Source organism: Flavimaricola marinus, assembly GCF_900184895.1.
In the GTDB taxonomy this organism is placed as follows: domain Bacteria; phylum Pseudomonadota; class Alphaproteobacteria; order Rhodobacterales; family Rhodobacteraceae; genus Flavimaricola; species Flavimaricola marinus.
Genome location: NZ_FXZK01000002.1, coordinates 341723 through 398087 on the forward strand (window position 1 = coordinate 341723; position 56365 = coordinate 398087).

At 62.5% G+C, this 56365-nt stretch carries 57 protein-coding genes and 1 tRNA gene (2 of these 58 cut by a window edge); 33 read left to right on the plus strand and 25 right to left on the minus strand.

The window, feature by feature from the left end; translation table 11 throughout:
- The 3 genes from LOM8899_RS08475 to LOM8899_RS08485 form a co-directional block, all read left to right on the plus strand.
- Nucleotides 1–390 carry the final stretch of a glycoside hydrolase family 88/105 protein gene (locus LOM8899_RS08475; protein WP_093991763.1) on the plus strand. The gene continues 666 nt to the left of window position 1, outside the view, so the window shows 390 of its 1056 coding nt (coding positions 667–1056); its start codon lies off the left edge, out of view; it ends in the stop codon at nt 388–390.
- An 11-nt stretch (nt 391–401) separates the two neighbouring features.
- On the plus strand, nt 402–1709 hold the full coding sequence (locus LOM8899_RS08480) for a pectinesterase family protein (protein ID WP_168770500.1): 1308 nt from the start codon (nt 402–404) through the stop codon (nt 1707–1709).
- 551 nt (nt 1710–2260) lie between these two features.
- A complete protein-coding gene (locus LOM8899_RS08485; protein ID WP_133064995.1) occupies nt 2261–3118 on the plus strand; it encodes a hypothetical protein in 858 nt (285 codons plus the stop codon).
- A gap of 93 nt (nt 3119–3211) precedes the next feature.
- On the opposite strand, the gene LOM8899_RS08490 is transcribed toward LOM8899_RS08485, so the two are convergent.
- Both LOM8899_RS08490 and LOM8899_RS08495 read right to left on the minus strand, forming a co-directional pair.
- On the minus strand, nt 3212–4483 hold the full coding sequence (locus tag LOM8899_RS08490) for a GAF domain-containing sensor histidine kinase (RefSeq protein WP_245820477.1): 1272 nt from the start codon (nt 4481–4483) through the stop codon (nt 3212–3214).
- Between the two features lie 127 nt (nt 4484–4610).
- Nucleotides 4611–5123, minus strand: a complete 513-nt coding sequence (locus LOM8899_RS08495; RefSeq protein ID WP_093991766.1) for a hypothetical protein — start codon at nt 5121–5123, stop codon at nt 4611–4613.
- Nucleotides 5124–5464: 341 nt separating this feature from the next.
- Here LOM8899_RS08495 and LOM8899_RS08500 point away from each other — a divergent pair, with 341 nt between their 5' ends.
- The 5 genes from LOM8899_RS08500 (at nt 5465) to LOM8899_RS08520 (ending at nt 10928) form a co-directional block, all read left to right on the plus strand.
- On the plus strand, nt 5465–6412 hold the full coding sequence (locus LOM8899_RS08500) for a LysR substrate-binding domain-containing protein (RefSeq protein ID WP_211096177.1): 948 nt from the start codon (nt 5465–5467) through the stop codon (nt 6410–6412).
- A 116-nt stretch (nt 6413–6528) separates the two neighbouring features.
- Entirely contained in the window at nt 6529–8058 is a 1530-nt protein-coding gene (locus LOM8899_RS08505; protein WP_093991768.1) for an amidase, read from the plus strand.
- 3 nt (nt 8059–8061) lie between these two features.
- Nucleotides 8062–9345 (plus strand): TRAP transporter large permease, encoded by a 1284-nt coding sequence (locus LOM8899_RS08510; protein ID WP_093991769.1) that lies wholly within the window; start codon nt 8062–8064, stop codon nt 9343–9345.
- Nucleotides 9346–9369: 24 nt separating this feature from the next.
- Nucleotides 9370–10344, plus strand: a complete 975-nt coding sequence (locus tag LOM8899_RS08515) for a TRAP transporter substrate-binding protein (protein ID WP_093991770.1) — start codon at nt 9370–9372, stop codon at nt 10342–10344.
- A 56-nt stretch (nt 10345–10400) separates the two neighbouring features.
- On the plus strand, nt 10401–10928 hold the full coding sequence (locus LOM8899_RS08520) for a TRAP transporter small permease (protein WP_093991771.1): 528 nt from the start codon (nt 10401–10403) through the stop codon (nt 10926–10928).
- Nucleotides 10929–11031: 103 nt separating this feature from the next.
- Here LOM8899_RS08520 and LOM8899_RS08525 read toward each other — a convergent pair.
- From LOM8899_RS08525 to iscR, 10 genes are all read right to left on the minus strand, one after another.
- Nucleotides 11032–11108 (minus strand) — tRNA-Arg (locus LOM8899_RS08525).
- 285 nt (nt 11109–11393) lie between these two features.
- Nucleotides 11394–12614 carry a cysteine desulfurase gene (locus LOM8899_RS08530; RefSeq protein WP_093991772.1) on the minus strand — a complete coding sequence of 407 codons (1221 nt, stop codon included), beginning with the start codon at nt 12612–12614 and terminating at the stop codon, nt 11394–11396.
- Nucleotides 12615–12617: 3 nt separating this feature from the next.
- Nucleotides 12618–13217, minus strand: coding sequence for a YIP1 family protein (locus LOM8899_RS08535; RefSeq protein ID WP_093991773.1), 600 nt, complete (start codon nt 13215–13217; stop codon nt 12618–12620).
- Entirely contained in the window at nt 13210–13695 is a 486-nt protein-coding gene (locus LOM8899_RS08540; protein ID WP_093991774.1) for a hypothetical protein, read from the minus strand. Before LOM8899_RS08540 ends, LOM8899_RS08535 begins: the two co-directional genes overlap by 8 nt.
- The gene (locus LOM8899_RS08545; RefSeq protein WP_093991775.1) at nt 13696–14991 is read right to left on the minus strand and encodes a SufB/SufD family protein; all 1296 of its coding nucleotides are present in this window, start codon (nt 14989–14991) and stop codon (nt 13696–13698) included.
- A complete protein-coding gene (gene sufC, locus LOM8899_RS08550; RefSeq protein WP_093991776.1) occupies nt 14991–15746 on the minus strand; it encodes a Fe-S cluster assembly ATPase SufC in 756 nt (251 codons plus the stop codon). The genes LOM8899_RS08545 and sufC overlap by 1 nt, the downstream gene beginning before the upstream one ends.
- Nucleotides 15747–15774: 28 nt before the next feature.
- The gene (locus LOM8899_RS08555; protein ID WP_093991777.1) at nt 15775–16386 is read right to left on the minus strand and encodes a hypothetical protein; all 612 of its coding nucleotides are present in this window, start codon (nt 16384–16386) and stop codon (nt 15775–15777) included.
- 176 nt (nt 16387–16562) lie between these two features.
- Nucleotides 16563–18074 (minus strand): Fe-S cluster assembly protein SufB, encoded by a 1512-nt coding sequence (gene sufB / locus LOM8899_RS08560; RefSeq protein ID WP_093991883.1) that lies wholly within the window; start codon nt 18072–18074, stop codon nt 16563–16565.
- A gap of 13 nt (nt 18075–18087) precedes the next feature.
- A complete protein-coding gene (locus LOM8899_RS08565; protein WP_093991884.1) occupies nt 18088–19167 on the minus strand; it encodes a cysteine desulfurase family protein in 1080 nt (359 codons plus the stop codon).
- Nucleotides 19168–19245: 78 nt separating this feature from the next.
- The gene (gene iscR, locus LOM8899_RS08570) at nt 19246–19707 is read right to left on the minus strand and encodes a Fe-S cluster assembly transcriptional regulator IscR (protein ID WP_093991778.1); all 462 of its coding nucleotides are present in this window, start codon (nt 19705–19707) and stop codon (nt 19246–19248) included.
- Between the two features lie 215 nt (nt 19708–19922).
- On the opposite strand from iscR, the gene LOM8899_RS08575 reads away from it, so the two are divergent.
- The 9 genes from LOM8899_RS08575 (at nt 19923) to typA (ending at nt 27401) form a co-directional block, all read left to right on the plus strand.
- Nucleotides 19923–20576: an alpha/beta hydrolase gene (locus LOM8899_RS08575; RefSeq protein WP_093991779.1), complete on the plus strand. Its 654-nt coding sequence runs from the start codon at nt 19923–19925 to the stop codon at nt 20574–20576.
- Nucleotides 20577–20587: 11 nt separating this feature from the next.
- Nucleotides 20588–20875: a hypothetical protein gene (locus tag LOM8899_RS08580; RefSeq protein WP_245820479.1), complete on the plus strand. Its 288-nt coding sequence runs from the start codon at nt 20588–20590 to the stop codon at nt 20873–20875.
- 3 nt (nt 20876–20878) lie between these two features.
- Nucleotides 20879–21307: a hypothetical protein gene (locus LOM8899_RS08585; protein WP_093991780.1), complete on the plus strand. Its 429-nt coding sequence runs from the start codon at nt 20879–20881 to the stop codon at nt 21305–21307.
- 46 nt (nt 21308–21353) lie between these two features.
- Nucleotides 21354–21947, plus strand: a complete 594-nt coding sequence (locus tag LOM8899_RS08590) for an HD domain-containing protein (protein WP_093991781.1) — start codon at nt 21354–21356, stop codon at nt 21945–21947.
- Nucleotides 21940–22758 (plus strand): hypothetical protein, encoded by an 819-nt coding sequence (locus LOM8899_RS08595; RefSeq protein WP_093991782.1) that lies wholly within the window; start codon nt 21940–21942, stop codon nt 22756–22758. Before LOM8899_RS08590 ends, LOM8899_RS08595 begins: the two co-directional genes overlap by 8 nt.
- Before the next feature lie 273 nt (nt 22759–23031).
- Nucleotides 23032–24240, plus strand: a complete 1209-nt coding sequence (locus tag LOM8899_RS08600; RefSeq protein WP_093991783.1) for an NADP-dependent isocitrate dehydrogenase — start codon at nt 23032–23034, stop codon at nt 24238–24240.
- Nucleotides 24241–24342: 102 nt separating this feature from the next.
- Nucleotides 24343–24957, plus strand: a complete 615-nt coding sequence (locus LOM8899_RS08605) for a YitT family protein (RefSeq protein WP_093991784.1) — start codon at nt 24343–24345, stop codon at nt 24955–24957.
- A 224-nt stretch (nt 24958–25181) separates the two neighbouring features.
- Nucleotides 25182–25511 carry a DMT family transporter gene (locus LOM8899_RS08610; RefSeq protein ID WP_093991785.1) on the plus strand — a complete coding sequence of 110 codons (330 nt, stop codon included), beginning with the start codon at nt 25182–25184 and terminating at the stop codon, nt 25509–25511.
- Between the two features lie 69 nt (nt 25512–25580).
- Nucleotides 25581–27401 (plus strand): translational GTPase TypA, encoded by a 1821-nt coding sequence (gene typA / locus LOM8899_RS08615; protein ID WP_093991786.1) that lies wholly within the window; start codon nt 25581–25583, stop codon nt 27399–27401.
- Between the two features lie 91 nt (nt 27402–27492).
- On the opposite strand, the gene LOM8899_RS08620 is transcribed toward typA, so the two are convergent.
- The 3 genes from LOM8899_RS08620 to recA form a co-directional block, all read right to left on the minus strand.
- Nucleotides 27493–27783 (minus strand): DUF1330 domain-containing protein, encoded by a 291-nt coding sequence (locus tag LOM8899_RS08620; protein ID WP_093991787.1) that lies wholly within the window; start codon nt 27781–27783, stop codon nt 27493–27495.
- Between the two features lies 1 nt (nt 27784).
- Nucleotides 27785–30442, minus strand: coding sequence for an alanine--tRNA ligase (gene alaS / locus LOM8899_RS08625; protein ID WP_093991788.1), 2658 nt, complete (start codon nt 30440–30442; stop codon nt 27785–27787).
- Nucleotides 30443–30578: 136 nt separating this feature from the next.
- Entirely contained in the window at nt 30579–31661 is a 1083-nt protein-coding gene (gene recA, locus LOM8899_RS08630) for a recombinase RecA (protein WP_093991789.1), read from the minus strand.
- Between the two features lie 195 nt (nt 31662–31856).
- Here recA and LOM8899_RS08635 point away from each other — a divergent pair, with 195 nt between their 5' ends.
- Complete coding sequence (locus LOM8899_RS08635; RefSeq protein WP_093991790.1) at nt 31857–32453, plus strand: sulfotransferase family protein; 597 nt, start codon at nt 31857–31859, stop codon at nt 32451–32453.
- Nucleotides 32454–32554: 101 nt separating this feature from the next.
- Here LOM8899_RS08635 and LOM8899_RS08640 read toward each other — a convergent pair whose 3' ends face one another.
- Nucleotides 32555–32800: a hypothetical protein gene (locus tag LOM8899_RS08640; protein ID WP_133064996.1), complete on the minus strand. Its 246-nt coding sequence runs from the start codon at nt 32798–32800 to the stop codon at nt 32555–32557.
- Nucleotides 32801–33207: 407 nt separating this feature from the next.
- On the opposite strand from LOM8899_RS08640, the gene LOM8899_RS08645 reads away from it, so the two are divergent.
- Nucleotides 33208–34203, plus strand: coding sequence for a LacI family DNA-binding transcriptional regulator (locus tag LOM8899_RS08645; protein ID WP_093991792.1), 996 nt, complete (start codon nt 33208–33210; stop codon nt 34201–34203).
- On the opposite strand, the gene LOM8899_RS08650 is transcribed toward LOM8899_RS08645, so the two are convergent.
- Genes LOM8899_RS08650 through LOM8899_RS08660 form a run of 3 tightly spaced genes read right to left on the minus strand, consistent with a single transcriptional unit; the run spans nt 34204 to nt 37401 of the window.
- A complete protein-coding gene (locus tag LOM8899_RS08650) occupies nt 34204–35361 on the minus strand; it encodes a Gfo/Idh/MocA family protein (RefSeq protein ID WP_093991793.1) in 1158 nt (385 codons plus the stop codon).
- 12 nt (nt 35362–35373) lie between these two features.
- Nucleotides 35374–36264 carry a sugar phosphate isomerase/epimerase family protein gene (locus tag LOM8899_RS08655; RefSeq protein ID WP_093991794.1) on the minus strand — a complete coding sequence of 297 codons (891 nt, stop codon included), beginning with the start codon at nt 36262–36264 and terminating at the stop codon, nt 35374–35376.
- Nucleotides 36265–36273: 9 nt separating this feature from the next.
- The gene (locus tag LOM8899_RS08660) at nt 36274–37401 is read right to left on the minus strand and encodes a Gfo/Idh/MocA family protein (RefSeq protein WP_093991795.1); all 1128 of its coding nucleotides are present in this window, start codon (nt 37399–37401) and stop codon (nt 36274–36276) included.
- An 85-nt stretch (nt 37402–37486) separates the two neighbouring features.
- Between LOM8899_RS08660 and iolC the strand changes: the two genes are divergently transcribed.
- Genes iolC through LOM8899_RS08675 form a run of 3 tightly spaced genes read left to right on the plus strand, consistent with a single transcriptional unit; the run spans nt 37487 to nt 40178 of the window.
- The gene (gene iolC, locus LOM8899_RS08665) at nt 37487–38458 is read left to right on the plus strand and encodes a 5-dehydro-2-deoxygluconokinase (protein WP_093991796.1); all 972 of its coding nucleotides are present in this window, start codon (nt 37487–37489) and stop codon (nt 38456–38458) included.
- A gap of 21 nt (nt 38459–38479) precedes the next feature.
- Entirely contained in the window at nt 38480–39322 is an 843-nt protein-coding gene (locus LOM8899_RS08670) for a 5-deoxy-glucuronate isomerase (RefSeq protein WP_093991797.1), read from the plus strand.
- A gap of 10 nt (nt 39323–39332) precedes the next feature.
- The gene (locus tag LOM8899_RS08675) at nt 39333–40178 is read left to right on the plus strand and encodes a class II fructose-bisphosphate aldolase (RefSeq protein ID WP_093991798.1); all 846 of its coding nucleotides are present in this window, start codon (nt 39333–39335) and stop codon (nt 40176–40178) included.
- 32 nt (nt 40179–40210) lie between these two features.
- Here the strand turns inward: LOM8899_RS08675 and LOM8899_RS08680 are convergent, their stop codons facing one another.
- On the minus strand, nt 40211–41107 hold the full coding sequence (locus LOM8899_RS08680) for a GNAT family N-acetyltransferase (RefSeq protein ID WP_093991799.1): 897 nt from the start codon (nt 41105–41107) through the stop codon (nt 40211–40213).
- Nucleotides 41108–41215: 108 nt separating this feature from the next.
- Nucleotides 41216–41599, minus strand: a complete 384-nt coding sequence (locus LOM8899_RS08685) for a VOC family protein (protein ID WP_093991800.1) — start codon at nt 41597–41599, stop codon at nt 41216–41218.
- 86 nt (nt 41600–41685) lie between these two features.
- Here LOM8899_RS08685 and soxR point away from each other — a divergent pair, with 86 nt between their 5' ends.
- The 3 genes from soxR to LOM8899_RS08700 all read left to right on the plus strand — a co-directional run bounded on the left by soxR (nt 41686) and on the right by LOM8899_RS08700 (nt 44306).
- The gene (gene soxR / locus LOM8899_RS08690; protein WP_093991801.1) at nt 41686–42147 is read left to right on the plus strand and encodes a redox-sensitive transcriptional activator SoxR; all 462 of its coding nucleotides are present in this window, start codon (nt 41686–41688) and stop codon (nt 42145–42147) included.
- A 31-nt stretch (nt 42148–42178) separates the two neighbouring features.
- Nucleotides 42179–43375, plus strand: a complete 1197-nt coding sequence (locus LOM8899_RS08695; protein WP_093991802.1) for a pyridoxal phosphate-dependent aminotransferase — start codon at nt 42179–42181, stop codon at nt 43373–43375.
- A 64-nt stretch (nt 43376–43439) separates the two neighbouring features.
- The gene (locus tag LOM8899_RS08700; RefSeq protein WP_093991803.1) at nt 43440–44306 is read left to right on the plus strand and encodes a TPM domain-containing protein; all 867 of its coding nucleotides are present in this window, start codon (nt 43440–43442) and stop codon (nt 44304–44306) included.
- Nucleotides 44307–44331: 25 nt separating this feature from the next.
- Here the strand turns inward: LOM8899_RS08700 and LOM8899_RS08705 are convergent, their stop codons facing one another.
- Complete coding sequence (locus tag LOM8899_RS08705; protein ID WP_093991804.1) at nt 44332–44958, minus strand: outer membrane protein; 627 nt, start codon at nt 44956–44958, stop codon at nt 44332–44334.
- 422 nt (nt 44959–45380) lie between these two features.
- On the opposite strand from LOM8899_RS08705, the gene LOM8899_RS08715 reads away from it, so the two are divergent.
- A complete protein-coding gene (locus tag LOM8899_RS08715; protein WP_093991806.1) occupies nt 45381–46946 on the plus strand; it encodes a trimethylamine methyltransferase family protein in 1566 nt (521 codons plus the stop codon).
- Between the two features lie 51 nt (nt 46947–46997).
- On the opposite strand, the gene LOM8899_RS08720 is transcribed toward LOM8899_RS08715, so the two are convergent.
- A complete protein-coding gene (locus LOM8899_RS08720) occupies nt 46998–48134 on the minus strand; it encodes an anhydro-N-acetylmuramic acid kinase (RefSeq protein ID WP_093991807.1) in 1137 nt (378 codons plus the stop codon).
- Between the two features lie 82 nt (nt 48135–48216).
- Between LOM8899_RS08720 and tyrS the strand changes: the two genes are divergently transcribed.
- Complete coding sequence (gene tyrS, locus LOM8899_RS08725; RefSeq protein WP_093991808.1) at nt 48217–49467, plus strand: tyrosine--tRNA ligase; 1251 nt, start codon at nt 48217–48219, stop codon at nt 49465–49467.
- Here tyrS and LOM8899_RS23380 read toward each other — a convergent pair.
- Nucleotides 49464–49607, minus strand: a complete 144-nt coding sequence (locus LOM8899_RS23380) for a hypothetical protein (RefSeq protein ID WP_168770501.1) — start codon at nt 49605–49607, stop codon at nt 49464–49466. The genes tyrS and LOM8899_RS23380 overlap by 4 nt on opposite strands.
- Before the next feature lie 46 nt (nt 49608–49653).
- Between LOM8899_RS23380 and LOM8899_RS08730 the strand changes: the two genes are divergently transcribed.
- The 6 genes from LOM8899_RS08730 to LOM8899_RS08755 all read left to right on the plus strand — a co-directional run bounded on the left by LOM8899_RS08730 (nt 49654) and on the right by LOM8899_RS08755 (nt 54409).
- Complete coding sequence (locus tag LOM8899_RS08730) at nt 49654–50712, plus strand: GNAT family N-acetyltransferase (RefSeq protein WP_168770502.1); 1059 nt, start codon at nt 49654–49656, stop codon at nt 50710–50712.
- Entirely contained in the window at nt 50630–51043 is a 414-nt protein-coding gene (locus LOM8899_RS08735; RefSeq protein ID WP_093991810.1) for a Fur family transcriptional regulator, read from the plus strand. Before LOM8899_RS08730 ends, LOM8899_RS08735 begins: the two co-directional genes overlap by 83 nt.
- Nucleotides 51044–51387: 344 nt before the next feature.
- Nucleotides 51388–52281, plus strand: coding sequence for a DMT family transporter (locus tag LOM8899_RS08740; RefSeq protein WP_093991811.1), 894 nt, complete (start codon nt 51388–51390; stop codon nt 52279–52281).
- Nucleotides 52282–52321: 40 nt separating this feature from the next.
- On the plus strand, nt 52322–53596 hold the full coding sequence (eno, locus tag LOM8899_RS08745; RefSeq protein ID WP_093991812.1) for a phosphopyruvate hydratase: 1275 nt from the start codon (nt 52322–52324) through the stop codon (nt 53594–53596).
- Between the two features lie 162 nt (nt 53597–53758).
- Nucleotides 53759–54181 carry a cupin domain-containing protein gene (locus LOM8899_RS08750; protein WP_093991813.1) on the plus strand — a complete coding sequence of 141 codons (423 nt, stop codon included), beginning with the start codon at nt 53759–53761 and terminating at the stop codon, nt 54179–54181.
- 3 nt (nt 54182–54184) lie between these two features.
- The gene (locus LOM8899_RS08755; protein WP_093991814.1) at nt 54185–54409 is read left to right on the plus strand and encodes a sulfurtransferase TusA family protein; all 225 of its coding nucleotides are present in this window, start codon (nt 54185–54187) and stop codon (nt 54407–54409) included.
- A gap of 76 nt (nt 54410–54485) precedes the next feature.
- On the opposite strand, the gene LOM8899_RS08760 is transcribed toward LOM8899_RS08755, so the two are convergent.
- Nucleotides 54486–56365, minus strand: the 3' portion of a protein-coding gene (locus LOM8899_RS08760; protein WP_093991885.1) for an Rne/Rng family ribonuclease. Its footprint extends 958 nt past the window's final position; only the last 1880 of its 2838 coding nucleotides appear in the window; the start codon falls outside the window, past its right edge; its stop codon occupies nt 54486–54488.

The window sequence follows — 56365 nt, forward strand, 5'->3', positions numbered from 1 at the left end:
GCCCGGACGACCGCGATGCTGGAAACGATTGCCGCCCTGCGGATCAGGGACGGCCTGTGGCTGCAGGTCATCGACCAGCCCGGCCTTGCAGGCAACTACCAGGAGACCTCGGCCTCCGCGATGTTTGCCTATGCCTTCGAACGCGGCGCCCGTCTGGGGCTGGTCAGCCCCTTGCCCGGCCTGACGGACCTGCTCGTGGCGCAATCGGTCAAGCCGCGCTGCAATGGCGGCTTTGAGATGGTCGAGATGTGCGAAGTCGCCGGACTCGGGTGGTATGAGGGGCGGTTCCGGGACGGCAGCCCCGAATACTACGTCTCCGAGGCGCTCGCCTCCGACGATCCCAAAGGCGTGGGACCGTTGATGATGGCCACGGCGCTCTCCGGGCTCTGATGCGGCCGCAGTTGACGCCCGCCCAGGCCGAGGCGTTCAGCCGCGACGCGGTGCTGCGGCACACCGGCCGGGCCGGCGCGGACCGGGCCGACCCTTGGGTGCCGGAGCGGCTGTCGCTGCCCTTCTCGCCGGACTACGTCGTGGGACGCGGGCATCACCGAACCGTGCAGGCGGCCGTCAACAGCGCGATCCGGGATGGCAGGACGGGCCGCGTTGTGATCGGGGTGGAGCCGGGCGTGCACGAGGGGCTGATCCACGTGCCGCCGCTGCCGTTTCCCATCACCCTTGCGGGGCTGGGGCGCCGACCGGAGCAAACGGTGCTCAAGGCGTCGATCGACGCCGAAATGCCCGGGGCGGAATTTGCTACCCGTTTCGAAGCACACGTCTCCGATGCGCCCGAGGCGGTCCTGTCGATCGTCCGGCGGATCGCTGCGCAAGACAAGATCACGACGGCAAACGCCTCCGTGCTGCGGATCGAATGCGACGGGTTTCAGCTTCACAACCTGACGGTGCGCAACGGCTATCAGGCCGACCGGGCGCAGGACGGCGCGCATCGGCGCAACGCCGCAGGTCAATTCACCACCGGCCAGCATCAAGCGGTGGCCGTCCTCGTGGACGGGGCCGACAGGGTCCAGCTACAGGACGTGCATCTGCGCAGCTTTCAGGACACGCTCTACCTGCAATCGCCCACCAAGGGCACGACCGTGCGAACCCATCTGTCGGGCTGCGATATCGAGGGCGATGTCGATTTCATCTTCGGACAGTCGACGGCGTGGTTCGACGGCTGCACGATCCGCTCGCTCGGGACGCGGGCGCCTGAATGCTGGGTCGCCGCGCCTGCCACCGACATCCGCACCCGCTACGGCTTCGTGTTCCACGACTGCGACTTCGTCCACGACGGGTCGGCGCTGGCGCAGCGGCGGCAGATGCGGCTTGGCCGGCAGTGGTTCGAAGGGGTCCGGGCGACGCCCTACGGGCACCCGACAGTCGCAGGCTATCGCTGCGATCTGGCAGAGACCTCGGCCTACACCCCGCCGCTGGGCACGATCAGCCGGGCGACGCTGGAGTCCGTCGGCAAATGCGTCATCCTGCGGTCGCGGATCGGGCGACACATCGATCTTACGACCCCGTGGGACAGCTGGAGCGGCCGAAACTGGGGTCCGCGCTACCGCCCTGCCCTCTACACGGCGGGCGACATGATGGCGCAATTGGGCGGCTGGCTGGCGCGTCAGCGTATCCGGTATGACGACATTGATCCCGATATGGTCTTTTTGTCCGAGTTCGAGAACCAATGGTCGGACCCCGGTCCATCCGGCTGATCCGGCTGATCGGGCCCCCAGCGGCGGCCACCGGCACTACCCGCCCGCACCGGGCAGAGGCCGGATGAAGAGCGGCCATGGAACAAAGCAGGCACCCCGCGCGTTGGAACTCCAGAACAGGTGAATGGGTTTTTGGGTCGGTTTTTCCCCATGAAATCGCGGCGCGGAACGTATTTATAGAGCATGTCAGCTCCGCCTGGATGGTGAATGGTGGGTGAAACGTAGAAGAGTGTGATATCGCCTGACGTGGCGTGATTTGGTTGCTTGTTGCATGTGGAGCTGACGCTCGGCCTCTTGTATTCGAAGGTTCACGATTTACCTTAAATGTAGGAAAATTGAGAATTTATTCATTTAGAGTGCTAGAATGAATGAAAGTCTCGACTCGGCCTCGAAGATATGCAAGAGGCGCCGATGCATGCGGCCAAGTGGCCGTCATTTCGGGAAATGAAGCACGTCTTCCGGGTCTGGTGTGGTTAGGACGATTTGGGTCGGTGAAAGTCCGGCAAGTTTGAGACGGGCAATCTCAATCGGTTTACGAAGGGTGTAGGGTTTTGAGACTGGTAAGGATCATCACGATAGCGCTGGCTCCGCTGCTGCTCTCGACGAGTGGTGTCTTTGCTGCGCCTGCTTCCGTCTGGGACGGGCCCGGTCCGCGCGCCTGCATGGGGCGCTGTTCGGTCGAATGGGCCATGTCGCATCTGAGCGAAGAGCGGCAGGCCGCCGTGGCCGCCGCCATGGAAGAAGCCCCGATGGGCTATTCCATCCCGATCACCGACGGCGCGACCTTCTCCATGATGAGCTACTACGATCAGGAACCCCGGGCCGACATGCGCTCGACGGTCGCCGCACTCGACGCACCCGAACCGGCCACCGGCTGGCAGTTCGACGGCTGGGCCTTCGTCAAGATCGCCGGCTGCCAGAACTGGGCCGTGCTGCTCGATGCCCCTCCGGTTCTGGACGCGCTCGGCCCGGCCACGGGCGAGACGCCGCTGCCCACGGCCTACAGCCCCTCCACTGGCCCCGGCCAGACCAGTTTCATCGTGCCGACATCCACGACGACGGTGCCCGGCACCTCCGGCACGCCCGTCGTGATCGACACATCGGAAACCGTCACTCCGACGGACGAGACCCCGACCCCGACCGATCCGACGACGCCCGTCGATACCGTCGATCCGGAAACGCCGCCCGTCGTGATCGACGTGGTCGACGTGGTCGATCCCGGTGACGAAATCGATCCGGTCGGGCCCTTCCCGCCGGTCGACCCGCCGACGCCGCCGATCATCCCGATCGTCGATCCGGACCCGCCGGTGACGCCGTCGCCGGTGCCGCTGCCGTCGAGCCTCTCCTTCCTGCTGCTCTCGCTGATGGCGCTGGCCGTCTGGGGAAGGTCCCGCAGGGGGCGCGGGTAGGAAGCCTCTCCCTGCCTCCAGCCCGGCCGCAATGGCCGGCAAGGCACCGCCAAGACGTTGCGCACTGGCAGCAGTCGCCAAGGCCAGATGGCGTCAGGCCACCCGCTTCGGCATTTCGAGGGTAAAGGTGGTCATCTCATCGGAAGACGTCACCGTCAGCGTGCCGTCATGCCCCTTGGCGATTTCCGACGCGATGAACAGGCCAAGCCCCAACCCCTGACGATTTGAACCGCGCTCGAACGGCAGGAAGAGCGTCTCCATACGATCCTGCGGAATCCGCTCGCCCTGATTGGAGATCGTCAAGACGAGCTTGTCACCGACGATCCGCACCGAAACGTCGATGGACTCGCTGGCCTTGCCGTGGGTGATCGCATTCGCCAGCAGGTTGGAGAACAACTGCCCGATCCGCGGCACGTCACAGTCGACAGGCTCATTCAGATCGATGTCGATATTCATCGGCTGATCCGGGGCCACGGTGCGGAATTCCCGCACGATCTGGGTCAGGGTCGGCCCCAAATCTTCGGTCGTCGTCCGCTCGATCAGGAAATCGGCACCGCTGCGCTTGCGGGCCTGATCCAGCAGGTTCTCGATGAGCAGGCCCATGCGATGGGCGGCCGATTTCATCAAGAGCACCAGCTCGGTCGCCTTGGCGTCGATCTCGCGGCGCTCGAGCATCCGAAGTCCGGCCGAAAGGGCGTGGATCGGATTGCGCAGATCATGGGCAAGAACCGCGATGAATTGCTCCTGAACCTGCGCCATCTCCCGCTCGTGGGTCAGCTCGGTCCGGCTCCTGATCAGCTCTTCGTCGGCATCCAGCCCCTCGCCGATCAGCTTGGCGAACAGGCGAAACATCGACAGCACGCGATCGTTCTTCAAATCGTTGGGGTTCGGATCGATCGCGCACAGAGTGCCAAAAAATTCCCCGTTCGCCCGGCGGATCGGCACCGAGATATAGCTTCGGAACCCGTAGCGGGCCGGACAGTGATGATAGACATAGAGCGGATCGGTCAGGACATCGTTGATCACGATCTCTTGGTCGAACTGCCGGACCTCGTGGCAAAGGGTGGATTCAATCTGCAACTCGTCCCCGGGCTTCAACCCGAAAGCGATCCTGTCGACGACCTGACAGGTCACCCAGCGCGCGTCCGTGACGCGGGCCACGGCGGAAAATCCCATGCCGGTCGCAAGCAAAGCCGTTTCCAACAGCGTCGGAACCGACCTGTTCCGACTGATCGCCTCGATGTCCTCCTGGAAATCGTGGCCGGTAACCGAAACATCCATGGGTTTGCCCTGTTCTGGCGCGGTGACGCCCTGCCCCGATACTACCGTTATAGTGGTGTCATCATCGTCCTTGATGTCAAGCATAACCCATAGTCAGGCGGCGGCCCGGGCTTTGCGTCAATCGCGCTCACGAGGCGACGGTCGTGCACGGGGCGCGGGCCGCGTGGAATCGTCCGAGGGATGTGGCACCGGCCACCCCGATGACAGGCGGTCAAATCGTTGGAACAACGGGCTTTTTGTCGGAATCCTCTGTCGGCGCGACAGTCCCGGCCTCGGTGCCGCGAGCCTTGGAGGCCGACTTGTTCAGGGCAACATTGGAAGGGCTGGATCCATCGGCGGCAAATTGCATGGTGCTGATCTTCCAACGGTCGCCACGATGCCTGAGAATGACAAACCCAAGGTAGGACTCGTCGGCCAGAATGGCCCGATCCCGCACATAGCGGGTCTCGTAGCTCACCCATAGGGTCTCGTCGTCCCTGAATTTCGCATCCAGACAACGGCGGATCATATAGGTCAGGCGCTTGGTCCTGAGCGTTTCGATAAAGGCCGCGCAGACCGCGCGCATATGCGCCTCGGTGGTCACGACGACCCGCTGCTCCACGGTTTCGAGGGTGCACGGCAGGTCACACCATTCGAGCGTGGCATCGACATCGCCATTCATCGTCACCTCGCCCTGTCGGTCGAGAAAATCCTGAGCGATACGCCTGGCGTCGTCTGTTGTCATTGCTTCACCTGTTTGTCAGGGAGAGTGCGCCACGAAATGACCATGCAAACCTGTGCCCTCCGAATACGCTCGGACCGGGGGCGGCTGCAAATGAAAAGTCGGACAAAACGAACATAACCCGGCGTCCGCATCGGCCGCGCCCAGCCAACAGGCAGCGCGCGGGCCGGTGCCCGTGTCGCAGGCGAACCGAGGCCGCTCCCGGGGGGCGGGGATCGACCGGCGGCACACATGTCGGCGCGAGATCGGCGCCCGAACCGACGACCGCTCCGGCCGATCGTCTGGTTTGCAGCGCCGGCATTCTATGACATCCTGCCACCAAGAGCCTTGCGGGAGACAATCACATTTCGGGAAGTGACTTTCAGAAGTCGATCACGCTCCGGCATCTGCGGGTCATCGCGGCACTTGCTGATCTGAAGCTGGTGGCACGTGTGGCGGAGGCGTTGAACGTCACCCAACCGGCCGTGTCGAAACAGATTTCCGAGCTGGAGCGCATCGTCGGCGAACCGATCGTCACGCGGGATCGCAACCGGCTGTATCTGACCCCGATCGGCAGCCGGCTGGCGGATTACGCCAAACAGGCGCTCAATCAGCTCGACCGCGCGGCCTTCGACATCGAGGCGATGGCCAGCGGCGTGTCCGGCTCCGTCTCCATCGGCGTCGTAAGCTCGGTTGCGCCGACGCTGCTGCCGGGCAGCATCGCCCTGTTCAAGCGCAGCACGCCGCAGGCCAACGTCTCGGTCCTCGAAGGCCATTTCGTAGAGCTGTTTCCACAGCTCGAAGCGGGCACGCTCGATCTGCTGATCGCCCGGATCTGGCAGCCGCAGGAATTGCCCGGCATAGACCAGATGCCGCTGTTTTCCGAACCGGTCGTCGTCGTCGCCGGACGCAACCACCCGCTGGCCCAGACCGACGGGTTGGCCTGGCGCGATGTCACCGGTTTTCCGTGGATCCTGCCGCAGGCCAATTCGGTCGCGCGCCGGGCCGTTGATGCGCTCTTCGCCGCAAACGGGCTGACGGCCCCGAGCAACACCATCGCCTCGCTCTCCCTCGCGCTGAACCTCGAATTGCTGCGCAGCATGCCTGCCCTTGGGCTGATGCCGCAACGGCTTGCCCAATCACAGGCCGCACGGGGTGAAATGGTGATCCTGCCGCTGGATACGCGCGGGCTGCTCTCCGAGGCCCGCTGTTTCTGGCGTGCCGACCAGATGGCGCAGAACAGCACCTTGGATCTGTTTCTGAAATGCCTGACCCAGACAACCACCGAGCTGCACACCATTCCATTTGGTTAATGTTCTGACCTCATTTTTCACTATTTACCCGGCGACGCTTGGAATACCTTAACCCGGCACAAGGTTTGGGAGGACTTGGTGGCATCTGTCTCGATCATTAACCGGCGGGTCGCATCGTGAGCCGGGCCGAATTCGCGGCGCTCAGCGCCGTCGAGGTGCTCGCCCGGTTCCAGAACCGCAGCCTCACGCCCAGCAGCTACCTCGCAGCCTGTCTGGAGCAGATCTCGCGCTTCAATCCCAAGATCAACGCGCTCACCGCGATGGATGTGGAAAGCGCCGTCTCGCAGGCGTCGCAGGCAACCCAACGCTGGAAAACCGGCACGCCGAAGGGGCCGCTCGACGGGCTGCCGATCGGCGTCAAGGATCTGCAGGACACCAAGGATCTGCTGACGACACACGGCAGCCCGCGGGCGCGCGCCAACCTGCCCGACCAGGACATGCCCATGGTGGCCCGGCTGCGTAGCGCCGGGGCGATCATCCTCGCCAAGACCAACGTGCCCGAGCTGGGCGCCGGCGGAAACAGCCGCAATCCCGTGTGGGGCGCGACGGGCAATCCGTTCAATCCCAATCTGATCGCGGGCGGCTCGTCCGGCGGATCGGCTGCGGCACTGGCCGCCGACCTCCTGCCGCTCTGCACCGGGTCCGACACCGGCGGCTCGCTGCGGCTGCCCGCCGCGCTGTGCGGCATTGTCGGCTACCGGCCGTCGGTCGATGTCATCGCACATCCCACACGGCCTCTGGGCTGGTCCGGGATCTCGGTGCTGGGGCCGATGGCCCGCACGACGGAGGATCTGCTCCTGATGCTCGAGGTCTGTCAAGGGTACGACCCGGACGATCCGCTGTCGGCGCCCGGCACGCCGGGTCGGTTCAGCTCCCTGCCGTCCTGCACCCTCGCAGAGCTGCGTGTCGGCTACAGCGAGGATTTCGGCGGCGCGCCGGTGGATCAGGAGATCCGCGCGACCTTCCGCGCCCGGATCGAGGCGCTGCGGCCGCATGTGGCCGACTGCCGTCCGGCAGACCTGCGTCTGGGCGCGATGGACCGGGTCTTCGACATCCTGCGCGCCGAGAGCTTCGTGTCGGCCTTCGGCGAGGCGATAGAGACGGCCCCCGAGGATTTCGGCGACCACATCATCGGCAACGTCGCGATGGGGCGCGACATGACGCTCGCCGACAGGGCATGGGCCCATGCCGAACAAACCCGGATCCTGCGCAACTTCAACAAGGTGATGCGCGATTTCGACGTGATCCTGTTACCCACGTCGCCGGTCTCGCCGTTCCCGTGGAGCCAATCCCACGCAAAGGTCATCGACGGCGAGGCGATGGACGTCTACTACCGCTGGCTGGCGCTGGCCTATCGCGGGTCGCTCGCGGGGGGACCGGCGATCACCCTGCCCTGCGGTCTCGATCCGCAGGGTATGCCGTTCGGCTTGCAGATGCTGGGGCCGCTGCGGGGCGATGCCGGGCTTCTGGCGGCGGCCAGAGCGATGGAGACGTTGTTCGCCGCCGCGCCCGAAACCGCAAGGCCGCGCCCCGATCTCGACAAGACGGCCGCATCCGAACAGGATCTGCGGTCGATCGTGACACATCCTCCGATCCTCGGAAACGCCGAGAGTTCGGCCTCCTCCACTATCCGGACAGCAGTATAGATCATGTGGGTCATCCCGATTGTCTTCATCATCTTTCTGATCAGCGGGACGGCCTTTGCCTACCTGATGGGGGCGGTGTCGGTGCTGACCTTCGTCGCGGTGGACAAGACGCAATTCCTGTCGATCCTGCCACAGCGGATCTTTGCACAGCTCGACGTCTTTGCCTTCATGGCGATGCCGCTGTTCATCCTGACCGCCGAAATCATGAGCCGGGCCGGCGTCACCCGCAGCCTGATCGACTTTGCCATGTCGGTCGTGGGCCGGTTTCGCGGCGGGCTCGGTCACGTCAATATCCTGACAAGCGTGTTCTTTGCCGGGATCTCGGGCTCGGCCATCGCCGACAGCGCGGCCCTGTCGCGGACATTCGTGCCGGAAATGAAGGCGCGCGGCTACGATCCCTACTACGCCGGCGCCATCACTGCGGCCTCGTCGATGATCGGCCCGATCATTCCGCCGTCGATCATCATGATCATCTACGGCGGGCTCACCGGGGCGTCGGTGGCGGCGCTTTTTATCGCGGGCGTCGTTCCGGGGCTGTTGCTGGCGGCCTCTCTGATGGCGCTCAACGCGGTCATGGCCGTGGTCAAGGGGCATCCTGGCGGACGGTCGGACGATCTGCCCAAGTTCATCCCGAGCCTGCTGCACGCCGCCCCGGCGCTGTGCCTGCCGGTGGTGATCCTCGGCTCGCTGGTCTTCGGGCTGGCCACGCCGACCGAAGGATCGGCCATCGCAGTCCTCTTTGCCCTGCTCGCGGGACAGTTCTACCAAGGGCTGAACCGGCGGATGATCTTCGACGCCATCGAAGCCACGGCCAAGATGACCGGAACGATCTTCATCATCCTCGCGGCGATCTCAGTGCTGGGCTATCTGGCCGGGCAACTGGGCTGGTCGCAGGCCTTGGCCAACTGGGTCGAATCCTTCGGGCTGACCGGGACGAAGTACCTGTTCTTCCTCGTCGGGATCTTTCTGATCGCGGGGATGTTCATGGACACGCCGGTGGCGCTGACGCTGCTGATCCCGCTGTTCGCACCGCAAGCGATGGAGCAAGGGATCAGCCCGATCCAGCTCGGCATCGTGCTGTGCTTCAACCTGTGCATCGGGCTGATCACGCCGCCGCTCGGCAAATGCCTTGTCGTCGTCTCGGCGCTGACCAACCTCAACTACTGGCGGCTGGCCTATGCCGCGCTGCCATTCATCGTCGTTCAGGTCCTGCTGTTGCTGGCGCTGGTCTATTGGCCTGCGATCAGCCTGACATTGCCGCGCCTGTTCGGCTTTTCCGTCGATTAGACGTTCACGAAAGGGAGGATATTCATGAAACTCAAGGCACTCTCGCTGGCAACCATGCTCGCGATGGCCACGGCCGCATCCGCCGAGGTCAAGATCGCTCTGGACAGCGCCGCCGATCTCGACACGAGCGGCTCGTATAACTGGGCCTATGCCTTTGGTCAGGCGCTGACCGATGCAGGGATGGAGGTGCGCGAAATGCCGCGCGGGTCCGTCGGGAACGAGGCCGAGAAATTCGATCAAGTCTCGACCGGGCTGCTCGAAGTCTCGCTGTCCGATGTGCGGGCCGTCGCACAGGTCGATCCGTTCATCTACGGGGTCCGCCTGCCCTATATCTTCGACGACATCGACCACATGGACCGCGCTCTCGCAGCCGGAAACGTCTTTGAGCGGGTCAACGAGAACCTCGCCGCACAGGATGCGATCCTTCTGGCGCTGGCGCCGCTCGGGCCGTCGTCCGGGGTGATCACCACCGACGCCGTCGTCCGGTCGCCCGCCGACATGGCGGACCTTCGGATGCGTGCGCTCGATGACGCGCAGATCGCGATGTATCAGGCCTGGGGGTCCAGCGGCACCGTGGTGCCGTGGGGCGAAGTCCCCGCCGGTCTGCAAACCGGCGTGATCGACGGCTACCTGAACTCGCCCTTCGTGCCGGTGATGTTCGGCCAGACCGACTTCGTCAAGAACTTCTCCGACGCCGGCGTGATCATCCCGCTTCGGGCCGTGATCGTCTCGAAGCTGTGGTATGACGGCCTGTCGGACGAGGATCGTGCGGCCGTGGACGCGGCCGTCGAAACCGCCGATGCGGCGACCCGGACATGGCTCGCCGAGGCCTCCGTGCGCGGCCTGACCATGCTCGAGGAAAACGGCGTGACGGTTCAGCGGCTGACACCCGAAGAGCGGGCCGTGTTCCGCGAGGCCTCCAAAGCGGTCTATGATTCCGGCCTGATGCCGTCCGAAGATGTCCAGACCTGGACATCCCTCTCGGACGGAAGCCGCTAGAGCACAACCGTCGGGCCTCTTCGGAGGCCCGACAATCCGGGGGTCGAGAGAGAACCATGCGCAACGCCATCATCGCCACCAGCAACCGCATCCACGAGGTGACGCGACGCGTCGCCGTGCTGGCGGTGTGCCTGATGTTTCTGACCGTCATGTTGCAGATCGTCGCCCGGTATGTGTTTTCTTCACCGCCGGTCTGGACCGAGGACGTGGCCCGCTACGCGATGGTCTGGACGGGCCTTCTGGGCGCGACGCTATCGTTCAAGACCCGCTCCGACGCCGTCCTGATGCAAAGCGTGTTTCCGCAACGACAGGGCTTTCTGGCGTTTTTGGGCGAAGCCTTCCACAGCGCCGCCGTCCTGATCTTCGTCCTTCCGGTGATCTATTTCTGTTTCATCGGCCTGCGCGGCGGGTTCTCCAAGGGCTACCTCGCCCGGCAATCCGGGCTCACCGCCGACACGCTCGGCATCCCGATGGTCTGGATATCGGTGTCTGTGCCGCTGGCCATGATCATCATCCTGCTGCACCTCGCCGCCCGTTGGGCAGGCGACGACGTCGAAGACGGCGCAGGCACCTCCGTAGACTAGAACCGCCACGGCGTCGCGAAACGCCGACATCGGCGGCGCTACGGCAAGACCTACAGCAACGGTCCGCCCCGGAACCGCAATCGCATATATGTATGGGAAGAAGTGGCGCACCCGAGAGGATTCGAACCTCTGGCCTCTGCCTTCGGAGGGCAGCGCTCTATCCAGCTGAGCTACGGGTGCATTCTGCTTGCGCAGTGCTTACTTCAATTCTCCACGGGATGAAAGCACAGATCAGCAGCCCCGCAATCCACTGATCCAAAACGTCAAATCACTCGATCGTCTCACCGGCGCCACACGCTGTCAGCCGTCTCAGGGCAGCGCCCCGTCGAGCTGGACGAATGGTCCCGGCGAGGGTGCTATAGGACAAGGCTCTCGGCATCGCAATGGGCAATCTGCCGGATCCGGCGCGACGACCCCGTGATTTGCGATGCGGCGGCCCAAGGGGCGCCCGGCCAGCGGCAACGGCTAGCCGAACAATTCGTGGCACAGCTCCAGCGCGTCGATCAGCACGTCGACCTCGGCCTTGGTGTTGTAGACGCCGAAGGACGCGCGACAGGTGGCCCCTACCCCCATGTGCTCCATCAGGGGCATGGCGCAATGGGTGCCGGCGCGAACGGCCACGCCCTTCTTGTCGAGCACCGTCGAGATGTCATGGGCATGAGCGCCCCCGGTCAGGGTCAGCGAGAAAATCGCAGCCTTTGTCGCGGACTGGCCCTGCACATTGACCCAGTTGAGGCCGTTCAACCGGTCACGGGCATAGTCGCGCAAGGTGCGCTCGTGGGCGGCGATGTTCTCCATCCCGAGGCCCATCATGTAATCCAGCGCGACACCCAGACCGATGGTCTGCACGATGCCGGGGGTGCCGGCCTCGAACTTCATCGGCGGGTCGTTCCACGTCACCTCGTCGCGGGTGACTTCGCGGATCATGTCGCCGCCGCCCATGAAGGGGCGCATCTCGGCGAGGCGCTCCTTGCGGACAAAGATCGCACCGGAACCGGAGGGACCATAGAGCTTGTGGCCGGTGATCGCATAGAAATCGCAGCCGATGTCATCGACATCGACGGGCATGTGGACCGCGGCCTGAGAGCCGTCGACCAGCACCGGCACGCCCTTGGCATGAGCGCCCTCGGTGATCGCCTTCACATCGACGACCGTGCCGAGCACGTTCGAGACATGGGTGACGGCCACCAGCTTGGTCTTGGGACCGATGGCGTCGATCACCGCCTGCGGATCGAGATCGCCGTTGGCATCGCAATCGACCCACTTGATGACGACGCCCTGCCGTTCGCGCAGGAAATGCCATGGCACGATATTGGCGTGATGCTCCATGATGCTCAGGACGATCTCGTCACCGGCCTGCATCCGGGGCATGGCCCATGAATAGGCCACCATGTTGATGCCCTCGGTGGTGCCGGAGTTCAGGATGATCTGATCCTCGTCGGCGATATGAAGGAACTTGGCGATGGTGCCGCGCACGCTCTCGTATTTGTCGGTCGCCAGATTGGACAGGTAATGCAGGCCGCGGTGAACGTTGGAATACTCTTGGCTATAGGCCTGCGTGATCGCGTCGATCACCACCTGCGGCTTCTGGGCCGAGGCACCGTTGTCGAGATAGACGAGAGGTTTGCCATTCACTTCGCGGGACAGGATCGGGAAATCCGCCCGCACGGCATCGATGTCAAACATGGCTCAAACCCCTTCCAGACCGGTAAAGCCGCTGCCGGCGCCGATCAGCGACATGAACATGGTGATGCCCAGCGACAGGCCGATGACGGCCAGAACGATCATCCCCAAGGCTTTGAGCATGCTGCCGAACTCGTGCAATTCGTCGATATAGGACAGCGCGCAATAGAGCATCACCGGCAGCGACAGCAGGCTGATGATGCCCACGAGGGCGGGCAGAAACAGGCCCAGCAGCAACTGCAGCAGAACCAGCACCAGCGCCAGCCCCTCCAGCAGCAGCGCCACGACCAGCGATCCCTTGAAAGTGCCTTTGCCGCCCATCGCGCGGCCGGTGTAGTGGACAAGGAACACCATCACCACGAAACCCGAGATCAGCACCATTGTATAGGTGAACGGGCTGACCAGAACCGGCGTCGTGCCGAGCGGGATCAGATAGCGGCCGCCGTCGAACAGCCCGATCAACAAGACCCGGCCAAGGGTGAACAGCACGAGGATCTGCCACATCGAGGCGCGGTCGAGGCCAAGGCCCTGCACTTGATGAAACGCCCCCCGGGGGTCGGTGATCGCGCGGGCCACGAGCTGCGGTATGTTCAGTGGTTCAGCCATGAAGCCCCCTCGCCTCGCGCAGCCCCTGTGCCACGAACAGCACCAGTGCCCCGAGCCATATCGCCCCCACCAGTTGGGTGCCCGGCGACACGCCGATCAAGCCCGAGGCGAGCCCGTAAAGCAAGCCCACCGGGCTTGTCGCGAGGACCGACCAGAACAGGACGATCCGGGCCGACCACATCCGGCTGGGCTGGCGAAACAGAAGCATCAGCCCGTGCAGCAGCGCCGCGATGGCATAAAAGATCAACGGCCAGACGATCATCCAGCTGACGAACTCATAGGCCACCAGCCGGTCGAACTCGACACCGTCCAGAAAGGCGATCCGGCTCAGCCGGGGCCACTGCGCGACAAAGATCAGCAGACAGCCCACCAACAGGTAGGCGATCGCCCTGTCCTCACGCGGGCCCATGGCCAGCATGTCGCGCATCACGTCACGCGGCGCACGCCACGTGCGGGCTATGTCCAGTGTGACGGCCACCTACCGGCGCCGCACGAGCCATGCTTCCAGCCGGTCACGCAGATCATCCGCAAGGCGGCTGTCCTCGATCTCGTCCAGAGCTTCGGCAAGGAAGGCCAGCGTCAACAGGTCGGTCGCCTCGATATGCGGCACCCCTCGCGAGCGCAGGTAGAACAGCGCCGTCTCGTCGATCGCGCCCGAGGTCGAGCCATGCGAACAGGCCACGTCGTCGGCATAGATCTCCAGCTCCGGCTTGGCGAGGAACTGGCTGTCCTCGTCCAAGAGCAAGGCCTGGCTGATCTGATAGCCGTCGGTCTTCTGGGCGCCCTGCTTGACGAGGATCTTGCCCTGGAACACGCCCGTGGCCCCGTTGCGCAGCACCTTCTTGAACACCTGACGGCTTTCGCAGCGTTCGGCGTCGTGGGTGATGAACACCGTGTCGTCATGGTGGAAATCGGCACCGTCTCCGACGCAGGCACCGGCCACATGGGCCACTGCATCGTCCCCGGTCAGCTCGATGACGCAGTCGTTGCGGGTCATCCGGCCATTGGCGGTCAGGGTAAAACTTTTGAACGTGCTCTCCGCGCCCAACCGGGCAAAGGTATGGGTGACCGCGCGGCGCTCGTGGGCACGGCCCTGCGCACGCACGTGATGGAACGTCGCCCCATCGGCCACATCCACCTCGAGAACCTTGGACAGACGCGCCGCCGCCGGCCCGCTCTCGAGCAGGGTCATCTCGGCACCGGGCTCCACGCGGATCACATGATGCACCGTCACGTCGGACTGTTCGGCCTGCTGCAGATAGACAAAGGCCACCGGCTTGACTGGCTTGCCGACGACGCGGATCGCGACGCCGTCCGAAGCAAAGGCGGTGTTGAGCGCCGCCAGAGGGCGCGGCACCGGAGACTGGCCGTTCGCTTCGAGAACGCCCAGCAAGTCCTTGGCCCAATGGATATCCTTCGCCGTCGCCTCTGCGAGGGTCTCGATCTCCAGACCGGCCAGCTTCAGCGGATCGGACAGGCCGGCGTCGAAGACACCGTCGACAAAGACGATGCGCAGACGCTCGACCTCGCCGAAGACAGGAGCCTCGTCGCGCGGCATCACCGGCACCGTCGGGGCGGCGTCGGCGGTCAGGCTCGTCGGATCAGTATAGCGCCAGTATTCGTCGCGCTTCTGTGGCAGACCCATCGCGGTCACGCGGGTCAAGGCGGCCTGACGGGCCTCGGTCGCCCATGCGGCGCCCTCCGGCAGGGTCAGGCCGGCGATGCGGGCCTCCGTCTCATCGGCACGGCGTTTGGCAAGTGCATTCGAAGCCATCAGGCCGTCTCCGCCAGAATATCTGCATAGCCGTTGTTCTCGACCTCGAGAGCCAGCTCCGGGCCGCCCGACTTGACGATGCGGCCGTCCGACATGATGTGCACGACATCAGGTTTGATATGGTCGAGAAGCCGTTGATAATGCGTGATAACCAGAAATCCGCGATCCGGCGAGCGCAGGGCGTTCACACCCTCGGACACCAGCTTCATGGCGTCGACGTCAAGACCGGAGTCGGTCTCGTCGAGGATGCACATCTTCGGCTCCAGCATCGCCATCTGAAGGATCTCGTTGCGCTTCTTCTCACCGCCGGAAAAGCCGACGTTGACCGGACGCTTGAGCATATCGGCGTCGATCTTGAGCTCTTTCGCCTTGGCGCGAACGTGCTTGAGGAACTCGGCCGCCGACATCTCCTCCTCGCCGCGCGCCTTGCGCTGTGCGTTCACTGCGGTGCGCAGGAAGGTCATGTTGCCGACGCCTGGGATCTCGACCGGGTATTGAAACGCAAGGAACAGGCCCTCGGCCGCGCGCTCTTCCGGCTCTAGGTCCAGCAGGTCGACACCGCTCAGCGTCGCAGTGCCACCGGTCACTTCATAGCCACCACGACCCGACAACACGTAAGACAGCGTCGATTTGCCAGAGCCGTTCGGCCCCATGATCGCATGCACTTCACCGGGTCCGACATGCAGGTCCACGCCTTTGAGGATCTGCTTGTCCTCTTCTTCAAGTTTGACCTTCAGGCCTTTGATTTCCAACATGCTTTCTTCCTCTTCTCTGCAACGGGCGCTATTGCACCTGCGCGTATACGTCCATGATCCACGCCAGATCCTCTGGCTTTACTTGCTGCGGCGCGAGGTCGAACCGGGCCATCCGGCCGGCGGTCTCTACCGGTGCGCCAAACCGTTCCACCACGTGATAGGCGGGCCGGTTGGTATAATCGTCGAAATAGACCGTGACGGGACGGGTGACCCGGTAGGCCACGGTCAGGAAACAGCCCGCCCGAAACCGGCCGTCGATCAGCACGGTATCCGGTTCGGAAAAGCCATCTTCCTCCCATACATCAATGGGATAGTGGTGAAACCTCGCGTATTTCGACGTGCCTCTGGGGCGGCCCCATTTGCCCGTCGGGCCGATGTCGCCGTGGCGCAGATGCACCTCCGACTGCGGCGGGTTCTGGCTGAACCACGCCTCAAGGCCCTTCATCCAGTCGAGATCGCTCTCGACCGACCAGATCACCTTGCCGGGCATCTGTGCGGCCATCGCCGTCGACCCGCCCGACCCGTATTCGAGGATCGTCGTGGCCTTGGCATAGCCGTCGCGCAGAAACGCAGCCTCTGCCGGAGGCAGGGTCAGCGTCGGCTCTTGCGCGACGTTCGGCGCTGGGGCTTCGGCACGCATCAGCCCCTCCTGTTCAGCACAAAGCGGGCAAAGAGACTGCCGCAAAATCCTGAAATCGCAGCGATAATCGGAACCTCAAGCCCCATGACGGGCGGCAGCACAGCGTTCACCACCACAGCGAACACCGCGCAAAAGACCCCCGTCAGGGTTGCCGCAAGAAGGCCCGCCGCCATCGACTAGCCCACCGAGCCTTCGAGGCTGATCGCCACAAGCTGCTGCGCTTCCATCGCGAATTCCATCGGCAGAGCCTGCAAGACCTCCTTGCAGAATCCGTTGACGACCAGCGCCACGGCCTCTTCCTCGTCCATCCCGCGCGAGCGGCAATAGAACAACTGGTCGTCGTCCACCTTGGAGGTCGTCGCCTCGTGCTCGACGCGCGAGGAATTGTTGCGGACCTCGATATAAGGCACCGTATGGGCGCCGCAATTGCCGCCGATCAACAGGCTGTCGCACTGGGTATAATTGCGCGATTCCTTGGCCTTGGGGTGCATACTGACCAAACCGCGATAGGTGTTCTGCGCCTTGCCCGCGCTGATCCCCTTGGACACGATGCGCGACTTGGTGCGCTTGCCCAGATGGACCATCTTGGTGCCGGTATCGGCCTGCTGCATGTTGTTGGCGATGGCGATCGAATAGAATTCGCCCTGGCTGTCGTCGCCGCGCAGGATGCAGGACGGATATTTCCACGTGATCGCAGAGCCGGTCTCGACCTGCGTCCACATCACCTTGGACCGGTCACCCCGGCAATCGGCCCGCTTGGTCACGAAGTTATAAATGCCGCCCTTGCCGTTCTCGTCACCGGGATACCAGTTCTGAACGGTCGAATATTTCACCTCGGCGTCTTCCTCGATGATGATCTCGACCACGGCGGCATGCAGCTGAGCCGTGTCCCGCTTCGGCGCCGTGCAGCCCTCCAAGTAGCTGACGTAGCTGCCTTTGTCGGCAATGATGAGGGTCCGCTCGAACTGGCCGGTGTTCTCGGCATTGATCCGGAAATAAGTGCTCAGCTCCATCGGGCAGCGCACTCCGGGGGGCACGTAGACGAACGACCCGTCCGAGAACACGGCGGAATTCAGCGTGGCATAGTAGTTGTCCGACGCAGGGACGACCGTGCCCAAGTATTTCTTCACCAGTTCGGGATGCTCGCGGATCGCCTCCGAGATCGAGCAGAAGATCACGCCCGCCTTCTTGAGTTCCGACTGAAACGTCGTGCCCAGCGAAACGGAATCGAACACCGCGTCCACGGCCACCCGGCGCTCTTCTTCGGGCATCTCGACGCCCGCCAGAATAGCCTGTTCCTTCAACGGGATACCCAGCTTCTTGTAGGTTTCCAGCAGCTTGGGATCGACCTCGTCCAAGGACTTCGGCTTGACCTCCATGCTTTTGGGGCGGGCATAGTAATACTGGTCCTGAAAGTCGATCGGGGGATAGCTGACCATCGCCCAAGTCGGCTCTTCGAGGTTCTCCCAGCGGGCAAAGGCGCTCAGGCGCCACTCGGTCATCCACTCCGGCTCGTCGTTCTTGCCAGAGATCAGGCGGACGATATCGGGGTTCACGCCCTTGGGCGCGTAGTCCATCTCGATATCCGTGTTCCAGCCGTGTTTATAGGTGCCAGAGAGCTTGGATACCGCATCCACGGTGTCCTGATCGACACCCTCTTTCACGTCGATGTTTTCAAGAGCGGTCATGTCTCTCTCCTTCTCAGGCGGCACGGGTGCGCCGCTTTGCATATGCTGTCGTCCAGATGTCCGCGAACCGGAGCACCTCTTCTTCTGTCGTCCCGGTCCCAAGCGACACGCGGATCGCGGAACTCGCCTCTTCGGGGCCAAAGCCCATGGCGCGCAGGACCCGGCTTTCACGGACCTTGCCGCTCGAACAGGCAGAGCCCGCCGATATGGCAAATCCCGCAAGGTCCATCGCCATCACCTGCGTCTCGCCCTTCCAGCCGGGGGCAATGATGCAGGAGGTGTTCGGCAAACGGCTCTTGTCTTTCCCGACAAAAATAGTCTGATCTGCGCGCGCCTCAATGGCCTCTTCTAGAATATTTCTAAGTTTGGCAACCCGGTCCCACGCACCATCGGCCAATTCGGCCTGAGCGGCCTCGGCCGCAGCGCCCATCGCGGCGATGGCGATGATGTTCTCGGTGCCCGCGCGGCGACCCATTTCCTGCCCGCCACCATGGCTCAACGCATCGATGTCCAGCCCGTCGCGGACAATCAGGGCCCCCACGCCCTTGGGGGCGCCGAACTTGTGGCCAGACAGCACGGCGAAATCCGCCCCCGACCAGCCAAAGGAAAACGGAATGCGAGCCACGGCCTGGGTCACGTCCAGCAAAAGCCAGTCGGCACGAGCCTCGCCCACCGGCCACTGGCCGTCGACCTTCTCAGGCGGTTCGGTGATCACACCGGTCTCGCTGTTGGCGAGGCCCATGGCCAGCGTATGGCCCGGCCCGGCGGGGCGCGCCACCCAATCCACCATGCGGTTATGGGCCCAGAGGGCATCGTGGGCGGTCTCGTCGACCAGAACGTCATGCCCCGGACGAGGGCGGGCCAGAACGCTGGCCGCCTCGGTGGCCCCAGAGGTGAACACCACCTCCACCGGCTTGCAGCCCACGGCCTCGGCCACCTGCGCCCGGGCGCGTTCGACCAAGGCCTTGGCAGCCCGACCCTCGGCATGGACAGAGGACGGATTGCCCACCACGTCCATCGCCGCGATCATCGCCGCCCGCGCCTCGGCACGCAGCGGCGCCGTGGCATTGTAATCCAGATAGACCCGCGCCATCAGACGCCCCGCCTCACAACGGCCGGCTTCTTTTGGCACCAAATGCGGCGGGGGTTTGGGGGCAGCGCCCCCATGAGATCAGCCTTCATCGACCACCTCGAACAGATTGGGCACCGCCGGACAGGGGGCCAGGGTGTTGTCGATCACATCCGACAGGCGGGTCTGATGCAGAAACACATAGACATGGGCGCTCAGGCCCTCCCACAAACGGTTGGTCAGCGACTGGGCGCGCGAACCAGAGGCGGCACCAGAGGCACCGGCCCCCTTGTGCATCGCGCTCACGGTCTCGTCGACGGCGCCCAGAATATCGGACACCCGGATTTCGGCCGGCTGCCGGGCAAGGCGGTAGCCGCCGCCCGGCCCGCGGACGGATTCGACCAGCCCCGCGCGGCGAAGCTTCACGAAGAGTTGCTCCAGATAGGGCAAGGACACATCCTGCCGCTTCGAAATCTCGCCCAGCGACACCAAGGCATCGGCGGGCTGCAACGCCAGATCGGCCAAAGCGACCATGGCATAGCGCCCTTTGGTGGATAGTTTCATCCCAACCCCCCTCGAAGAGCCGTCAATTACAGGCCGCGAAGGGACCAACAGGCTCAATTTCATTGACGCCAGACAACCTCTTGACTAGGCACCTAACAGCCCCGCCGGACGTGTTCGGCCGAATTTAGAATTGTTCTAAGGTGCCTGAGAGTTTCTGTCAAGAAATCCCCGGCGCGGCGGAACGCGATGAACAGACGCAGCTGCAAGGAATATCCATGCCCGAAGTCATCTTCCCCGGTCCAGAAGGCCGGCTTGAAGGCCGCTACCACCCGCAAAAGGATCGTGACGCACCGATCGCGATCGTGCTGCACCCGCATCCGCAGTTTGGCGGCACGATGAACAATCGGGTCGTGTACAACCTGCACTACGCCTTCTACGAAATGGGCTTCACGGTGCTGCGGTTCAACTTCCGCGGCGTCGGGCGGAGCCAGGGCGAATACGATCAGGGGATCGGAGAGCTTTCGGACGCGGCCTCCGCGCTCGACTACCTGCAATCGATGAACAACAACTCCAAGCATTGTTGGGTTGCCGGCTTCTCCTTCGGGGCGTGGATCGGGATGCAACTGCTGATGCGGCGGCCCGAGATCACCGGGTTCATCTCGGTCTCGCCACCCGCGAACATGTATGATTTCAGCTTCCTCGCGCCCTGCCCGTCCTCAGGTCTGATCATCAACGGCTCGGCCGACCGGGTCGCGCCGCCGCAAGACACGGTCAACCTCGTCAACAAGCTGCACGAGCAGAAGGGGATCACGATCACCCACGACGAAGTCGAGGGCGCCGGCCACTTCTTCGAAGACCCCCACATGGATCCGATGATCGACACGGTGAAAACCTATGTCCGCCGCCGGATGACAGAAAACACGCGCTAAAGGGGCCAAGCATGGGGATCACCGAAGATCTGGCCGACGCACTGGCCCAGGACACGATCAAGGCGATGGCCGAACTGGGCGATGACAAGCTCATTGCCCAGGTTGCCGAAATCATCGGCGCGTCGTCGCAGACCACGCAAGAGGCGTTCCTCACCGCGGTGCGGGTGCGGCTGTCCGAACGGCGGGCGCGGGAATTTCTCGCCCAGAAACGGGCCGCAGGTCCGACGGATCCGTCCAAGGTCGGGCAATTGGGCACCGGGCGGGTGATGAACCCGACCGATGACGAGGGCGGGCACTGAGCCGTGCGTTACGACCAAGCGGATATCTTCCTCGTCCCCCTGTTCAACGGCCAGTACGGCGTCGGACAGGTGGTCACCACCGAAGCCACGCCCCTGTGCGCCTTCACCCTGCGGCAGCAACCCTTCGATGCCGTGGCGGCGCCGCTGACCCCGGCCGAGATCATCGCGCTGCACAAGGTCGATGCCGCGCATCTGGCCGACGGGACATGGCCGGTCATCGGGCTTGAGCAAATCCCGCAGATCAGCGCGCTCGACCGGCTCAACGCCCTCGAATCCGATCCGCTCGATCCGGCGATCATCGAGGCGCTACTCAACGCGTGGCACGGGCTCTATCCCTGGGACGGCTTCCCCGATCGGACCTTTTTCGACGGGCTGCTCTGCACCGGCGTGTCAAAGCCCGCCTCGGCCCGGACCAAAGGACAGCTCGCCTGACGTTTGCGGCTTGTTCCCTGCCGTCGCCACGTCCTACCCTGCGCCCATGACAGCAGATTCCCAGACCGCCCGGCTCAACGCGCAATTCGCCTTTCTCAACGAGGCCGACAAACTGAAATCCGTCCTGCGCGGGACGACGCTCTGCGACGGCTCCCGGCGCGAGAACTCGGGCGAGCATTCCTGGCACATCGCGCTCTACGCGCTGATCCTGTCCGAGCACGCGGTCAAACCGGTCAAGGTGGACCGGGTGATCAAGATGCTCCTGCTGCACGATCTGGTCGAGATCGACGCCGGCGACAACCCGATCCACGGCGACCACGACCCGGTCGAGATGGCGCGGGTCGAACAGCTCGCCGCCGACCGGATCTTCGGCCTCCTGCCCGCCGATCAGCGCGACGGGCTGCGCGCGCTCTGGGAGGAATTCGAAACCGCCGAGACCGACGACGCGATCTTCGCCAAGAGTATCGACCGGGTGCAGCCCGTCATGCACAACCTCGAATCCGGCGGCGGCACATGGCCCGAATACAACGTCACGCCCGAGCAGCTGGAAAGCCGCGTCGGCGTCAAGGTCAAGCGCGGCGCCCCTGCTCTCTGGGACGGGATCAAGGGCCGGATCGACGCGTGGTTCGCCAATGCCTGACGGGCCAAAGCCCTCGGAGCTGACCACCGCCGTGACCAACCAGTTGCGGGCCATGACCGGCGGCGAGCCCTCCGTCCGGACCCTGACCCAATCGCTGCGGCTTCTGGCCAAATGGCGGTCGCAGGTGATCGCCAACACCCTGCGCAAACGTGACGCGCCGATCGTCGGGCACGGGCCCTTTACCGGGATGATCTACGACACGCGCGCCTCCGAGGGGGGCTATGTGCCGCGCCGGCTCGGCTGCTACGAGGCGTCGCTCGCACCGGTGATCGAAGAGATCGTCGCACGAGACTATCCGCTGATCCTCGATATCGGGGCGGCCGAGGGATACTACGCCATCGGGCTGGCGCTGCGAATGCCCAAGGCGCGGATCATCGCGCGGGACAGCGACCCGAAAGCGCGTGCGCTCTGTGCCGATCTGGCCGCGGCCAACGGGGTCGCCGACCGGATCGAGATCGGGGCCGAGATCGACCACGGCGGGCTCTCGGTTCTGGGCACCGGGCGGAGCCTCGTGCTCTGCGACATCGAGGGCGGCGAAGACGCCCTGCTCGATCCCGCCGCCGCCCCGGATCTGGCCAGCGCCGACATTCTGGTCGAGGTGCACGATTCAATGGTGCCCAATTTGTCATCACGGCTGAGCGAACGGTTCGCAGCGACGCACCATGTCACCCGGATCGACCGGGCGCTGGACAGCGCCGCCCTGCCCGACTGGGCCGAGGAATTGTCCGACCTCGACCGGCTTCTGATGCTCTGGGAATGGCGGGCCGGGCCGACGCCATGGCTTTGGATGCAAAGCCTAAAACACCGCTAACGCCGCGCCCCTGGTGGTAACGGCAAGGCCCCGGCACAAATGCCGAAAACGACACCGACGCAATACCGACGGGAGACCGACGTCATACCGCAGCGCGATTTCGGTCAAATTGGGCCTGTTAACGGCGCAGTCTCTGTGATGAGCTAAAAGCCGACTAGCCACATCCGGGATCGGCTCGGGCAAATTGTATACGACTGTATACTGCCCTTCACAGTCCCGGATTTTTGCGCTATGCGACACGCAGATTTACCATCGCCAAGAGAGGCCGGACACATGACCAAGATCAAGGTTGAAAACCCCATCGTCGAACTCGACGGCGACGAAATGACCCGCATCATATGGGATTTCATCAAGCAGAAGCTGATCCTGCCCTATCTGGACATTGACCTGAAATATTACGATCTGGGCATCGAAACCCGCGACGAAACCGACGATCAGATCACCGTCGACGCCGCCCATGCGATCCAGAAATACGGTGTCGGCGTCAAATGCGCGACGATCACTCCCGATGAGGCGCGGGTCGAGGAATTCGGGCTCAAGCAGATGTGGCGCAGCCCCAACGGGACGATCCGCAACATCCTGGGTGGCGTCATCTTCCGCGAGCCGATCATCTGCAAGAACGTGCCCCGCCTCGTGCCCGGCTGGACCCAGCCGATCGTCGTCGGACGGCACGCTTTCGGTGATCAGTATCGCGCCACCGATTTCCGTTTTCCGGGCAAGGGCACGGTCACGATCAAGTTCGTCGGCGAAGATGGCGAAGTGATAGAACGCGAGGTATTTCAAGCACCTGGCGCCGGTGTGACGATGGCGATGTACAACCTCGACCAGTCGATCATCGACTTTGCCCGCGCCTCGATGAACTACGGTCTGGTCAAGGGCTGGCCGGTCTACCTCTCCACGAAAAACACCATCCTCAAGGCCTATGACGGCCGCTTCAAGGACCTGTTCCAGAAGGTCTACGAGGAAGAATTCGAAGAGCAGTTCAAGAAGGCCGGCATCTACTACGAACACCGGCTGATCGACGACATGGTGGCCTCTGCGATGAAATGGTCGGGCGGCTACGTCTGGGCCTGCAAGAACTACGACGGCGACGTGCAGTCCGACACGGTCGCGCAGGGCTTTGGCTCGCTCGGCCTGATGACCTCCGTGCTGATGTCGCCCGATGGCAAGATCGTCGAGGCCGAGGCCGCCCACGGCACCGTCACCCGGCACTATCGCCAGCACCAGAAGGGCGAAGCCACCTCGACCAACTCGATCGCCTCGATCTACGCATGGAGCGGCGGCCTCAAGCATCGCGCCAAGCTCGACGGCAACGAGCAGCTGGCCAAGTTCGCCGCCACCCTCGAAAAGGTCACCGTGCAGACCGTCGAGGACGGCTTCATGACCAAGGATCTGGCGCTGCTGGTCGGCCCGGATCAAAGCTGGCTGACCACGATGGGGTATCTCGAAAAGGTCGACGAATACCTCAACAAAGCCATGTAAGGCACTGCTTTGCCATCGTTCCTGAGCCGCCCTGACGGGGCGGCTCTTCGCTTTTCGCGCGGCGTGATTGATCTGCCTTCGCGACCAAGACAGTAATCAGCCATGCAAACGCCCTCTGCCCCCAAAATCAAACACTCGGTTCTCGAGGATGTCCAAGGGCTCGCCCTCGGCATCTTCCTTTGCGGGCTGGGGATGCACTTTCTGACGAATGCGGGCCTGATCACAGGACAAACCGCGGGGCTGGCGGTCATCGCCTCCTATCTCACCGGATGGTCCTTCGGCGTGATGTTCTTCGTCATCAACCTGCCGTTTTACATTCTGGCCTATGTGCGTCTGGGGCCGATATTCACGATCAAATCGCTGATCTCGGTGACCGGCCTGTCCCTGGTCACCGAATTGCTGCCTTATGGCTTTACCATCGACCATCTCGAACCGTGGATGGCGGCGCTGATCGCCGGAGCACTCATCGGCCCCGGCCTGCTGGCGATGTTTCGCCATAACGGTTCTCTTGGCGGTTTCGGGGTGCTCGCCCTCATCGTTCAGGACCGTTTCAGCTTCAAGGCAGGCTATGTGCAGCTCATCGCGGACGCTCTGATCTTCGCCGGATCTTTATTTTTGTTTCCGGCAAAAATAGTTGGCTGGTCGCTTTTGGGGGCCGTCATTCTGAATTTGATCATCACCGTCAATCACCGCCGCGACAGATACATCGCCACCTGATTCTCTCGCTCGGTCCCGCTTGGGAAATACGAAGCTTTTTCATGGTGTTAGAGCGCAATAGCCTGATAGCACCGTGAAATTGCCGCCAATCCGCCGAAAAACACGCGAAATGGCCCGGACCCGGGGCAAGACCCTCCTCCACCAACCGCCGAGATGCACCTTCTCCGCGCTTCGATTCTGGCCTACGGTCGCCGAGCCACCGGCACAATCACAGGTATTTCACAATGATCTACGTCACACTCATCTGCGCCGTCATCGCGGAAACCATCGGAACATCAGCACTTTACGCCAGCCAGCAATTCACAAAGCCGCTTCCGGCGGTGCTGACGGTGATCGCCTATGCCATCTCGTTCTACATGCTGTCGCTGACGCTCAAGACGCTGCCGGTCGGCATCATGTATGCGATGTGGTCAGGTCTCGGGATCGCGTTAATCGCGCTGATCGGCTATATCGTCTATGGTCAGAAACTCGATTGGCCGGCGATCCTCGGCATCACCCTGATCCTCGCCGGCATCATCGTGATAAACCTGTTTTCAACAACCGCACGGCATTAACGGGCTTTCCCCTAGCCTTTTCTGCAGATGCACGGTAAGGGCCGGACAACTCCGAAAAAGGCATCACCCATGGATATCCGCAATATCGCGATCATCGCGCACGTTGACCACGGCAAAACCACGCTCGTGGACGAACTTCTGAAACAGTCCGGCACCTACCGCGACAACCAAGCCACGACCGAACGGGCCATGGACAGCAACGATATCGAGCGTGAGCGCGGTATCACGATCCTGGCGAAATGCACGAGCGTCGAGCATGTCGGCATCCGCATCAACATCGTCGACACCCCCGGCCACGCCGATTTCGGCGGCGAGGTCGAGCGCATTCTCTCGATGGTCGATGGCGTCGTCTTGTTGGTCGACGCCGCCGAAGGCCCGATGCCACAAACCAAATTCGTCACGTCGAAAGCACTCGCCCTTGGTCTCAAGCCAATCGTTGTCCTGAACAAGGTCGACAAGGCCGATGCCGAGCCCGATCGCGCCCTCGACGAGTGTTTCGACCTGTTCGCCAACCTGGACGCCACCGATGAACAGCTTGATTTCCCTCATCTTTACGCATCGGGTCGCGCAGGTTGGGCGGATACCGAATTGGACGGACCGCGCAAGAATCTCGACGCGCTCTTCGATCTGATCATCGCCCATGTCGAGCCGCCCAAGCAGCAGGAACACAAGACCGAACCCTTCAGGATGCTCGCCACGACCCTGTCGTCCGACCCGTTCATGGGCCGCGTTCTGACCGGCCGCGTCGAATCCGGCACCCTGAAGGCGGGTGAGACGATCAAGGCTCTGTCCCGCAAGGGCGACAAGATCGAGCAATTCCGCGTCTCGAAAATTCTGGCGTTCCGCGGCCTGGGTCAGCAGGCAATCGATCTGGCCGAAGCCGGCGATATCGTGACCATCGCGGGCATGACCAAGGCGACCGTGGCCGATACGCTTTGCGACCTGTCGGTCGACGAGGCGATCCCCTCGCAGCCGATCGATCCGCCGACCATCACCGTCACCTTCGGCATCAACGATTCTCCCTTGGCGGGTCGCGACGGCAAGAAGGTGCAATCGCGCGTCATCCGCGAGCGGCTTCTCAAAGAAGCTGAATCCAACGTCGCCATAAAGATCGCCGACACCCCCGGTGGCGAGGCCTTCGAGGTTTCGGGCCGTGGCGAGCTTCAGATGGGCGTGTTGATCGAAAACATGCGCCGTGAAGGCTTCGAGCTGTCGATTTCGCGTCCGCAGGTCATCTTCAAAGACGAGGACGGCGTCCGCATGGAGCCGGTCGAGGAAGTCACCGTCGATGTCGATGACGAATATACCGGCGCGGTCGTCGAAAAGCTGACCGGGCCTCGCAAAGGCGACCTGGTCGAGATGAAGCCCGCCGGTGCCGGCAAGACCCGGATCATCGCGCATGTCCCGTCGCGCGGCCTCATCGGCTATCACGGCGAATTCCTGACCGACACGCGCGGTTCGGGCGTTTTGAACCGCATCTTCCACGGCTGGACAGCCCACCGAGGCCCGATTCAGGGTCGTCGTCAGGGCGTACTTGTTTCCATGGGCTCCGGGACTGCCGTCGCCTATTCCCTGTGGAAGCTCGAAGATCGCGGCAAGATGTTTGTCGTGCCCCAAGATGCCGTCTACGAGGGCATGATCATTGGTGAGCACAGCCGTGAGAACGACCTTGAAGTGAACCCGCTCAAGGGCAAGCAACTGACCAACGTTCGCGCCTCGGGCACCGACGAAGCCGTTCGCCTGACGACGCCCGTGATCATGTCGCTGGAGCAGGCCATCGCCTATATCGATGACGATGAGTTGGTGGAAGTGACGCCGAATTCGATCCGGCTGCGCAAACGCTATCTCGACCCGCACGAGCGCAAGCGCCAATCCCGTGCGGCCAGCTAGGGCCTTGGAATAATACAGAAACGCCGGGGCAAGACCCCGGCGTTTTTGGTTTTTATCCCAATGCCGGCGGCGCCGATCAGAGCGGCCGAACCTAGGGCTCGAACTCTTCTACGATGACAAGATCGCGCTCGGACGCGCCTTTGGCATAGCTGAGGGCATCTTGATACGCGTCGGAATAATAGCAGTCGTGTGCCGCCTGCAGGCTGGGGAAACGAGCCACGACATTGCGTGGTCGATCCCGGCCCTCAAGCTGCTCATAAGCGCCACCACGCGCGATGAAATAGCCGCCATGGTCGTTGATCGCGACCGTGGCCCGCTTGGCATATTCTCCATAGGCCGCCTCGTCGGTGACCAGCACGTTGGCAATCCACAATGCGCTCATGTTATCCTCCGATGACGGCTTCTGCCGCCTTGATCGCAGCCTCTGCATTATCGGCCGAGGCGCCGCCGCCTTGCGCCATGTCGGGCCGTCCGCCACCACCTTTGCCGCCAAGCTCCGCGACCGCGGCGCGCAAGATATCGACGGCAGAGAGAGAGCCGGTGAGGTCACTGGTCACGCCCGCCGCAATTGCCGCCTTGCCGCCGGTGTCCGCAATCAAGAGGACGGCTCCCGATCCGATCTGGGCTTTCATCTCGTCGACGAGGGCAGGCAGATCTTTGCCGGTCACGCCGCTCAGGACCTGAGACTTGAAGGCGATCCCATTGATCTGCTTGGCCGGTTCCTCGGCCTTGGCACCACCCGACATCGCCAGATCACGCCGAAGCTGCGCCACCTCGTTGGCCAATGCCTTACGTTCTTCCATCAGGCTCCGCACACGTTCCACGACCTCGCCGCCCTGCGCCTTGAGCAGGCTCGCCACTTCCGCCAGGCGCTTGTCCTGACCGGAGAGGTAGTCCAGCGCCGCCTGCCCCGTTAGAGCCTCGATCCGACGCACACCGGCACTGGACGCGCTGTCGCCGAGGGTGACGAAAGCGCCGATGTCACCGGTTTGACGCACGTGGGTGCCGCCGCACAGTTCAAGGCTATAGGTCTTGCCGTCCGCGCCTTTGCCTGAACCGTCGAGCACGCCCATGGAGACCACGCGGACCTCATCACCGTATTTCTCGCCAAACAGGGCCTGAGCGCCGATCTCGCGGGCATCATCCGGTGTCATGATCCGGGTTTCCACCGGGGCGTTCTGCCGGATCATCGCATTCACTTCGGCCTCGATACCGGCCAGTTCCTCTGCGGTGATGGCCTTTCCGTGGCTGAAATCGAAGCGCAGCCGATCGGGCGCATTCAGAGAGCCGCGTTGCGCGACGTGATCACCCAAGGCAGAGCGTAGCGCCTCATGCAGCAGGTGCGTGGCCGAGTGATTGGCCCGAATATCGGTGCGGCGGGCATGATCGACCCTCAGCTCGGCGCCCTGACCGGCCTTGATTTCCCCATCGCTGACTTCGGCGAAGTGGATGAAGAGACCAGCGGTCTTGCGCGTGTCTGTGATCGTCGCTTTGCCGGTGGATGTCTCCAGCACGCCGGTGTCACCGACCTGACCACCCGATTCCGCATAGAACGGGGTCTGGTTCAGGATGATCTGGACCTTGTCTCCCTTGGCGGCCGTGGGCTGGGTGCTTCCGTCAGAAGCAACCATCGCGAGAACCTCGCCCTCGGCGACTTCGGTGTCATACCCGAGAAATTCCGTCACACCATGCGCGTCTGCAAGATCGAACCAGACGCTTGCGTCTGCCGTCTCGCCGGTTCCGGCCCAAGCGGCACGAGCCTTGGCCTTCTGCTCCGCCATCGCAGCATCAAAGCCTTCGGCATCGACGGAGCGGCCCTTCTCACGCAAGGCATCCTGGGTCAGGTCCAATGGAAAGCCATAGGTGTCATAGAGCTTGAAAGCCGTCGCGCCGGGCAGTTCGGCGGCTTCGGGCAGTGCGGCAAGCTCCTCGTCCAGCAGCTTGAGACCGCGGTCCAAGGTCTGCTTGAAGCGGGTCTCCTCGGCCAGCAGGGTCTCTTCGATCTGGCGGCGGCCTTGCCCCAGTTCGGGATAGGCTCCGCCCATCTGCTTGATAAGTTCAGGCACCAACCGGTGCATCACCGGGTCTTTTGCTCCCAGCAAGTGCGCATGCCGCATGGCGCGGCGCATGATCCGGCGCAGAACATATCCACGCCCCTCGTTCGATGGCAGAACGCCTTCGGCGATCAGGAAGGACGACGTCCGCAAATGATCGGCCATCACCCGCAGGTGGGCCAGGGAGGCGTCGTCGGTATCACGGTTCGTCGCATTGGCCGCCGATTCCACGAGAGCCTTTAGCAGATCGGTTTCGAACACACTGTTCGTGCCCTGCATCAAGGAGGCAAACCGCTCCAGCCCCATGCCGGTGTCAATGGACTGATTGTCGAGCGGACGCATCGTGCCGTCTGCAAACTGCTCGTTCTGCATGAAGACGACGTTCCAGATCTCGATGAAACGATCGCCGTCTTCTTCTGGGCTGCCCGGCGGTCCACCCCAGATATGATCTCCGTGGTCATAGAAGATCTCGGTGCAGGGGCCACAGGGGCCGGTTGGCCCCATCCGCCAGAAATTGTCGTCCGTCGCAATTCGGATGATACGGCTGTCGGGCACCCCGATCTTGCCCCAGATCGCTGCGGCCTCGTCATCGGTGTGATAGACCGTGACGTGGAGGCGTTCCTTGTCGAGCCCGAAGTCCTTGGTCAGCAGTTCCCATGCAAAAGGGATCGCTTCTTCCTTGAAGTAGTCTCCGAAGGAAAAGTTGCCCAACATCTCGAAGAACGTGAGGTGGCGTGCCGTATAGCCGACGTTGTCGAGGTCGTTGTGCTTGCCGCCCGCCCGAACACATTTCTGCGCCGTCGTCGCACGGGTGTAGTCGCGCTGTTCGACACCTGTGAACAGGTTCTTGAACTGCACCATACCCGAATTGGCAAACATCAGGGTCGGGTCGTTGCGCGGCACCAAGGGCGAGGAGGCAACAACTTCATGTCCTTGACGCGCAAAGAAATCGAGGAATGTGGATCGGATGTCAGAGAGCGATGTCATGATCGTCTTTCGGGCTGAAATTTGCGGCTCGCGAGGAATACCGCCCACCCGCCGCACTGTCCACCGCCAAGAGCATAGCAAAAAGGGCACCCGCTGCCGGATGCCCCTTTCTTCATTTCAATCCGATGGTCGAGATCTACTCGACCATGGCGTCATCTTCGTCGAGTTCGCCACCGGGCAGCGCCAAATCGAAATCCAGACCGTGCGAGGCTCTGATCTTGTCTTCGATCTCGATTGCCATCGCTTCGTGCTCACGCAGGAAGGTCTTGGCGTTTTCACGACCTTGCCCAATCCGCTCGTCTCCATAGGAGAACCATGCGCCAGCCTTGTCGACCACGCCGGCCTTCACCCCCAGATCCAGCAGCTCACCCATCTTGGAGATGCCTTCTCCATACATGATGTCAAACTCGACCTGCTTGAATGGCGGTGCGACCTTGTTCTTGACCACCTTGACCCTGGTCGTGTTGCCCACGACCTCGTCGCGATCCTTGACCGAGCCGATCCGACGGATATCCAGACGCACGGAAGCATAGAATTTCAGGGCATTGCCGCCTGTCGTTGTCTCCGGGCTGCCGAACATCACGCCGATTTTCATCCGGATCTGATTGATGAAGATGACCATGCAGCCAGACCGGCTGATAGAGCCGGTCAGCTTGCGCATGGCCTGAGACATCAGCCGGGCGTGAACGCCGACGCTGCTATCGCCCATGTCGCCTTCGAGCTCGGACTTTGGCGTCAGGGCGGCAACCGAATCGACGACGACGAGATTGACCGCGCCGGACCGGACCAAGGTATCCACGATCTCGAGCGCCTGCTCGCCGGTATCGGGCTGCGAAATCAGCAGCTCGTCAAGGTTCACACCGAGTTTCTTGGCGTAGCTGGGGTCAAACGCGTGCTCGGCATCCACGAATGCGCAGACGCCGCCCTTCTTTTGCTCTTCCGCGATGGAATGCAGCGTGAGCGTCGTCTTGCCCGAGCTTTCCGGGCCGTAAATCTCGATGATTCTGCCCTTTGGAAGACCACCAATTCCGAGGGCGATGTCGAGGCCGAGGGATCCGGTCGACGTCGCTTCGATATCGGGCATCTGATTCTGCCCGCCGAGCTTCATGATAGAGCCTTTGCCGAACTGACGTTCGATCTGAGCCAGCGCAGAATCAAGCGCCTTCTGTTTGTCTGCCTTGCGCTTGTCGTCCATTTTCAAAAGTTCTGCCGTTGCCATGATTTCACATCCTTATTCCACACCCCTGACCGGGCGGCAATTGCTGCGTTTGTTCTTGTTTAGTTCCCGCCATACATGAGGACAAAATAAGAACATTTCAAGCTAAATCTGCCAGACCCACTTTTTATTCGGACTGGTTAAGGAGTAGTTTACGAGGACGCACATCGTGCACCAGAACCGTGGAAGGGCCGTAAAGTGTTGGTTTTTTGGAAAGAGAAGCTTGTTTTTCTGGCCGTTCCCAAGACAGGCACCACCGCAATCGAAGGCGCTTTGGCTCCTCGTGCCTCGATGGTGCTGCGCGATCCGCCGATTCTCAAGCATTCGCCTGTTTATCGGTACAGACGCTTTCTGGCCCCCTATTTCAAACAGGCAGGCGGTCAGGAGATGGAAACGCTGGCCGTCGTACGCCACCCCGTGGACTGGCTGGCCAGCTGGTACCGATACCGCAGCCGGGACGATCTGGTCGGCCATCCCAACAGCACTCGCGGCATTAGCTTTGATGATTTCGTCGGCGAGTATGTGCGGGGCAAACCCGCCCCCTTCGCCGCCGTCGGATCACAGGCAAAATTCCTGAACGACGGCGACGGTCATTTGGCTGTGAACCACCTTTTTCGCTATGAAGCTCAGCCGAAACTGATCGACTATCTCGAGAGCCGGCTGCAACTCAAGATCGACCTGCCGAGGCTCAACGTATCCCCGAAAGTCGATGCTGAACTTTCAACCGAAATGCGCGAAAAGCTGGAGCGGAAGTGCGCGGCGGAGTTCGCGGTTTGGGAAGCAGGGCAGCACTAGTTGCCCGGCACGGCTGCCAGCCTGACGGGGGTGCTACGCCGAAGCTGGGATGTCGACAGCCGCTTTATCGCCCTTGCCCACAAATTTGCGCCGCGAATAGGTCATTTGTCGCCGTCCGGAGGTGTCTGATCTGCTGATGACGCGTTTTTCCCGTCCTTGGCACGAGCGGCCTCTTCATCAAAGCTGATCAACAGCCCCTTGATGGCCCACCCCGACATGGCTGCCGCAAGTATTGTCCAGAACACCTCATTCCGGCTGAGTTCGAGCAGCAGCCAAGAGATGGAGACCGCGACAGTCGCGTAGCGCCGCCAGACGGGCAGAAACAACGGGTGGTTCAAGTCAAACATGGCAGCGTCCTTTGCTTTCGGCCCCCTTGTCCCGTGTTGGGACCTATGGGTCAATGACCTGCCACCTCTGTGGTCGGCACTGATCTGTGGGGGCCCGACTTGGCCAGTCGCCCTCGACGCTCTGATCGACGGTCACCTGCCGCATATCGGGAATTCGGAGCCTCCTGTGTCGCATGGATATTTGCCGCACACCATTGGTGAAAACTTGTCGATCGGGGCCGAGTTCACGACCCGCCCTGCTCTGCTCGTCCAAAGTATCTCTCGCCCTAAGAGCGTTGCGACGGCGCGATGATCCGTGAGAGCGAACCGATGATCGCACACGTTGGACTTCGAGGTCAGGCCAGAAGAAGACCAATTCTTGTCGGTATCGTCCGGCTGGTCCATGATGCGAAAAAGGACCGTAGCGCATGTCGATAACACTCAGGGATGTGGCACTTCGGGCGGGCGTCTCGCGCTCTGCCGTTTCGCGGACGTTTACCGAGGGCGCCTCTGTCTCGGCGCGGACCCGAGCAAAGGTTGAGAAGGCCGCGAAAGAGCTGGGCTATAGCCCAAACGTGCTTGCCCGCAGTCTGACCACACGGCGCACGAAGCTGATCGGACTGGTCGCGAACAATTTTCGAAACCCGATCTTTCTGGATATCTTCGACCGCTTCACCCGTGGGCTGCAGGACCGAGGGCTGCGACCGCTGCTTGTCAATCTGAGTGATCAGACCGACGCAGAGAATTCCGTGCGGCTGCTGAAACAGTATTCCGTCGATGCCGTCGTGGTGGCTTCGTCAACGTTGAGCCCAAATTTCTCAATGTCTTTCCACGAGGCTGGCGTGCCTGTCGTTCACGCCTTTGGCCGGAAATCCGATACGCCACGAATTCCCATCGTCAGCGTCGACAACGTCGCTTGCGGAAGGCTCGCAGCCCGGACGTTGATTTCGCGAGGCTACCGGGAAATCGGCTTTCTGGGTGGACCGGCGATTGCGACCTCGACCCAAGATCGCCTGGCAGGCTTTTCCGAAGCCCTTGCCGAGGCCGAGGTGACGCCGACGGTCGACTTCGCCGAGGATTACAGTTTTTCGGCAGGACGCCAAAAGATGATGGAATTGCTGCAATCGCCAATCCAGGAAGCCTACTTTTGCGGTGACGACGTTTTGTCCATTGGCGCCATGTCCGCCATTCGAGAGGCCGGTCTCCGGGTCCCGGAAGATATTGGTTTGCTTGGCCTCAACGACATGGAGATGGCAGGCTGGCAGAACATCGCCTTGACGACGATCCGCCAGCCGATTCAACACATCGTGCGAGCGTCGATCGATCAGATAGAGGCGTTGCTCGACGATCCAGACCGCGCCCCGGAACAGATACTGTTCGATTGCGACATCGTGGATCGCCGGACGCTACGCCCCCTGCCCTGATCAGCGAAACATCGGTGGCCGCGCATCCACCCATTGGCCGTCGGCCTTGCCGCTTTCCGCCACACCGAACACGGCAGCCATCGACCGCAACCCGTCTTCGGCACGCGGGAACAGATCCGCCGCGGGGTCGCAGGGCCGGCCTTCCTTCTTGGCGCGGATCGCTTCTGCCAGATCACTATAGATGTTGGCAAAGGCCAGCGGCATCCCCTCGGCGTGCCCGACCGTGACACGACTGGCCCGGTCAGCTTCGGGCGACAAGTTCCCTTCACCGCGCTCGATCGTCTGCAATCTTTGTCCGAGTGGCATCCAGAAAAGCTGGTTCGGCTGTTCCTGCGCCCAACGCAACCCTCCCTTTTCGCCAAAGACCTGAAGCGTCAGACCGTGCTGGCGCCCAATCGCGATTGACGAGGTCCAAAGCCTGCCAACGGTGCCGCCGTCCATCCGGAAGTTGACCATCGCGTCGTCTTCGAGCGTCCGGCTTTCGATGCAGGACACGCAATCGGCTGACAGCGTCGTTACGTTTTGACCGGTCACAAAGCTGGCCATGTGCAGCGCATGTATGCCGCAATCGGCGAATTGCGCCGACACGCCGGCCTGCGCCGGATCGTAGCGCCAACGGACGCGGGGATTGTCCGCGTCTGCGGCATCGGCGTGATGACCGTGGGCAAACTCGGCCTTCACCAGACGAACCTTGCCGAGATCGCCGCGCGCGACCATCGCCCGCATGTGCCGCACCAGTGCATAGCCCGTATAGCCGTAGTTTACGGCGCATATCTGTCCGGTCTCGCGGGCCAGCCCGACGATGTGCTCCGCCTCGCCGACGGTCATCGTCATCGGCTTTTCACAAAGCACGTTGAACCCGGCTTTCAGGAACTCTGCGGTGATCTCGAAATGCGTCGCATTCGGCGTCGCGACGGTGACGAGATCCACACGATCCGCCCGGCCGGTCTCACCTGCCAACATCTCTCGCCAGTCCCCGTACGCTCGGTCGGACACAAGGCCGAGCCTTTGACCGTAGTCGCGCCCGGCGTCGGCACGGTGATCCAGCGCCCCTGCCACGAAATCAAAAGCCCCGTCGAGGCCCGCGCCAAGCCTGTGCGCAGGCCCGATCTGGCTTCCTTCGCCGCCGCCGATCATCCCCCAATTCAGCTTGCTCATCGTTAATGCCTCTTAAAACCCGATGCTTTCAAGATAGGTCCGATTTGCCCTCGCGTCCTCTTCGGGGGTGCCGGGCAATGTCGGATCGCAGTCCTGCTCGACTGTGCACCACCCCTCGAAACCCGCGTCCAGCAGGATCTGTCGGACGGACGGGAAATCCACGTCTCCTTGACCGAGGTTGCAGAAAATGCCCAGCCCGCAAGCCGTGTAGAAATCGGTTCGATTGGCCACGACTCGAGCCTTTACCTCGGGATCTATGTCCTTGAAGTGCATGTAGCTTATTCGCCCGACATGGCGCCGCATGAAAGCCACTGGATCGAACCCCGCGTAGGAGTGATGGCCCGTATCGAAGCAGATCTTGAGAATGCTTTCGTCGATCTCTCCCAGAAGCCGTTCGAGCTCCGGCTCGAAATCGATGAACCCTGCCGCGTGGGCGTGGATCGATGGGGTCAGCCCATACTCCTCAGCCCCCATGCGAGCGACGGTTTCGATCCGGCCCCGAAACGCGTCCCACTCTGCCGCATCCATTTGTTCTGCTTCGGTCGCACGACCGGCAGTTGGCGCGCGGCGCGGAGAAATGGAGTCGATCAAGACGAAATGCTTGGCACCATGCGCCTGAAGCGCCTTTGCCGTACGGATCGCGCCGTCAAGCACATCGTCCCATCTGGACGCATCGTGAAACGGACGGAACACGACCCCTCCGGTCAATGTCAGGCCGAATTCATCGAGCGCCTCGGCAAGAACGTGCGGATCTTCCGGCATGAAGCCAACAGGCCCGAGCTCTATTCCGCGATAGCCTGCTCCGGCACATTGGCGAAGCACCTCGCGCCACGCCGGGTTGCGGTCGTCGTCGGCAAACTCCACCCCCCATGAACATGGGGCGTTTCCGATCTGTATGGTCATGGTTCCTCCCTAGACCGAAGCGACATCGACCCAGGCACGGGCCTGGTCTGATGCAAAAGCAGCGGCGACCACCTGATTGACAGCCAGCCCATCCTGAAACGTCGGCCAGATGCTCTTGCCGGTTTCGATGGCCACGAGGAAATCCTTGGCTTCGATGATGATCTGGTCCTGATAGCCGGTTCCGTGCCCCGGCCCCTGGCAAAAAGCGGCATAGTCCGGATGTTCCGGTCCCGTGAGGATCTTGCGAAATCCGCGCTCTGCCGGCGTATCGCTCAACTTGTAGAGCCAGATGGCGTTCTGATCTTCCTGATCAAACCGGATCGCCCCCTTGGTGCCGTGGATGTCGTAGGCGTAGCCCATTTTGCGCCCCATCGCGACCCGACTGAAATGCATCTGCCCCATAGCGCCGCTGTCAAACCGGCACATGAGCTGCGCCTGATCGTCATTGTCGACGGTCACTGGGCCGTCCTGTCCGGGTCGCGTGCGGTGAACCGTCTCGATCTTTGCCGAAAGGCTTTGGATTGGCCCGATCAATGCCAGCGCCGCATTGATCATGTGAGGTGCGAGATCGCCCATCGTCCCGTTGGATTTGCCTTGGCAGCGCCACGTTGCAAGCTCATCCGGATCGGCGAAGAAATCCTCCGTGTGTTCACCGCGGAACCACGTGATATCGCCGATCACCCCGTCGGCAATCAGCTTTCGGGCGAATTGGCTGGCGGGAGTTCTAATGTAGTTGAAGCCGACCATGTTCGGCAGTCCGGACGCTTGCGCCGCCGCGACCATCGCCCGGCTGTCGGCAACGTCCTTGCCCAGCGGCTTTTCGCACATAACTGGTTTTCCCAAGGCAAACGCCGCCTCCGCGATCGCCCGATGCGTCTCCTGCGGCGAAGCGATGACGATGGCCTCCACCTTCGGATCAGTCACCAGCACACGCCAGTCACCCGTGTAGCGTGCGAAGCCAAATGCGTCACGATACCTCTCAGCCGAGGCGGACGATCCCGCCGCAACCATTTCGAGCCTCGGACGCAAGGACGTATCGAACACCGCCGCAACGGAGGACATTGCCACCGCATGCGCTTTGCCCATGTAGCCGCCGCCGACGATCCCGACGCCAATTTCTCTACGCGCGTCTGTCATTCCTGATTCCATTTGCAACCGGTTGCAAAATTGTTATCTTGCCGGCCGAAACCACGCAAGTTCACAAACACAGCCTGGCTAAGAAATGTCCTTGATCAACGGAACACATTTTCTCGTTATCGGCAGAGCCGGTATGGATCTCTATGCCGATCCGCCGGGCACCGAGATCGAAACGGCAACCGCGTTCTCAGCCGCACTGGGCGGGTCATCGGCGAATATCGCCGTGGGCCTCTGCCGCCAGGGGGCGTCCGCGGCTCTGCTCACCTGCGTCTCGGACGATGCGGTGGGCCGGTTTGCCAAGGCGCAACTCGATGCATACGGAGTGGATCGAAGCCTTGTGGCCACGGTCGGCGGCGAAGCCCGAAACTCTCTGGCCGTCGTCGAAACGAGATTGGAGAACACGCAATCCGTGATCTACCGCAACGGCGCCGCGGATTTCCAGATGACGGTGGCCGACGTGGAGCGTCCCGAATATGCCGCCTTTGACGGACTTATCACTACCGGAACGGTTTTTGCAGCAGAACCATCGCGCACGGCCGCGTTCCGCGCCTTCGATCTCGCCAAGGCTGCCGGTCGGCCCATCATCTTCGATATCGACTACAGGCCTTACAGCTGGACATCGCCCAAGGACGCAGAAAGCACCTATGCTCGCGCCGCGGAAATGGCAGACATCATCGTCGGCAACGACTTGGAGTTTGGCTTTCTGGCCGGAGACTATGAGAAGGGCTTGGACGCTGCGCGAGCACTGGCGCGACACTCCGACAGGATCGTCGTCTACAAGATGGGCGAAAATGGCGCGATCACTCTGGCCGGTGACGATGAATTCCGCACCGGCATATACCGCACAGAGGCCCTCAAACCGACCGGCGCGGGGGACGCGTTTATGGCCGGATTCCTCGCATCTCTCGCCGCTCGACGCCCCTTGTCGGAGGCAGTCCTGCGGGGTTCTGCGGCCGCCGCGATAGTCGTCTCAAAGGTGGCCTGCGCACCGGCGATGCCGACCACGCAAGAACTCGACAGTTTCATGGCAAGTCGCCCAGCCCCTTCGCCCGCCTAGCGTCGCTCCAAAGGAAAAACCATGCATATCGCTCCTTATGACAATCACAACAGCCCAATCGTTGATGTCGACGACCCGTTGGTGCCGCTGAACTACTTCAACATCGTCAAATTGACCCGAGATCAGGTCTTTGAGTATCAGGTCCCGGGTTACGAGACTTGCGTCGTTCCGGCTACGGGTCTGATCGATGTCGAGGCTGAGGGTGCGCAGTTTGGCGGGATCGGGGGGCGCGGCGTTGATGTTTGGGATGGCGAACCGGAAGGCGTATACGTGCCTTCTGGCGTCAAAGCACGGATGGTGTGCCTCTCAGATACGGCGGAGGTGTTTGTCGCCGGAGCAAAGTTCGACAAGGTCCTGAGCCCGTTTGCAGTTCGCAAAGACGAGATCGACCTCGTCCAGTATGGCAGTGACGACACCAAGACCCACCGAAAGATCAAGCACATTCTTGGCCAGAAACAGGCCGACAAGGTCGGGCGATTGCTGGTGAGTGAATTGTTCACTGTGGGTGCTGGTGGTTGGTCGGGTTTTCCGAGCCACAAGCACGACACAGATCGAATGCCGACAGAGACGCGCCACGACGAGACCTACAACTTTCGCTTCCGTCCAAACCGCGGTTCGGGGCTGCAGATGCTCCAGCGCGAGGATGGCAAGCCGGGTGACGCCTATCACATCGTGGACGGGTCGACGGTCTGCATCGACAAGGGATACCACCCATGTGCCGTGCTCCCGGGCTATGAGATGTACTATTTCACCATTCTGGGCGGGCTGTCCCAGCGATCCCTGGTCCAGTATTTCCAACCGAGCCACGCCTATCAGATCGAGACGATCCCGGGCATCAAGGACATGATCGCGAAGTTCAAATAGGAACGAATTCATGGCATTGGCCACCCTTTCGGAGGTTTTAATCCCGGCGCGGACGCAGGGCTATGCGGTCGCGGGACTGGTCTGTCTGGGCTGGGAGGACGCGCGGGCATATGCGGCGGCGGCGGAGGCGGAGAATTGCCCGGTCATCCTGCAAGTCGGCCCGGGAGCACGGGCTCACATGCCGCTGCCCATCTGGGCGAAGATGCTGGTCTATCTTGCTGAAAATACGAGCGTTCCGGTCGTTGTTCATCTTGATCACGGTCGATCACTTGAGGAGTGTCGGGTTGCTGTCGAAGAGGGTTTCTCTTCGGTAATGTTTGATGGAAGCCTTAAGAGCCTCGCGGAAAACATTGAAATCATGCGCATAGTCGCCGAGATGAGTCATGCTGCGGGTGTGTCTTGCGAAGGTGAGATTGGTGTTGTCGGCTATGCCTCCGGGGCGGCGTCGATGGGCACCGATCCGGCAGAGGCCGCTCGGTTTGCCGCCGAAACCGGGGTAGATGCGATGGCGGTTTCTGCCGGAAACACCCACCTTCAGACATCGAGCAATGCCGGGTTAAACATTGAATTATTGAAGAAAATACGCCATTCGGCCCCCGACACACCCCTCGTCATTCACGGTGGTTCCGGGGTGCCTGAGGGGGAGCGGGTGGAGCTTGCTCGGGCCGGGATGGTCAGCAAATTCAATATCGGCACGGAATTGCGGCTCGCATTCGGAGCCAGCTTGCGGCGCGGCCTCAACAAAAACCCGGAAGCCTTTGATCGCATTGATATTTTAAAATCGACCGCAGCCGATATCGAAGCCGCAGCGCGCCGGGTCATTCGCGCCATCGGCCCTTCAGAAACATCTGGATAAAGCGTCGGTCTGCCGTCGGTATCCGGTCGGTGTCATTTTCGGTCGAACTCGCCAGCGCGATATGGAGGGAAATAGCCGGTTGGCAGCCCATGGCAGAGCTTGTCGAAAGCGGCGGCGTTTAGGATTTTGCCACAGAGATGCGCGGTTCTGGTCTGATCGGTCCAACCACGCTTGAAATGCCCGACCCCGCCTGCATTGGCGGTCATCGGAGCCCCGCCCATATCGATGAATTGCATCTGCCCCGCGAACGCCTCGATGGCATAGGCCATCATCTGATAGCTCACCGACAACTCATACCCCCTCGCTGCATATGCCGAGAGATGGGCATAGGCCACGCCGCCGTCGAAGTAATACAGATCGGCGCCAAGGAGAGTTTGTCCTTCCCACGCCAGAACGATCTCTGCGCCCGGCACGGCGAGCTGATGGGCAAAGCTGTGAGCATCAAACCGGCGCAGCGCATCGATTCCATGCTTGTCGGCCAACCCTTGATACAGTGCCGTCCACACCTCCAGATCGGTCGGTCTTGGCGCACGGTGTTCGATCCAGACCGGAGACGCCTTTCGTAGCTTCTTGCGGTGATGTTTCGATATGGGACCGGGCATTTCGAGATCGATGATGTAGTGCTCGTGTAGCGGCACGACCTTGTCGAACATCGCTTCCAGATCGGCCCGGCTCAACGGGCAGAATGGATCCGTGACGCAGGTGAGCGAGACGTGTTCGCCGTCGAGGGCCGCGAGGGCATCGGCCAATCCGCCCCAGTCGTCGCAGGACAGCACCGGATAGGGCCCCATGAAATCACGCTGCTGCGTGCCGGGGATTTCCCGCGACAGGACAAAGCCGCCGGTGTCGCAGAGCGGTTCGACCTGCCCAAGATGAGAGAGCGCCGCACGATAGCTTGTGCTTCGATAGCCCTGCCCAGTCCGGTCCATTCTCATGCCTGCCTCGCCCGTTGCGACCCGCCGGAGCACTCTCCGGCAGGTCGGGCTAGGCATATCAGGGCAGCCGCCTTGGGCCAAGCGATGCCGCCCGCACGGCGATCAGGCGTAGCAGATCACCTCGATCTCGACGCCGTTCTCTTCGTGAAAGTAGAACCGCTTGCCCGGCTCGTAGTCGGCGTGCGAATGGGCTTTATAACCCTCTGCGGTGACCCTTGCTTCGGCCTCGTCGAGATCGTCGACCACGACGCCGATATGATTGAGCCCGCCCCTTGCAGTATAGCTGTTGTCCGGCTCGGTCTGAGCGGTATCCGGCGGCCCGGTGTAGACGGCGAGATAGCTGTGCTCTTCCCCGACGTGGACGGTGCGACCGCCGTGGATGGAGCCGCCTGCCCACCGCACCTTCCAACCGAAGAGCCGCCCCAGCATTGCCGCAGTTGCGTCGGGGTCTTTCACCGTGACGTTTACATGTTCCAAACGTGCCATCGTCCGTCCTTTCGTTTTGCGTTGACCTCTCCCTTGTAATTTCTCAAGTTAACTTGAGATCAAGAGAAATCTTTCGGAGGTTCGCATTGGCCAAGACACCCCCTTCACAGGGCCTGACAATCGGTGATCTGGCCGCCCGGTCCGGCCTCGCTGTTTCGGCGATCCGCTTTTATGAAACGCATGATATCGTGAAACCGCTGCGCAATGCCGGAGGCCATCGCCGGTATTCCCGGGCCGACCTTCGCCGGTTGTCGTTTGCCCTGATTGCACAGGGCCTCGGATTCTCCCTTTCCGATATCGGTGCGAGCCTTGCCCAATTGCCCGACGACGCGGCCCCCAGCCGGGCGGATTGGACCCGTATGGCCAAGGGGTTTCGCCGTCAGATCGACGACCGAATCGCCGCGCTGACCGCGCTGGCCGACAATCTGGATGGATGTATCGGATGCGGCTGTTTGTCCCTTGATCGATGCACCCTGTATAACTCGCAAGACCGCGCCGCGGCGAAGGGCCCCGGCCCGCGCTATCTGATGGGTGACAGATCGGATTGACTCTGGCTGCCGCCACGGATTGTGTGCGCACATGACCAATATGCTTTCCTCCCGTATCACCCAGATCAATGCCGGCGGCTCCGACGGCTGGGATCTGTATCGTCGCGCTCGTGCCATGAAGGAGGCGGGCGAACCGGTGATCGAGTTGACGATCGGCGAGCATGATATCGGCACGGCGGCACCGATCCTGAAGGCGATGTATGATGCCGCCTTGGCCGGCAAGGTCGGCTATTCGGCGATTCCGGGCACTGATGTGCTTCGTCGGGCGATTGCTGATCGCATCGCGTCCCGCACCGGCGTGCCAACCGGGCTGGAGAACGTGATCGTGGTCCCCGGCGGTCAGGCCGGGCTGTTCGCCGCGCATGTCGCCGCCTGTGACGCCGGTGACGGTGCTCTCTACGTCGATCCCTATTACGCGACCTATCCCGGCACGATCCGCTCGGCGGGCCTCGTCCCGCGCTCTCTGACCGCCCGCGCCGCCGACGGTTTCCAACCCGCAAAGGCCGATATTCTGGAGGCCGCCGAGGCGTTGCGCGCGTCCGGTGTCCGCCCGCGCAGCCTGTTGATCAACAGCCCCAACAACCCGACGGGTGTCGTCTATTCGCAAGAGACGATGGCCGGTATTGCCGAAGCCTGCACCGAGGCCGATCTCTGGCTGATCTCGGACGAGGTCTACGACACGCAGGTCTGGGAGGGTGAGCATCGCTCGCCCCGCCAGTTGCCCGGCATGTCCGAGCGCACCCTCGTCGTCGGTTCCCTGTCCAAGAGCCATGCCATGACCGGCAGCCGCGTCGGGTGGATCTGCGGCCCGGCCCCGGCGATTTCGGCCCTCAACGATCTGGTGACCAACACCACCTATGGTTTGCCCGGCTATATTCAGGCCGCCGCGGTTTTCGCCCTTGCCCAGGGTCCCGACTTCGAGGCCGAGGTCGGTGCTCCCTTCATGCGCCGCCGTGCGATTACCCGCGAGTTGCTCTCGGCCCAGAACGTGGTCCGCGAAGTGCCGATGCAGGGGGCGATGTATGCCTTTCTCGATATTCGCGCGACGGGTATGAGCGGCTCCGCCTTTGGCGAGGCCCTGCTGGATGCCACCGGTGTCGCGGTCATGCCGGGCGAGAGTTTTGGCGCGGCCGCCGCCGGTCACGTGCGCGTCGCCATGACTGTGGCGGACGACAAATATCGTCAGGCCTTGTCGAAATTGCTGAGTTTCGCCGCAGAAAGGGCGTGATTTCCCCACTTGGCAGTCGCTGACGCGACGATAGACTGAGCGCATTCAGTCCGAAGGAATTGTTATGCGCTCATTCATCCTCAGCCTCGTTGCAACCCTGACAGTCGGGGCGGCCGCACATGCCCAGACCTACCCAAGCCAGTCCGAGACGCCGATCACGGATGATGCCGAGCTTTTGTCTCCGGTTCAGGAGGCGGAGCTCGCCGAACGTATCGTTCAGCTGGAACAGGAGACAGACAGCGACGTTGCCGTTGTCACCCTGCCCGCCACCCAGTTCTACACGATGGGCGATGACGTCGATGTCTATGCAGCCAACCTCGTAGCGGCATGGGACATGGCGGGCCCCGTAGGCAATCGCCATGTGCTTGTGGTGATCTTTCGGGATGACCGCGAGTTGGCCATCGAGATCGGCGAAGGCTTTGGCGTCGATGGCCCGGCCGTGGCCGCTCAGATCATCGAAGAAGCCATCACCCCGGCATTCCGCGAGGACGATTATCCCGGCGGTATTCGGGCCGCGGTCGAAGCGATAGCCACTCGGGTATTGGCTCCCGCCGGCAGTCAAACCAACGAGGCGACGGCCACCACGCCAGCCTCCGCTGCTGCGGAAGCTGACGGCGACGCAGAAGGCGGCAGCAATGTCTTGTATTATGTCGGGGCGGGTGTTGCGGCGCTGATCGCGCTGATTGTAGGGGCAAACAGGCGCTCTGCGGCAAAGCTGGCCGCCACCCCCTGCCCAGCCTGTGGCAAGACCGGGCTGACGCGCGAACGGGTGACCGTCGAAGAGGCCACCGAGACAGCCGAAGGCCGGGGCGAGACCCGCACCATTTGTCCTTCATGCGGTCATGTAGAGGCCAAACCCTACACGATCTCGAAGAAGGAGCCGAAACCGGCCGGGGAAGGTAAGGGCGGCGGTGCCAAGGGGGAATGGTGACATCCGCCGCCCCCGGTTTTGACGCTTAGAACTGGTAGGATACCCGTGCGCCAAAGGTCGTCGCGCTGACGTCGATACCGCTGCCGGCATAGTCCTCGAACTCGTGCTGAAGCACTTCGGCACCGACCAGAACGCTATCGCTCACGCGGTAGTCGACACCTGCGCCGTAGAAGTAGCCGTCGCCGGAATCGTCAATCGCGCCGCCTGTGCTGAGCTGGGCATAGCCACCGGTGACGTATGGCAGGAAGGCACCTGCATCGTAACCGGCGCGCAGCTTGGCGCGGGCCACGCTGTCGAGGTCGAGGCTGATGCCGTCGTCGGTGATCTCGGACCCCATAAATTCAAGCTCTGCACCCAGAACAGCCGCGCCGAGATCGTACATGTAGCCTGCGTGCACGCCGTAGGTCAGCCCGTTCATCTCGTCACCGATCGTCGATGATCCGGTCACATCTCCGTAGCCGATCGACGCACCGCCGTAGAAGCCGGTCCAGTCGACGGGTTGCGGTGCCGGGGTGACCATCACAGGCGCAATCGTGGGCTCGGGGGTCGGCTCTGCCAGACCGCCGGCAGCCAGAGGGCTGGCGAGCAGTGCCACTGCGGCGCCGGTCAGGGCGGTGGTGCGAAGCGTTTTGTGCGTACGTGCGTTGGTCATGTTGATCTCCTGTATATCGAATTTCGCCGGGCCGCGTCGTGCCCGTTGCTACAGTAGCTAGGCACTGACCGCCCGATTGCATCGGCTGGGCGGTGGTTCTCCCGCAGGGTGGCGTAACTTGGCCTAAAGCTCTGAACTCAATCGGCTAAACCCCGCTCAGTTCCATCTCGAGTGCCATTTTCTTCAAAAATGTGATCGATGGTCATTTGCGACCTCGGGTCGCAAATGAACGAGACGCGCGGTTTTCCCGACCTGATCCTGTGGTCAGAAGATCGGGAGACGGGACATGTCGTCACGCCAATGGTGGATCACGCTGACGCTGCGCACGATCGGTGCCCGGCGCGGGCGTGCCGCAAGGGGCCGCCCCTGACTGTGGCCCTGACAGCCCTCCTTGCTTTTCCCATTTGGACAGGTCCGATCTCATGACAGTTGAAGCGACAGAACCCCCTCCGCCCAGCCGTGGCCCCACCCGCTCTGGCGGGCGCGCCGCCCGACACGCCGCCCGAAGCGCCCCGCTGGCATCCGACAAGCGCCCGGTTCGGGCCGGATTGACCGGGGGCCAATACAGCCCCCTCACTCAGGCGGAGGTGCTGCGCATCCACGACACCGCCTTGCGCGCGCTCGAAGAGATCGGGCTGGCCGACGCCCCACCGTCCGGCGTGCGTATCCTGACCGGTGCGGGCGCGGTGCAAGGCGCCGACGGTCGCATCCGGTTCCCCCGCGCCCTGGTCGAGGACATGCTGGCCCTCGCCGCCCGCGATCTGACCCTGCATGGCCGCGATCCGGCACACGACCTGCTGCTGTCCGGCAACCGCGTCCATTACGGAACTGCAGGTGCCGCCGTGCATGTCGTCGATGTCGAGGGCCGCAAGTATCGCGAGTCGACCGTCCAGGACCTGCACGACGCCGCCCGCATCGTGAACCAGCTCGACAACATCCATTTCCTGCAAAGGCCGATGGTGTGCCGGGATATTCCCGACAACCGCGAGATGGACCTCAACACGATCTATGCCTGCTGCACGGGCACGAGCAAACACGTGGGCACCTCCTTTACGGAACCCGGTTTCGTGCCGGATGCCTTCGAGATGCTCCACATGATCGCGGGGGGCGAGGCAGCTTGGCGCGCACGTCCGTTCGTGTCGAACTCCAATTGCTTTGTCGTGCCGCCGATGAAATTCGCCACCGAAAGCTGTCAGGTCATGGAGGCCTGCATAGCGGGCGGCATGCCTGTTCTGCTCCTGTCCGCGGGTCAGGCCGGGGCGACCGCTCCCGCGCCCATCGCGGGCGCGATCGTGCAGGCGGTCGCGGAATGCCTGGCCGGTGTCGTCTATGTCAATGCGATTGCCCCCGGCCATCCGGCCATCTTCGGCACCTGGCCCTTCGTCTCGGACCTGCGGACCGGCGCGATGTCCGGAGGCTCGGGCGAACAGGCGCTTCTGACCGCGGGCTGTGCCCAGATGCACCGGTTCTACGGCCTGCCGGGAGGCGCGGCCGCAGGCATCGCGGATGCCAAGCTGCCGGACATGCAGGCCGGATGGGAGCAGATGTGCTCGAACGTCATGGCCGGGCTTTCCGGTCTCAACATGATCTACGAGGCCGCGGGCATGCATGCCTCGCTGCTGGGCTACTGCCTCGAATCGCTGATCCTCGGCGACGACCTGATCGGTCAGGCGTTGCGATGCGTGCGCGGCATCGAAGTGACCGACGATACCATGGCGCTTGAGACGATGCGGACGACCTGCATCGGCGGGCCGGGCCATTATCTCGGGTCGGACCAGACGCTGGCGCTCATGCAGACCGAGTATATCTATCCTGCCACCGCGGACCGCACCTCTCCCAAGGAGTGGGAAGAGAAAAATCGCCCCGATCTGGTCAAATCCGCGACCGCGCGAAAGGAGCGCATTCTGAGCGAGCCTTCCGCCGCCCGCCTCGATCCGGTCACGGATGCCGCCATAAGGGCGCGATTCCGCATTCATCTGCCGGGTTAAACATGCTGCACTAAGACGGCCATATTGATCGCCACTGATCTTCTTTGGGTTCTAAATATCCCCGCCGGAGGCTCCCACAGCCGCAAGAAGCGTGCCGGGGCGGCTCACCGTGCCGCCGCCCACAGCGGCCCTGACACCCGTCGTCCCCGGACATGACGTCGGCAGCCCCATTGCGACCCTAGCGGCAAGAAATGCAAAAGCCTGCGCCTCCAGCATGTCGCCGTCCAGTCCGACGGCTTCGACCGGGTCGACCGGGATTTGCGCGGCGGCGGCCAGCATCTTCATCATCGTCGTGTTGTGCCGCCCGCCGCCCGTCACCAGAATCCGGGACGGCGGCCGCGGGCAGAACCCGAGCCCCTCGTGCACAGCCTGAGCCGCACAGGCGGTCAATGTCGCTGCGGCATCCGCATCCGAAAGAGTTTCGACCGAATGGATAAGGCTGCCCCAAGCGTCCCGATCCAGTGATTTCGGCGGCATCCGGTGGAAGAAGCGGTGGCTCAGAAACGATGCCACGATCTGGTCGTCGACCGTCCCTGCGGCCGCCAAGGCACCGTCTTGATCTCGGTCCTGCCCGCGCCGACCGTGCATCAGATCATTGATCGGCGCGTTGGCCGGACCGGTATCAAAGGCGAGAAGCGCGCCGTCGGCCTCTGGTTTCTCGGCAGTCGGATCGACCCAGGTGAGGTTGCCGACACCGCCCAGATTGAGGAAGACGAGTGGTTCCCGAGCCTTGACATACCGCGCCAGCGCGAAGTGATAGAACGGCGCGAGCGGCGCGCCCTCTCCGCCCAATTTGACATCTGCGCTGCGGAAATCCCACACGACGGGCCAGCCAAGAACCTCGGCAAGAATGGCACCGTCTCCGACTTGCAAGGTGCCCTGCCCCGACGGGTCATGGGCCAATGTCTGTCCGTGAAAGCCGACGAGATCGACCGGGTCGAACTGGCTGAGCAGTTCGGCATGGGCGGTTTCGACCACTTCGGCCGCCGCCTCGACCGCAGGACCGCCCCATTGCCCCAAAGCGGCGCGCAAGATCGATTGCTCATCCGCGTCATAGGGCCGGAAAGCCGAACGCCCGAACCCCAGTACATTCTGGCCATCGGTTTCGATCACCGCGGCATCGACCCCGTCAAGGGACGTGCCCGACATCGCCCCCAAAACACGCACTTTGGCGCCTGCCTTTAACATCTGCTTCCCCTTGGCCTAATCGGCCCCTATAGATTGCCCCCAACCCCCAGTCGGGACAAGCCCATACCCCAAGGACCGTCAGATGACCTACCATCCAAAATCCGAATTCATCACCGAGATCTCGGCGCGTGGATTTCTGGCAGATTGCACAAACTTGCAAGAGCTGGACGAGCGCCTCGCCCGCGAGGTCGTCACCGGCTATATTGGTTATGATCTGACGGCCAGTTCACTGCACATCGGCAACCTCGTGCAGATCATGTTGCTGCGCTGGATGCAGAAGACCGGTCACCGCCCCATCACTCTGATGGGCGGCGGAACCACCAAGGTCGGCGACCCGTCCGGCAAGGACGAGATGCGCAAGATGCTGAGCATCGAGCAGATCAACGAGAACGCCAATTCGATCCGCAGTGTCTTCTCGCGCTACATTTCCTATGGCGACGGTCCGACGGATTCGCCGCTCGTCAACAATGCCGAGTGGCTCGACAAGCTCGGCTATATCGAGTTCCTCCGCGATATCGGTCCGCATTTCACGATCAATCGCCTGCTGTCGTTCGAGAGCGTGAAATCCCGCCTCGATCGCGAACAATCGCTGAGCTTTATTGAGTTCAACTATATGTTGTTGCAGGCCTATGATTACCTCGAGTTGCACCGCCGCTACGGCTGTATCCTGCAGATGGGCGGCTCGGATCAGTGGGGCAACATCGTCTCGGGAACCGATCTGATCCGCCGCGTTCTGTCGAAGGATGCCTATGGCCTGACCACCCCGCTCGTGACCCGCGCAGATGGCAAGAAGATGGGCAAATCCGTCGATGGCGCGGTCTGGCTCAACGAGGACCGGATGTCGTCGTATGACTTCTGGCAGTGGTGGCGCAACGTGGCCGACGCCGACGTGGGCAAATTCCTGAAGATGTTCACTGAAATGCCGGTGTCGGAGTGCGACCGGTTGGGCGCCTTGGGGGGGTCTGAAATCAACGAGGCGAAGGTGATCCTCGCCAATGAAGTGACCGGCCTGCTGCACGGAGCAAGCGCTGCCGAGGCGGCGGAGGCGACAGCCCGTGAGGTCTTTGAGCGCGGCGGCGTCGGCGACGATTTGCCGACACTGACCCTGACCCCCGCCGAGATCGCCGATGGCATTTCGATCGTTCAGGTCATCGTTCGCGCGGGTCTTGCGTCGTCCGGCAAGGAGGCTAAGCGCCTGATCTCCGACAACGGCGCCCGCATCGACGACCAGCCACTTACCGATGCCGGCCTGATGCTGGATGCGGCCGCTCTGTCGAGCCCCGTCAAGCTGAGCGCCGGCAAGAAGCGTCATGCATTGGTGCAACTGGGCTAGAGCGCCCAGTCCACCAAGCCGATCAGCGCCCCGAGGGGGATTGCCACACACAGTGCGAAGAGTGCCGCCCCGATCCGCGTCAACCGCGGGCCGGGTGCGTCGTGGCCCAGAACCGGGCCGGGGGTTGCGCGTTTTTTCATAGCCGCATTAACCCCGCTTTAGGTTTCAAGCGCGTTAATGCGCCCCATGTCAGATCTCCGTCCAGACGCATTTTCCGATCTCGTCACTGGCGGGCCGATGCTGCCACTTCAGCAGCATCCTCTCTATGGCAAGGCGGTTGGCCTGATGGGCCGACACAGCGAGATCGTACCCCTTTGCGCCAATGGCGCTGATCTGGGCGAGGCTCAGATCGTGTGGCGCGATATGGGCCCACTTGGCATTCAGGGGTTGCTCCCCCGCGGACCCCAGTTCGAGGCCGGCACGCCGGATCAGCAGGCCGAGGCGCTCAGATCGCTCTCGGGCCACGGCTTGCGCATGATCGAAGCCGAGGCCCCTCATCCTGCGCTTCGAGCGGCTGGCTATGTCCAGGTCTTGACCCCTGCCCACATGGCGGAACTGCCTTTGGACGGGACCAAAGCGGATCGTCGCGCGCGCGCGCATCCCAAATGGCGCGCCAGCCTTCGCAAAGCCGAAGCCGCAGGTCTCAAGCTGCGCACGCAGCCCTATCGCGGTCAGCCCGGCCATTGGCTGTTGGACCGCGAAGCAGCCGCGCGCAAGACCAAGGGCTACCATGGTCTGCCCGCTGTCCTGCCCCTCGCCCTCGGTCAAGCCGATCCGAATGCCCTGCGCATGTTTTGGGCCGAAAAGGCGGGAGAGCCGGTGGCGGGCATGCTTTTTGTCCGACACGGGCAGGTTGCCACCTATCTGACCGGATGGACCGGACAGGACGGACGCAACTGCTGCGCGCATCATCTGCTTATGATGACGGCAGCCGATTGGCTGGCCGCGCGGGGCCATCGGCGGCTGGACATGGGCCAGGTGGACACACGGGCCGCGTCGGGACTTGCCCGGTTCAAGATCGGGAGCGGCGCGGCGGTCAGAGCCTTGGGCGGAAGCTGGCTGCGACTGCCGTTTTGCGGCCGTCCGCGCAAGGTCCACACTGGAAAAGCGATGTCGAAGCCGCTAAACCCGCTCGACACACCTTTCAGTTCTCTGGCGGCTCATGACAAAAACGATCCTAGAACGCTGCGAAAACCACGGCCTGCGGATGACAGAGCAGCGGCGAACGATCGCTCGCGTTCTTGAGGCCGCAGACGACCACCCGGATGTGGACGAGCTTTTCCGCCGCGCATCGGCAGAAGATCCGCGGATCTCGATCGCAACCGTATACCGGACGGTCAAGCTGTTCGAGGAATCGGGGATCCTGGAAAAGCACGAATTCGGGGATGGCCGCGCGCGCTATGAAACCGCTGACCGAGATCACCATGACCATCTCATCGACATGCACTCTGGTGAGGTCATCGAATTCGTCGATCCAGAGATCGAGGCGTTGCAGGAAAAGATCGCCGAACGTTTGGGTTATCGGCTGAAGGGCCACCGGCTGGAATTGTATGGCGTGCCACTGAAGAAATCATAGGGCCGTGCTAGTTGTTGGGGCCTGATCCGGTGAACCGCGTTCATTTGCGAATGGCATTTGATCACTGAAGAGCGGGTCCCTCGGTCTGACCGAGCCCGGCGAAAACGTGATCCGGGTCAGTGTCAGTGTCAGTGTCAGTGTCAGCTGAATGGCCGCCTATGTGACTGTCGGCACATGAGGAATCACAATAATCAACGGTTCCGCCATCGCGAAAAGACCTGCGAATGGTCATGCCAGTGAAGGCAGCCGATCCACGGACCAATTCGATCCAAGGCGGGGGTTTCCTTACCACTGACAAGGCAGTACCACCGTGGCAATCTATCCCGAACCGAAAGCCTATCTCGATGGAAAACCTGCGCGGTGCTCTTTTCATGATCCTCGCGATGGCTCTGTTCGCGGTCGAGGACATGTTCATCAAATTGATGTCCGTGGACCTGCCGACAGGACAAATTCTGGTCATCCTCGGGCTGGGGGGCGGACTGGTCTTTGCGGTCATGGCCTTTTTAAGAAGGCAGACGCTTTGGACACGGGCTCTGCTTCACAGGATCGTTCTGGCGCGGACAGCCGCCGAAGTGATCGGCACCGTCGGTTTCGTGACGGCATTGGCCCTGACCGACATCACACTGGCCTCGGCCATCTTGCAAGCCCTTCCACTGGTCGTCACCCTTGGCGCCGCGTTCTTTCTAGGTGAGCAGGTCGGCATTCGCCGCTGGAGCGCAATCGCGGTCGGTTTTGCCGGCGTGCTGCTGGTGATACGGCCGGGGCTCGACGCCTTCGAGCCGGCTTCGCTTTTCGCGGTTCAGGCGGTCATTGCATTGGGCGCGCGCGACCTGCTGACCCGTGTCACGCCTCGCCAAACCACTGCCGAGCAGATGTCGATCATGGCTTTTCTGGGCATCGCCGTCGCCGGGGGCGCATTGCTGCTGACGTTCGATCAGAGCTTTGCCCCGGTCAATGCCCGCAACGCCACCTTTGCCGTCGCCACCGTTTTGATCGGGGTCATCGCATACCTGACGATCGTGGCCGCGACACGAACCGGCGACGTCGGTGCCGTGGCCCCCTTTCGTTACTCACGGATTGCTTTCGCATTGGTGGCAGGAGTTCTCGTCTTTAGGGAACGCCCGGATGCAGCGACCCTGATTGGCGCGGCGATCATCGTCGCGTCTGGCGTCTACACATTGATCCGCACCCGACAGCGCAAGGGGGCCGCTTCCCTCCCCGGCGGGACCGGGATATAGCTAGGTCAGACCCATTCCCAAGGCAGCAAGGAATCTTGCCATGAGCACTATCATCGACATCCACGCCCGCGAAATTCTGGACAGCCGGGGCAATCCCACGGTCGAAGTTGACGTGATCCTCGAAGACGGCACGATGGGCCGTGCCGCTGTGCCTTCCGGAGCCTCGACAGGTGCCTATGAGGCGGTCGAAAAGCGTGACGGGGACAAGTCCCGCTACATGGGCAAGGGTGTTCTCGAGGCCGTCGCCGCGGTGAACGGCGAGATTGCCGAAAACCTTCTGGGCATGGATGCGACCGAGCAGGTCGACATCGACATGATGATGATCGAACTCGACGGCACCGACAACAAGGGCCGTCTGGGTGCAAACGCCATTCTCGGCGTGTCGATGGCCGCTGCGAAGGCTGCTGCGGAATTCACGATGCAGCCGCTCTACCGCTATATCGGTGGCACGTCGGCCCGGATGTTGCCTGTGCCGATGATGAATATCATCAACGGTGGCGAACACGCCGACAACCCGATCGACATTCAGGAATTCATGATCATGCCGGTGAGTGCCACCGACATTCGTGAAGCAGTGCGCATGGGCTCGGAAGTGTTCCACACCCTCAAGAAAGAGCTGTCTGCCGCCGGCCTCTCCACCGGGATCGGTGATGAGGGCGGCTTTGCTCCGAACCTGTCATCGGCCCGCTCTGCCCTCGATTTCATCCTGCAGAGCATCGAGAAGGCCGGCTACAAGCCCGGCGAGGACATCTATCTCGCGATGGATTGCGCGGCGACGGAATACTACAAGAACGGCAAGTACGAGATGAAGGGCGAGGGCCTGTCCCTGACCTCCGAAGAGAACGTGGATTATCTCAAGGGTCTGGTCGCGGATTATCCCATCATCTCTATCGAAGACGGCATGTCCGAAGATGATTGGGACGGCTGGAATGCCCTGACCGCCGCGTTGGGTGACAAGGTTCAGCTCGTCGGCGACGATCTGTTTGTCACCAACCCTGCCCGGCTGGCCGACGGCATCAAGCAAAACACGGCCAACTCCCTTCTGGTGAAGGTCAATCAGATCGGCACCTTGACCGAGACGTTGCAGGCCGTCGATATGGCTCATCGCGCCCGGTATACCTGTGTGATGTCTCATCGCTCGGGCGAAACCGAGGATGCGACCATCGCCGACCTCGCCGTTGCGACAAACTGCGGTCAGATCAAGACAGGCTCGCTTGCCCGGTCCGACCGGTTGGCCAAGTACAACCAGCTGATCCGCATCGAGGAAATGCTTGGCACGTCGGCACAATATGCAGGTCGCAGCATTCTGCGTTAACCCGCATCGCACTATCCGGCACTTCGGTGCGCGCCGCCTTTGTGAAGGCGCGCACCGATCGGGGCGCCCGTAAGGGGAGCGGGCAACCCAATTGGCCAGTTCTGATCGCGGGCAAGCGATTTCATCCCCTTTCGCCAATCTGAGGATTCCGAGGATCAAGCAATGACCGCCGATGATCTGATCGCCCGACTGGCGCTCTCTCCACATCCAGAAGGCGGTTGGTATCTCCAGACATGGGCCGCCGAGAACGCTGGCCGCGCCACCGGCACATGCATTTATTTCCTGCTCAAGTCAGGCGAATCCAGTCATTGGCACAGGGTCGATGCGACCGAGATCTGGCATTTCTATGCTGGCACTCCGCTGATCCTGAGCCTTTCGCAGTCTGACGAAGGCCCTGCAGTGGATCATATCCTCGGCCCGGATTTCACGCGCGGCCAGCAGCCTCAGATCATTGTCCCGACCGGGTATTGGCAATCCGCTCGGGCCGAGCATGGATGGGCCTTGGTCGGTTGCACTGTGAGCCCCGGTTTTCAGTTCGAAGGCTTCACCCTCGCGCCCCCCGATTTCGACATACCAAGGGCCTGACCGATGCGCCTAAGAGAGCTAGATACGACCGGTCTCCTGTGCCCCCTGCCCGTCCTCAAGGCCCGCAAGGTGTTGGCAGGGCTTCAACCGGGGGCGCTGTTGCAGGTGAGTGCGGATGATCCGGCCAGTTTGGTCGACATCCCTCATTTCTGCACGGAAGCCGGTCATACGCTGATCCGCCAATCCGACGAGAACGGCGTCTTCCATTTTGTCATTCGGCGCGGCTGATCTCGCTGCCGGTCTGTGAACGAAAACGGCCAGCGCGGGGGCGCTGGCCGTATTCGTTTCGATGCGGTCGTCCGGCCTAGCGGGACAGAGACCACCAGCCACGCCGCTTCGGCTTGTCGCTGGTCGCTTCGTCTTGGGACGCAGCGGAGGTCGTCGCCGGTTCTGGCGTTGTTTCCGCTTCGTCCGGAGTTGTCGTAGCCAGGGTCTCTGCGACCTCTTCCACCACAGGCGCCGCAGCGGGTTCCGGTGCGGGCTCCGCAGCGGTTTCGTTCACCTCTGGTGCCTCTACGACCGCAGGCTCTGCTGGGGCCTCCTCGACAGGGGCCTCTTGCACAGGGGCCGCCTTGGGCTTGGCCCGACTGCGGCGTGGCTTGGCTGCCGGTTTCTCGGCCGGTGCGTCAGCTTCGGCGGTTGATGCGTCTTCGGTCGAGGTTTCGGCTTCGGCCGCATCTGCGACGGGCTTCTTGGCTCTGCTGCGACGGCGAGGCTTGGGCGCCTCTTCCTTTGCATCCGTTGCGGCGGTGTCGCTTTCAGTCGCCGTAGCTTCGGCAGCAGGTTCCGCCGTTTCCGGCTGTTCGGCCTCGGCATCGCTGTCGACCTTGCGGCGGCGGCTACGACGGCGCTTTGGCTTCTCGGTGGCTTCTGCCGTCTCGGCCGCCGGTTCGTCCTTCGACTCGGAGACTACCTCTGCCTTAGCCTCAGCTTGGACTTCGGCGGTTTCGGCACCCTCGGAGGCGTCGCTGGCCGAGGACGAGTCGTCCCCGTTGTCGCCGTTGGACTCTCCATTGGACTCGCCATTGCCGCCGCGACGACGCCGACGACGACGGCGCTTCTTGCGCGGACGGTCGTCCCCGTCAGCCGGGCCGGGCGCATCCGCCGATACCGGTTCGACAGGCTCCGCCACCGCGGTGTCGGGTGCCTCGTCTTCGTCAGCCTCGACAACGTCGTCGTCTTCGTCCTCGAACATCATCGCCGAGGTCGAAACGACGGGCAGAACGGCCTCGGGCACAGTTCTGGTCGCTGTCTTGAACTTTTCGAGTGTGAAGTCCGGCGAAACGAGGGCGGGATCGCCTTCGACGCGCACAGCCATGCCGTAACGCATCTCGATCTGGGCGACATGTTCGCGCTTGTAGTTCATCAGGAAGTTCATGATGCCGTAAGGCACCTTGACGAGAACCTCCTTGGAGCGACCGCGCACACCCTCTTCTTCGAGTTGGCGCAGGATCGCCAGAGCGACGTTGTCGTCAGAGCGCAGAAGGCCGGTGCCGTGGCAATGTGGGCAGGGCTGCGTCGTGGCCTCCAACATGCCGGGTCGCAGACGTTGCCGCGACATTTCCATCAAGCCGAACCCCGAAATCCGGCCCACCTGAATGCGGGCGCGGTCGGTCTTGAGCTTGTCCTTGAGACGCTTTTCGACGGCGGCGTTGTTCTTGCGCTCGTCCATGTCGATGTAGTCGATGACAATCAGACCGGCCAAGTCCCGCAGACGAAGCTGTCGGGCGACCTCGTCGGAGGCCTCGAGGTTGGTCTTGAGTGCCGTCTGCTCGATCGAACCTTCCTTGGTGGCGCGGCCCGAGTTCACGTCGATGGCGACGAGGGCTTCCGTGACGCCGATCACGATGTAGCCGCCGGATGGCAGCTGCACCGTCGGATTGAACATGCCGGCGAGGTAGCCTTCGACCTGATGGCGCGCGAACAGCGGCAGGCTTTCCATGTAGGGTTTCACGTTCTTGGCGTGGGACGGCATGATCATTTTCATGAAGTCCTTGGCCGTGCGGTAGCCCTCTGCCCCTTCGACGATCACCTCGTCGATCTCCTTGGAATAGAGATCGCGGATCGACCGTTTGATCAGGTCGCCTTCCTCGTAGATTTTCGCGGGCGCGATGGACTTGAGCGTGAGTTCGCGGATCTGCTCCCAGAGCCGCTGCAGGTATTCGTAGTCCCGCTTGATCTCGG

Coding starts and splice junctions, on each gene's coding strand:
- LOM8899_RS08490 (WP_245820477.1), bottom strand. CDS start 4,483: ATGCTTGACATCAAGGACGATGATGACACCACTATAACGGTAGTATCG.
- LOM8899_RS08495 (WP_093991766.1), bottom strand. CDS start 5,123: ATGACAACAGACGACGCCAGGCGTATCGCTCAGGATTTTCTCGACCGA.
- LOM8899_RS08510 (WP_093991769.1), top strand. CDS start 8,062: ATGTGGGTCATCCCGATTGTCTTCATCATCTTTCTGATCAGCGGGACG.
- LOM8899_RS08515 (WP_093991770.1), top strand. CDS start 9,370: ATGAAACTCAAGGCACTCTCGCTGGCAACCATGCTCGCGATGGCCACG.
- LOM8899_RS08520 (WP_093991771.1), top strand. CDS start 10,401: ATGCGCAACGCCATCATCGCCACCAGCAACCGCATCCACGAGGTGACG.
- LOM8899_RS08530 (WP_093991772.1), bottom strand. CDS start 12,614: ATGTTTGACATCGATGCCGTGCGGGCGGATTTCCCGATCCTGTCCCGC.
- LOM8899_RS08535 (WP_093991773.1), bottom strand. CDS start 13,217: ATGGCTGAACCACTGAACATACCGCAGCTCGTGGCCCGCGCGATCACC.
- LOM8899_RS08545 (WP_093991775.1), bottom strand. CDS start 14,991: ATGGCTTCGAATGCACTTGCCAAACGCCGTGCCGATGAGACGGAGGCC.
- sufC (WP_093991776.1), bottom strand. CDS start 15,746: ATGTTGGAAATCAAAGGCCTGAAGGTCAAACTTGAAGAAGAGGACAAG.
- LOM8899_RS08555 (WP_093991777.1), bottom strand. CDS start 16,386: ATGCGTGCCGAAGCCCCAGCGCCGAACGTCGCGCAAGAGCCGACGCTG.
- sufB (WP_093991883.1), bottom strand. CDS start 18,074: ATGACCGCTCTTGAAAACATCGACGTGAAAGAGGGTGTCGATCAGGAC.
- LOM8899_RS08565 (WP_093991884.1), bottom strand. CDS start 19,167: ATGGCGCGGGTCTATCTGGATTACAATGCCACGGCGCCGCTGCGTGCC.
- iscR (WP_093991778.1), bottom strand. CDS start 19,707: ATGAAACTATCCACCAAAGGGCGCTATGCCATGGTCGCTTTGGCCGAT.
- LOM8899_RS08575 (WP_093991779.1), top strand. CDS start 19,923: ATGCCCGAAGTCATCTTCCCCGGTCCAGAAGGCCGGCTTGAAGGCCGC.
- LOM8899_RS08580 (WP_245820479.1), top strand. CDS start 20,588: ATGGGGATCACCGAAGATCTGGCCGACGCACTGGCCCAGGACACGATC.
- LOM8899_RS08590 (WP_093991781.1), top strand. CDS start 21,354: ATGACAGCAGATTCCCAGACCGCCCGGCTCAACGCGCAATTCGCCTTT.
- LOM8899_RS08595 (WP_093991782.1), top strand. CDS start 21,940: ATGCCTGACGGGCCAAAGCCCTCGGAGCTGACCACCGCCGTGACCAAC.
- LOM8899_RS08600 (WP_093991783.1), top strand. CDS start 23,032: ATGACCAAGATCAAGGTTGAAAACCCCATCGTCGAACTCGACGGCGAC.
- LOM8899_RS08605 (WP_093991784.1), top strand. CDS start 24,343: ATGCAAACGCCCTCTGCCCCCAAAATCAAACACTCGGTTCTCGAGGAT.
- LOM8899_RS08610 (WP_093991785.1), top strand. CDS start 25,182: ATGATCTACGTCACACTCATCTGCGCCGTCATCGCGGAAACCATCGGA.
- typA (WP_093991786.1), top strand. CDS start 25,581: ATGGATATCCGCAATATCGCGATCATCGCGCACGTTGACCACGGCAAA.
- LOM8899_RS08620 (WP_093991787.1), bottom strand. CDS start 27,783: ATGAGCGCATTGTGGATTGCCAACGTGCTGGTCACCGACGAGGCGGCC.
- alaS (WP_093991788.1), bottom strand. CDS start 30,442: ATGACATCGCTCTCTGACATCCGATCCACATTCCTCGATTTCTTTGCG.
- recA (WP_093991789.1), bottom strand. CDS start 31,661: ATGGCAACGGCAGAACTTTTGAAAATGGACGACAAGCGCAAGGCAGAC.
- LOM8899_RS08640 (WP_133064996.1), bottom strand. CDS start 32,800: ATGTTTGACTTGAACCACCCGTTGTTTCTGCCCGTCTGGCGGCGCTAC.
- LOM8899_RS08645 (WP_093991792.1), top strand. CDS start 33,208: ATGTCGATAACACTCAGGGATGTGGCACTTCGGGCGGGCGTCTCGCGC.
- LOM8899_RS08650 (WP_093991793.1), bottom strand. CDS start 35,361: ATGAGCAAGCTGAATTGGGGGATGATCGGCGGCGGCGAAGGAAGCCAG.
- LOM8899_RS08655 (WP_093991794.1), bottom strand. CDS start 36,264: ATGACCATACAGATCGGAAACGCCCCATGTTCATGGGGGGTGGAGTTT.
- LOM8899_RS08660 (WP_093991795.1), bottom strand. CDS start 37,401: ATGACAGACGCGCGTAGAGAAATTGGCGTCGGGATCGTCGGCGGCGGC.
- iolC (WP_093991796.1), top strand. CDS start 37,487: ATGTCCTTGATCAACGGAACACATTTTCTCGTTATCGGCAGAGCCGGT.
- LOM8899_RS08670 (WP_093991797.1), top strand. CDS start 38,480: ATGCATATCGCTCCTTATGACAATCACAACAGCCCAATCGTTGATGTC.
- LOM8899_RS08675 (WP_093991798.1), top strand. CDS start 39,333: ATGGCATTGGCCACCCTTTCGGAGGTTTTAATCCCGGCGCGGACGCAG.
- LOM8899_RS08680 (WP_093991799.1), bottom strand. CDS start 41,107: ATGGACCGGACTGGGCAGGGCTATCGAAGCACAAGCTATCGTGCGGCG.
- LOM8899_RS08685 (WP_093991800.1), bottom strand. CDS start 41,599: ATGGCACGTTTGGAACATGTAAACGTCACGGTGAAAGACCCCGACGCA.
- LOM8899_RS08695 (WP_093991802.1), top strand. CDS start 42,179: ATGACCAATATGCTTTCCTCCCGTATCACCCAGATCAATGCCGGCGGC.
- LOM8899_RS08700 (WP_093991803.1), top strand. CDS start 43,440: ATGCGCTCATTCATCCTCAGCCTCGTTGCAACCCTGACAGTCGGGGCG.
- LOM8899_RS08705 (WP_093991804.1), bottom strand. CDS start 44,958: ATGACCAACGCACGTACGCACAAAACGCTTCGCACCACCGCCCTGACC.
- LOM8899_RS08715 (WP_093991806.1), top strand. CDS start 45,381: ATGACAGTTGAAGCGACAGAACCCCCTCCGCCCAGCCGTGGCCCCACC.
- LOM8899_RS08720 (WP_093991807.1), bottom strand. CDS start 48,134: ATGTTAAAGGCAGGCGCCAAAGTGCGTGTTTTGGGGGCGATGTCGGGC.
- tyrS (WP_093991808.1), top strand. CDS start 48,217: ATGACCTACCATCCAAAATCCGAATTCATCACCGAGATCTCGGCGCGT.
- LOM8899_RS23380 (WP_168770501.1), bottom strand. CDS start 49,607: ATGAAAAAACGCGCAACCCCCGGCCCGGTTCTGGGCCACGACGCACCC.
- LOM8899_RS08730 (WP_168770502.1), top strand. CDS start 49,654: ATGTCAGATCTCCGTCCAGACGCATTTTCCGATCTCGTCACTGGCGGG.
- LOM8899_RS08735 (WP_093991810.1), top strand. CDS start 50,630: ATGACAAAAACGATCCTAGAACGCTGCGAAAACCACGGCCTGCGGATG.
- LOM8899_RS08740 (WP_093991811.1), top strand. CDS start 51,388: ATGGAAAACCTGCGCGGTGCTCTTTTCATGATCCTCGCGATGGCTCTG.
- eno (WP_093991812.1), top strand. CDS start 52,322: ATGAGCACTATCATCGACATCCACGCCCGCGAAATTCTGGACAGCCGG.
- LOM8899_RS08750 (WP_093991813.1), top strand. CDS start 53,759: ATGACCGCCGATGATCTGATCGCCCGACTGGCGCTCTCTCCACATCCA.
- LOM8899_RS08755 (WP_093991814.1), top strand. CDS start 54,185: ATGCGCCTAAGAGAGCTAGATACGACCGGTCTCCTGTGCCCCCTGCCC.